This is a genomic window from Pseudomonas sp. BJa5 (genome assembly GCF_030272875.2).
Taxonomy (GTDB): domain Bacteria; phylum Pseudomonadota; class Gammaproteobacteria; order Pseudomonadales; family Pseudomonadaceae; genus Aquipseudomonas.
Genome location: NZ_JALRNG020000037.1, coordinates 1 through 56259, shown reverse-complemented (window position 1 = coordinate 56259; position 56259 = coordinate 1). Strand labels below are relative to the sequence as shown.

Annotated in this window: 55 protein-coding genes and 2 riboswitches (1 of these 57 only partly in view); of the genes, 34 read left to right on the top strand and 21 right to left on the bottom strand. The window is 64.5% G+C overall.

Going from position 1 to position 56259, the window contains the following annotated elements; genetic code table 11:
- The 5 genes from tssG to M2D63_RS20065 all read left to right on the top strand — a co-directional run.
- Window positions 1–1035, top strand: partial view of a type VI secretion system baseplate subunit TssG gene (gene tssG, locus M2D63_RS20085; RefSeq protein WP_285864747.1) — the 3' portion only. 18 nt of this gene lie to the left of the window's left edge; only the last 1035 of its 1053 coding nucleotides appear in the window; the start codon falls outside the window, past its left edge; the stop codon is at window positions 1033–1035.
- The gene (tssJ, locus tag M2D63_RS20080; RefSeq protein WP_285864746.1) at window positions 1016–1561 is read left to right on the top strand and encodes a type VI secretion system lipoprotein TssJ; all 546 of its coding nucleotides are present in this window, start codon (window positions 1016–1018) and stop codon (window positions 1559–1561) included. The genes tssG and tssJ overlap by 20 nt, the downstream gene beginning before the upstream one ends.
- Window positions 1558–1989, top strand: a complete 432-nt coding sequence (gene tssE / locus M2D63_RS20075) for a type VI secretion system baseplate subunit TssE (RefSeq protein ID WP_285864745.1) — start codon at window positions 1558–1560, stop codon at window positions 1987–1989. The genes tssJ and tssE overlap by 4 nt, the downstream gene beginning before the upstream one ends.
- Before the next feature lie 22 nt (window positions 1990–2011).
- On the top strand, window positions 2012–3127 hold the full coding sequence (locus M2D63_RS20070) for an OmpA family protein (protein ID WP_285864744.1): 1116 nt from the start codon (window positions 2012–2014) through the stop codon (window positions 3125–3127).
- A 108-nt stretch (window positions 3128–3235) separates the two neighbouring features.
- Window positions 3236–5320, top strand: coding sequence for a bifunctional diguanylate cyclase/phosphodiesterase (locus tag M2D63_RS20065; RefSeq protein ID WP_285864743.1), 2085 nt, complete (start codon window positions 3236–3238; stop codon window positions 5318–5320).
- 5 nt (window positions 5321–5325) lie between these two features.
- On the opposite strand, the gene M2D63_RS20060 is transcribed toward M2D63_RS20065, so the two are convergent.
- The gene (locus M2D63_RS20060) at window positions 5326–5586 is read right to left on the bottom strand and encodes a DUF1652 domain-containing protein (protein ID WP_285864742.1); all 261 of its coding nucleotides are present in this window, start codon (window positions 5584–5586) and stop codon (window positions 5326–5328) included.
- 321 nt (window positions 5587–5907) lie between these two features.
- Here M2D63_RS20060 and M2D63_RS20055 point away from each other — a divergent pair, with 321 nt between their 5' ends.
- Window positions 5908–7164 carry a pyridoxal phosphate-dependent aminotransferase gene (locus M2D63_RS20055; protein ID WP_285864741.1) on the top strand — a complete coding sequence of 419 codons (1257 nt, stop codon included), beginning with the start codon at window positions 5908–5910 and terminating at the stop codon, window positions 7162–7164.
- On the opposite strand, the gene M2D63_RS20050 is transcribed toward M2D63_RS20055, so the two are convergent.
- On the bottom strand, window positions 7090–7722 hold the full coding sequence (locus M2D63_RS20050) for a DUF1345 domain-containing protein (protein ID WP_285864740.1): 633 nt from the start codon (window positions 7720–7722) through the stop codon (window positions 7090–7092). The two genes, M2D63_RS20055 and M2D63_RS20050, sit on opposite strands and share 75 nt — an antisense overlap.
- Before the next feature lie 258 nt (window positions 7723–7980).
- Here M2D63_RS20050 and xerC point away from each other — a divergent pair, with 258 nt between their 5' ends.
- Complete coding sequence (xerC, locus tag M2D63_RS20045; RefSeq protein WP_285864739.1) at window positions 7981–8895, top strand: tyrosine recombinase XerC; 915 nt, start codon at window positions 7981–7983, stop codon at window positions 8893–8895.
- A 125-nt stretch (window positions 8896–9020) separates the two neighbouring features.
- On the opposite strand, the gene M2D63_RS20040 is transcribed toward xerC, so the two are convergent.
- The 4 genes from M2D63_RS20040 to gspG form a co-directional block, all read right to left on the bottom strand.
- Window positions 9021–9680, bottom strand: coding sequence for a TenA family protein (locus tag M2D63_RS20040; protein ID WP_285864738.1), 660 nt, complete (start codon window positions 9678–9680; stop codon window positions 9021–9023).
- Between the two features lie 9 nt (window positions 9681–9689).
- Window positions 9690–10331 (bottom strand): TenA family protein, encoded by a 642-nt coding sequence (locus tag M2D63_RS20035; protein ID WP_285864737.1) that lies wholly within the window; start codon window positions 10329–10331, stop codon window positions 9690–9692.
- A gap of 114 nt (window positions 10332–10445) precedes the next feature.
- Complete coding sequence (locus M2D63_RS20030; protein ID WP_285864736.1) at window positions 10446–11633, bottom strand: type II secretion system F family protein; 1188 nt, start codon at window positions 11631–11633, stop codon at window positions 10446–10448.
- A 15-nt stretch (window positions 11634–11648) separates the two neighbouring features.
- Entirely contained in the window at window positions 11649–12071 is a 423-nt protein-coding gene (gene gspG / locus M2D63_RS20025) for a type II secretion system major pseudopilin GspG (RefSeq protein ID WP_285864735.1), read from the bottom strand.
- A 178-nt stretch (window positions 12072–12249) separates the two neighbouring features.
- Between gspG and M2D63_RS20020 the strand changes: the two genes are divergently transcribed.
- The 20 genes from M2D63_RS20020 to M2D63_RS19925 all read left to right on the top strand — a co-directional run bounded on the left by M2D63_RS20020 (window position 12250) and on the right by M2D63_RS19925 (window position 34153).
- Window positions 12250–12858 carry a lytic transglycosylase domain-containing protein gene (locus M2D63_RS20020; RefSeq protein WP_285864734.1) on the top strand — a complete coding sequence of 203 codons (609 nt, stop codon included), beginning with the start codon at window positions 12250–12252 and terminating at the stop codon, window positions 12856–12858.
- 224 nt (window positions 12859–13082) lie between these two features.
- Window positions 13083–18950 (top strand): manganese-oxidizing multicopper oxidase MnxG, encoded by a 5868-nt coding sequence (gene mnxG, locus M2D63_RS20015; RefSeq protein WP_285864733.1) that lies wholly within the window; start codon window positions 13083–13085, stop codon window positions 18948–18950.
- Between the two features lie 21 nt (window positions 18951–18971).
- The gene (locus M2D63_RS20010; RefSeq protein WP_285864732.1) at window positions 18972–20951 is read left to right on the top strand and encodes a cytochrome D1 domain-containing protein; all 1980 of its coding nucleotides are present in this window, start codon (window positions 18972–18974) and stop codon (window positions 20949–20951) included.
- Complete coding sequence (locus tag M2D63_RS20005) at window positions 20948–21595, top strand: SCO family protein (protein WP_285864731.1); 648 nt, start codon at window positions 20948–20950, stop codon at window positions 21593–21595. Before M2D63_RS20010 ends, M2D63_RS20005 begins: the two co-directional genes overlap by 4 nt.
- The gene (locus M2D63_RS20000) at window positions 21592–22236 is read left to right on the top strand and encodes an SCO family protein (RefSeq protein ID WP_285864730.1); all 645 of its coding nucleotides are present in this window, start codon (window positions 21592–21594) and stop codon (window positions 22234–22236) included. The genes M2D63_RS20005 and M2D63_RS20000 overlap by 4 nt, the downstream gene beginning before the upstream one ends.
- Window positions 22237–22241: 5 nt before the next feature.
- Entirely contained in the window at window positions 22242–23777 is a 1536-nt protein-coding gene (locus M2D63_RS19995; protein WP_285864728.1) for an ABC transporter substrate-binding protein, read from the top strand.
- Window positions 23774–24418 carry a SurA N-terminal domain-containing protein gene (locus M2D63_RS19990; protein ID WP_285864727.1) on the top strand — a complete coding sequence of 215 codons (645 nt, stop codon included), beginning with the start codon at window positions 23774–23776 and terminating at the stop codon, window positions 24416–24418. Before M2D63_RS19995 ends, M2D63_RS19990 begins: the two co-directional genes overlap by 4 nt.
- 230 nt (window positions 24419–24648) lie before the next feature.
- Entirely contained in the window at window positions 24649–25182 is a 534-nt protein-coding gene (locus M2D63_RS19985; RefSeq protein WP_285864726.1) for a response regulator, read from the top strand.
- A gap of 53 nt (window positions 25183–25235) precedes the next feature.
- Complete coding sequence (locus tag M2D63_RS19980; RefSeq protein WP_285864725.1) at window positions 25236–26939, top strand: GspE/PulE family protein; 1704 nt, start codon at window positions 25236–25238, stop codon at window positions 26937–26939.
- Entirely contained in the window at window positions 26920–27708 is a 789-nt protein-coding gene (locus M2D63_RS19975; RefSeq protein ID WP_285864724.1) for a hypothetical protein, read from the top strand. Before M2D63_RS19980 ends, M2D63_RS19975 begins: the two co-directional genes overlap by 20 nt.
- A gap of 1 nt (window position 27709) precedes the next feature.
- Window positions 27710–28252 (top strand): PilN domain-containing protein, encoded by a 543-nt coding sequence (locus M2D63_RS19970; protein WP_285864723.1) that lies wholly within the window; start codon window positions 27710–27712, stop codon window positions 28250–28252.
- Window positions 28239–28787 carry a type 4a pilus biogenesis protein PilO gene (gene pilO / locus M2D63_RS19965; protein ID WP_285864722.1) on the top strand — a complete coding sequence of 183 codons (549 nt, stop codon included), beginning with the start codon at window positions 28239–28241 and terminating at the stop codon, window positions 28785–28787. The genes M2D63_RS19970 and pilO overlap by 14 nt, the downstream gene beginning before the upstream one ends.
- The gene (locus M2D63_RS19960) at window positions 28787–29287 is read left to right on the top strand and encodes a hypothetical protein (RefSeq protein ID WP_285864721.1); all 501 of its coding nucleotides are present in this window, start codon (window positions 28787–28789) and stop codon (window positions 29285–29287) included. The genes pilO and M2D63_RS19960 overlap by 1 nt, the downstream gene beginning before the upstream one ends.
- Entirely contained in the window at window positions 29284–31113 is a 1830-nt protein-coding gene (locus tag M2D63_RS19955) for a secretin N-terminal domain-containing protein (protein WP_285864720.1), read from the top strand. The genes M2D63_RS19960 and M2D63_RS19955 overlap by 4 nt, the downstream gene beginning before the upstream one ends.
- 3 nt (window positions 31114–31116) lie before the next feature.
- Window positions 31117–31590: a type II secretion system protein gene (locus tag M2D63_RS19950; RefSeq protein ID WP_285864719.1), complete on the top strand. Its 474-nt coding sequence runs from the start codon at window positions 31117–31119 to the stop codon at window positions 31588–31590.
- Window positions 31591–31595: 5 nt separating this feature from the next.
- Window positions 31596–31970 carry a type II secretion system protein gene (locus M2D63_RS19945; RefSeq protein WP_285864718.1) on the top strand — a complete coding sequence of 125 codons (375 nt, stop codon included), beginning with the start codon at window positions 31596–31598 and terminating at the stop codon, window positions 31968–31970.
- Window positions 31945–32475, top strand: coding sequence for a type II secretion system protein (locus tag M2D63_RS19940; protein WP_285864717.1), 531 nt, complete (start codon window positions 31945–31947; stop codon window positions 32473–32475). Before M2D63_RS19945 ends, M2D63_RS19940 begins: the two co-directional genes overlap by 26 nt.
- Window positions 32472–32867 carry a curli production assembly/transport protein CsgE gene (gene csgE, locus M2D63_RS19935; protein WP_285864716.1) on the top strand — a complete coding sequence of 132 codons (396 nt, stop codon included), beginning with the start codon at window positions 32472–32474 and terminating at the stop codon, window positions 32865–32867. The genes M2D63_RS19940 and csgE overlap by 4 nt, the downstream gene beginning before the upstream one ends.
- The gene (locus M2D63_RS19930; protein ID WP_285864715.1) at window positions 32864–33283 is read left to right on the top strand and encodes a curli assembly protein CsgF; all 420 of its coding nucleotides are present in this window, start codon (window positions 32864–32866) and stop codon (window positions 33281–33283) included. The genes csgE and M2D63_RS19930 overlap by 4 nt, the downstream gene beginning before the upstream one ends.
- Before the next feature lie 27 nt (window positions 33284–33310).
- Window positions 33311–34153 carry a CsgG/HfaB family protein gene (locus M2D63_RS19925; protein WP_285864714.1) on the top strand — a complete coding sequence of 281 codons (843 nt, stop codon included), beginning with the start codon at window positions 33311–33313 and terminating at the stop codon, window positions 34151–34153.
- 225 nt (window positions 34154–34378) lie between these two features.
- Here the strand turns inward: M2D63_RS19925 and M2D63_RS19920 are convergent, their stop codons facing one another.
- The 5 genes from M2D63_RS19920 to M2D63_RS19900 form a co-directional block, all read right to left on the bottom strand.
- Window positions 34379–34624, bottom strand: coding sequence for a DUF1272 domain-containing protein (locus tag M2D63_RS19920; protein ID WP_285864713.1), 246 nt, complete (start codon window positions 34622–34624; stop codon window positions 34379–34381).
- A 66-nt stretch (window positions 34625–34690) separates the two neighbouring features.
- Entirely contained in the window at window positions 34691–35437 is a 747-nt protein-coding gene (gene cobM / locus M2D63_RS19915; RefSeq protein WP_285864712.1) for a precorrin-4 C(11)-methyltransferase, read from the bottom strand.
- A gap of 27 nt (window positions 35438–35464) precedes the next feature.
- Complete coding sequence (locus tag M2D63_RS19910) at window positions 35465–35866, bottom strand: cobalamin biosynthesis protein (RefSeq protein ID WP_285864711.1); 402 nt, start codon at window positions 35864–35866, stop codon at window positions 35465–35467.
- 5 nt (window positions 35867–35871) lie between these two features.
- Complete coding sequence (locus M2D63_RS19905) at window positions 35872–36564, bottom strand: CbtA family protein (protein WP_285864710.1); 693 nt, start codon at window positions 36562–36564, stop codon at window positions 35872–35874.
- A 10-nt stretch (window positions 36565–36574) separates the two neighbouring features.
- Window positions 36575–36760, bottom strand: a complete 186-nt coding sequence (locus tag M2D63_RS19900; RefSeq protein WP_130264559.1) for a CbtB domain-containing protein — start codon at window positions 36758–36760, stop codon at window positions 36575–36577.
- Window positions 36761–36857: 97 nt separating this feature from the next.
- Window positions 36858–37084: riboswitch (cobalamin riboswitch) on the bottom strand.
- A 59-nt stretch (window positions 37085–37143) separates the two neighbouring features.
- Window positions 37144–37342: riboswitch (cobalamin riboswitch) on the top strand.
- Window positions 37343–37437: 95 nt separating this feature from the next.
- On the opposite strand from M2D63_RS19900, the gene cobW reads away from it, so the two are divergent.
- From cobW to M2D63_RS19880, 4 genes are read left to right on the top strand one after another with little or no spacing between them, the layout of a single operon-like run.
- A complete protein-coding gene (cobW, locus tag M2D63_RS19895) occupies window positions 37438–38505 on the top strand; it encodes a cobalamin biosynthesis protein CobW (RefSeq protein WP_285864709.1) in 1068 nt (355 codons plus the stop codon).
- A 3-nt stretch (window positions 38506–38508) separates the two neighbouring features.
- Window positions 38509–42270, top strand: coding sequence for a cobaltochelatase subunit CobN (gene cobN / locus M2D63_RS19890; RefSeq protein WP_285864708.1), 3762 nt, complete (start codon window positions 38509–38511; stop codon window positions 42268–42270).
- 1 nt (window position 42271) lies between these two features.
- Window positions 42272–43270, top strand: coding sequence for an ATP-binding protein (locus M2D63_RS19885; RefSeq protein WP_285864707.1), 999 nt, complete (start codon window positions 42272–42274; stop codon window positions 43268–43270).
- A 47-nt stretch (window positions 43271–43317) separates the two neighbouring features.
- Window positions 43318–43932 (top strand): VWA domain-containing protein, encoded by a 615-nt coding sequence (locus tag M2D63_RS19880; RefSeq protein WP_285864758.1) that lies wholly within the window; start codon window positions 43318–43320, stop codon window positions 43930–43932.
- Between the two features lie 133 nt (window positions 43933–44065).
- On the opposite strand, the gene M2D63_RS19875 is transcribed toward M2D63_RS19880, so the two are convergent.
- Window positions 44066–44332, bottom strand: coding sequence for a hypothetical protein (locus tag M2D63_RS19875; protein ID WP_285864706.1), 267 nt, complete (start codon window positions 44330–44332; stop codon window positions 44066–44068).
- A 317-nt stretch (window positions 44333–44649) separates the two neighbouring features.
- Between M2D63_RS19875 and M2D63_RS19870 the strand changes: the two genes are divergently transcribed.
- Window positions 44650–45975: a sigma-54 dependent transcriptional regulator gene (locus tag M2D63_RS19870; protein ID WP_285864705.1), complete on the top strand. Its 1326-nt coding sequence runs from the start codon at window positions 44650–44652 to the stop codon at window positions 45973–45975.
- 155 nt (window positions 45976–46130) lie between these two features.
- On the opposite strand, the gene M2D63_RS19865 is transcribed toward M2D63_RS19870, so the two are convergent.
- The 9 genes from M2D63_RS19865 to M2D63_RS19825 form a co-directional block, all read right to left on the bottom strand.
- Window positions 46131–47411, bottom strand: a complete 1281-nt coding sequence (locus tag M2D63_RS19865; RefSeq protein ID WP_285864704.1) for a hypothetical protein — start codon at window positions 47409–47411, stop codon at window positions 46131–46133.
- Window positions 47412–47457: 46 nt separating this feature from the next.
- On the bottom strand, window positions 47458–48204 hold the full coding sequence (locus M2D63_RS19860; RefSeq protein WP_285864703.1) for a hypothetical protein: 747 nt from the start codon (window positions 48202–48204) through the stop codon (window positions 47458–47460).
- A 33-nt stretch (window positions 48205–48237) separates the two neighbouring features.
- Window positions 48238–48918, bottom strand: coding sequence for a C39 family peptidase (locus M2D63_RS19855; protein WP_285864702.1), 681 nt, complete (start codon window positions 48916–48918; stop codon window positions 48238–48240).
- 65 nt (window positions 48919–48983) lie between these two features.
- On the bottom strand, window positions 48984–50276 hold the full coding sequence (locus M2D63_RS19850; protein WP_285864701.1) for a heme utilization protein: 1293 nt from the start codon (window positions 50274–50276) through the stop codon (window positions 48984–48986).
- A gap of 52 nt (window positions 50277–50328) precedes the next feature.
- Window positions 50329–50901 carry an adhesin gene (locus M2D63_RS19845; RefSeq protein ID WP_285864700.1) on the bottom strand — a complete coding sequence of 191 codons (573 nt, stop codon included), beginning with the start codon at window positions 50899–50901 and terminating at the stop codon, window positions 50329–50331.
- Between the two features lies 1 nt (window position 50902).
- Window positions 50903–51340 carry a hypothetical protein gene (locus M2D63_RS19840; protein ID WP_285864699.1) on the bottom strand — a complete coding sequence of 146 codons (438 nt, stop codon included), beginning with the start codon at window positions 51338–51340 and terminating at the stop codon, window positions 50903–50905.
- Window positions 51341–51661: 321 nt separating this feature from the next.
- Window positions 51662–52186: an AAA family ATPase gene (locus M2D63_RS19835; RefSeq protein ID WP_285864757.1), complete on the bottom strand. Its 525-nt coding sequence runs from the start codon at window positions 52184–52186 to the stop codon at window positions 51662–51664.
- Complete coding sequence (gene pnuC / locus M2D63_RS19830) at window positions 52183–52749, bottom strand: nicotinamide riboside transporter PnuC (protein WP_285864698.1); 567 nt, start codon at window positions 52747–52749, stop codon at window positions 52183–52185. The genes M2D63_RS19835 and pnuC overlap by 4 nt, the downstream gene beginning before the upstream one ends.
- A 156-nt stretch (window positions 52750–52905) precedes the next feature.
- Window positions 52906–54540 carry a methyl-accepting chemotaxis protein gene (locus M2D63_RS19825; protein ID WP_285864697.1) on the bottom strand — a complete coding sequence of 545 codons (1635 nt, stop codon included), beginning with the start codon at window positions 54538–54540 and terminating at the stop codon, window positions 52906–52908.
- A 198-nt stretch (window positions 54541–54738) separates the two neighbouring features.
- Here M2D63_RS19825 and M2D63_RS19820 point away from each other — a divergent pair, with 198 nt between their 5' ends.
- Window positions 54739–55569, top strand: a complete 831-nt coding sequence (locus M2D63_RS19820) for an undecaprenyl-diphosphate phosphatase (protein WP_285864696.1) — start codon at window positions 54739–54741, stop codon at window positions 55567–55569.
- Window positions 55570–55573: 4 nt separating this feature from the next.
- Window positions 55574–56011: a DUF1294 domain-containing protein gene (locus M2D63_RS19815; protein WP_285864695.1), complete on the top strand. Its 438-nt coding sequence runs from the start codon at window positions 55574–55576 to the stop codon at window positions 56009–56011.
- Window positions 56012–56259 lie beyond the last annotated feature (248 nt).

Here is a 56259-nt window from a genome sequence, read left to right as displayed (position 1 = left end):
TTGCAAGCGCTGCGAGGGCGGGTGAGCGAAGCCAATCTGTTTCGCTTTTGCCAGTTGCTGGAGCAAATGATGCCCGACCATTCACCCCTGGGCAGCAGCACACACCCGGCTGATGATCCGGTGCGCTTTCGGCCTCACCCTGGCATGGGGTTTCCGGCTGGCGAGCTGAAGGCCATTGAAATGGGCCGGCATCCGGCCACGGTACGGACCCGTTTGCTTGGGCTGTATGGGGTCGATTCACCCTTGCCGACGGCCTACCTGGACGACATTGCCCAACGTCGGGAGGGGCACCAGGCGCTCGAAGCCTTTCTGGATATATTCAATCACAGGATCTTTACCCAGTTTTACCGCATCTGGCGCAAGTACTCGTATCCCGCCACGTTCCAGGCAGGCGGCGGCGATGCGACTTCCCAGTGCCTGCTGGGGCTTGTCGGTCTGGGCATTCCAGGGACCGGCGAGCGGATCGCCACGCCAATGTCACGCTTTCTGGCATTGCTCGGCGTTATGCGGCTACCGACGCGCAATGCCGAAGGTATCGCGGCCCTGGTCAAACTCTTGGCCCCCAAAACCCGGACCGTAGTCACCGCGCACTGGCCACGAAAAATCATCCTGGCGCAGCCGGCCGGTCTGTCCCGCCGCCATCCGACCGGCCTGGCGCAACGTGTCCCGTTAGGGCGGGTCGGCCATGACGCCAACAGTGAGCTGCACCTGGAGCTGTTCACCGAGGATCAGGAGGAAGCGCGCGGTTGGTTGCCCGCAGGCGCATTGCACAGCGACCTGCTGGTGTTGCTTCGGGTGTACCTGGGGTGGCGTTGTACCGCCAGGCTGCAATTGTCGCTCCCGGTGCACAGCCTTCCACCCGCTGTGTTGGGGCAGGCCCCGGTGCTGTTGGGCATGACCGCTGTGCTGGGGTTGGGAAATGCCCCCAGGCAGGCGGCTCGGCGCGACACCCTCACCATCAACCTCGGCCGTTACAGCGGCCTGCAGAGCAACCCTCGGATCAGGGAGATACATCATGTGGCGTACGGTTTCTAATGCAGTGTGGCTGGTCGCGCTGGCGGCATTGCTCGGCGGCTGCGGTCTGACCCAGACCCTGACCGACAGCAGCACATCCACAGCCCGGGCCATTTTCTACACACAGGTCAAAACGCTTCATCTGGATTTCAGTGGGCGGGCAGCCACGAACAGGGACGTGACGGATATGAGCGACCTGTCAGTGCCGACCATGGTGCGTATCTATCAATTGCGCGAGCGCAAGGCCATGGAGCGGGCGACCTACGACGACCTGTTGCACAGTGGCAACAGGGTGCTGGGCGCCGACCTGCTGGATGAACGGGCCGTGGTGGTCAAACCCGGTGAAGGTGCTCAGATGAGCATACCCCTGGATTCGGGCGCAGCGTTCGTCACGGTGGTAGCGTTGTTTCGAACGCCCGACTCAGACCAGGACACCTGGCGCCTGACCCTGAGCCGCAACGACCTCGATCCGGACCGGCCGCGAGTGATCGAGCTGAGCGAGGATCGCCTGGCCCTACGCCCCAGGAATAGGGAGCAGACGAAGTGAATCCATCGCTTTATGAAGTGCTCCTGCAAAATTTCGACGGTGAACTGGCGCTCGATCAGGTCGCCGAAGAGGACCAATTGACCTTGTCGGTGCTGGATAATCTGCAACGCATCCTCAACAGCCGCGCCGGCACGCTCAGCCACCTGCCGGACTACGGTCTGCCTGACATGGGCATGGTCCTGCAGGGGCTTCCCGCCACGGCGCACCGGCTGATGCACACCCTGGTCGATACCCTGCTCAGGTACGAGCCACGCCTGGCAGCGGTGAGTGTTGACCTGCTGGCGCAAGCACAGCCTGGCCACCTTGAATATCGCCTCGATGTGCAACTCACAGGCGGTGAGCGAATGTCGTTTGCTACGACGCTGGCACCCGAGGGCAATGTACTGGTGCGTCACCTGAAGCGACAGCAGTACTTGTCGAAGTCGTGAACCTGAAAGGGAAGTGGGCTGGATGACGGCACTATTTGAGATGCATCTTCGAATCGGCGGCGATCCCGGCGGTTACAGGGAGTTCACCCTGTTGCGTAGCGAACTTGCCAAACTGGGCCACCCGGCCTGCCCGGACGTCGACTGGCTGCGGGTGGAGCAACTGTGCCTGGCATTGTTCGACAAGAATGGGGCGGAGTTGCAGACAGCCGCTGCATTCGTGTTGGCGCGAAGCCAACGCCATGGCCTGGAGGGCATGACCGAGGGCGTGGCCCTGCTGGAAACGCTTGGCAACGAGTGGGCGCGGCTATGGCCGTCGAGATCGGCGGATCGCCTGGACATCCTGTTCTGGCTGTTCGCGCAAATGCAGTCACTGGTGCGTACCCTGGATCTGAAGCCGGACAGTCTGCCTGCACTCATGGGACTGGGCAGCGCACTTGAGTACCTGGGCACGCTGCTGGAGCGCCAGGTGCGAACCCCGATGCTTTCGTTGCAGACGTTGCGTCAACAGGTCGCAATTCTTGTGCAGCGCCTTGAGTTGTCGCACAGCCCCACGGCGACAGTGCTGGCGTCGGTCAGGGGAGAAGCATCGACACCCGTGACGCCGATCATGGTCGTTACGCCCCCGCGTACTGCCGACTTGCCGATGTTTCGCCTTGCAAGCCGACGAAGGCCCTGGGGTTTGTGGTTGCTTGCAGTGGCCAGCTGTCTGGCCCTGGCTGGTTGGGCGGGCTGGCAGTACCTGCTGAGCGGCCAGGACCGCGTACGGGGGGTGCCTGAGCCCGTGCGCTTGAGCAGCCTGCGCCTGTTCGATGCCGGCAGTGCCGAGTTCAAGGCCGGGTCCACCAAGGCGCTGGTCAATGCCCTGGCCGACATCAAGTTTCAGCCAGGCCGGATGATCGTTATCTCCGGACACACCGATGCCAGCGGAGCCCCGGACAAGAACCTCCGACTGTCGCAGGACCGGGCCCTGGCAGTACGCGAGTGGATACAGCGCATGGGCGACATTCCCGACAGTTGTTTTGTAGTGCAGGGCTTGGCCGCCAGTCAGCCGATTGCCAGCAACGAGAGTGAGCAGGGGCGGTCGGTCAACCGTCGGGTCGACATACAATTGCTACCGGTGCCGGGGGCTTGCGGCTAGTCGACGAACACCCGCGAAAACCCGTGCGTTTCGCCAAAGCTTGAGTACAATCATCGGCTTTTCCCCGGGCCCTGTCTGTGCCCGGTTCCTGGGTTGTGGAAGGCCTTCATGCTAATCGGTAGTTACTCCTCTTCGCTGGTGTTGATTTCACTGTGCGTGGCCATCCTTGCCTCCTATACCGCGCTCGACCTGACCGGACGCATCGCCACCGCCAAGGGCCGGGCGGTGTACCTGTGGATCGGCGGTGGCGCGCTGGCCATGGGCTTTGGCATCTGGTCGATGCACTTTATCGGCATGCTCGCCTTCAGCCTGCCGATCCCCCTGGGCTATGACCTGGGCCTGACCTTGTTGTCGCTGCTGATCGCCGGCCTGTCGTCGGGGTTTGCCCTGTGGCTGGTGAGCCAGCCGAGCCTGCCCTGGACGCAACTGGGCCTGGGGGCGCTGATCATGGGCGCTGGCATCAGCAGCATGCATTACACCGGCATGGCCGCGCTGTTGATGACGCCGGGCATCGACTACGACCCGACCTTGTTCGGCCTGTCGCTGGTGATCGCCGTGGGCGCTTCGGCGGCGGCCTTGTGGATCGCCTTCCGGCTGCGCCAGCAGACCCTCTATGTCCGCCAGATCCGCGGTGCGGCGGCGGTGGTGATGGGTTTTGCGATTGTCGGCATGCACTACACCGGCATGGCGGCGGCGAACTTTCCCGAAGGCAGCTTCTGCGGCGCATTGGTCAATGGCCTGAGCGGCAACGGCCTGGATTACCTGGTGCTGATCACCACCCTGGCGGTGCTGGCGGTGGCGCTGCTGACCTCGGTGCTCGATGCCCGCCTGGAAGCGCGCACCGCCGAGCTTGCCCGCTCGCTGACCCTGGCCAACCAGGAGCTGACCCAGTTGGCCCTGCACGACACCCTGACCGGCTTGCCCAACCGTACGCTGCTGGCCGACCGTATCGACCAGGCCATCGCCAAGGTCACGGCGCAGGGCGGCTGTTTTGCGCTGATGTTCATCGATCTGGATGGCTTCAAGCCGGTCAACGATGCCTTCGGCCACCATATGGGCGACCTGCTGCTCAAGGAGGTCGCCCAGCGCCTGCGCGGCCACCTGCACAACCAGGACACCCTGGCGCGTATCGGCGGCGATGAGTTCGTGCTGCTGGTGGAGTTGCAGGATGCCGACGATGCGGTGAGCGTCGCGGCCAAGCAGGTCAATCTGATTTCCCGGACTTTCCGCGTGGCCGAGCAGAACCTGCAGATTTCCGCGAGCATCGGTATCGTGCTCTACCCAGGCAACGGCCAGGACCAGCACGAGTTGCTGCGCAATGCCGATGCGGCGATGTACCACGCCAAGAGCGCCGGCAAGAACGGCTACAGCTTCTTCGATGTGTCGATGAACAGCAACGCGCGCCTGCAACTGCAACTGCTGCAAGACTTGCGCACCGCGCTGGACCAGCGCCAGTTCCGCTTGTTCTACCAGCCCAAGTTCGACGCCCGGCATTGCCAGCCCATCGGCGCCGAGGCGCTGCTGCGCTGGGAGCACCCGCAGCATGGTCTGCTGCTGCCGGATCGCTTTATCGTGCTGGCGGAAAAGACCGGGTTGATCATCCCCATCGGCGAGTGGGTGCTGGACGAAGCCTGCCGGCAGATGCGTGCCTGGATCGACCAGGGCTACAGCGACTGGCGCATGGCGGTCAATCTCTCGGCCATCCAGTTCTGCCATGCCGGGCTGGTCGACAGCGTCGCCCGGGTGTTGGCTCGTCACCAGTTGCCGGCCAACAGCCTGACCCTGGAGATCACCGAAACCACGGCCATGCACGATGCCGATGCCAGCCTCGAGGTCTTGCAGAAGCTCTCGGACATGGGCGTCGACCTGTCCATCGACGATTTCGGCACCGGCTATTCGAGCCTGATGTACCTCAAGCGCCTGCCGGCCAACGAGCTGAAGATCGACCGTGGTTTTGTCCGCGACCTGGAGCAGGACAGCGATGACGCGGCGATCGTCTCGGCCATCGTCGCCCTGGGCCAGGCGCTGGGCTTGCGGATTGTCGCCGAAGGGGTGGAAACCGACCGTCAGCAGAACTTCCTCACGCGCCTGGGTTGCGATTCGTTGCAGGGGTATCTGCTCGGTCAGCCGATGCCGGCCGAGCGCTTCATCGTCGATATCGAGCGGGCCCGCGAAAGCCTGGCGGTGGACTGAAACCTTCAGCCTGCGGCGCGCAGGTGGCAGGACGGCTCGAACGCCTCGAGTTCCGCCTCGACCGCTTCGATGATGCGTTCGACATCGGCGGCGGGCATGAGCGTGGCGCAGGGGATGCCGGCGACGGCCAGCAGGGTTTCACCGGTGGCCCGGTCGAACAGGCGCGCGATCATGCTGCGCGGCGCGTCCATGCTGGCCTCGAACCCCAGCGGATGAAAGTGCCAGCGCATCATCTGGCAGGCGCTGGGAAATGTCAGTTTGTTCATGCCAGCCTCCTTGTAGGGTGAACAACAGGTGGGCGGATCGAGGTGCGCAACAGGTCCCCGGGGACCCTGGAGAGCCCCCTAACCATAGCACCGCTGACACCAGTGTCTGCCCGTGATGATGACGGTTTGTCGATTCCTTGAAGCAGGGCCTGGTGCTGTGCGGCAACCTCATGGCCAACGCTGGAAAACGGCAAACGTTTGCCGGCAATATTTCACCGCGGCGGCGCTGGGCGTTCTGCTATTTTTACCGGCAGTCGGCTAGGATGCCCGCCTGGGTAACTTTCAGACCAATGGCGCCCAGGCTCAGTCAAGGAGACCGTCATGCGTTATTCCGCGCTCACCCAACGTATCGCCGGTGACGGCGCCGCTGCCTGGGATATTCACTACCGCGCCGTCGAGTTGCAGGATCAGGGGCGGGAGATCTTCCTGCTGTCGATCGGCGACCCGGACTTCGACACGCCGAAGGTTATTGTCGACGCCGCCATCGACAGCCTGCACGCCGGCCGTACCCACTACGCCGATATCCGCGGCAGCCTGGGCCTGCGCCGGGCCATTGCCCGCCACCACACTCGTCACAGCGGCCAGCCGGTCGACCCGCAGGAGGTGGTGGTGCTGGCCGGGGCGCAGTGCGCCTTGTATGGCGTGGCCCAGTGCCTGTTCGACCCCGGTGACGAGGTGATCGTCGCCGAGCCCATGTACGTCACCTACGAGGCGGTGTTCGGCGCCTGTGGTGCGCGGGTAGTGCCGGTGGCGGTCAAGCCCGAGCAGGGCTTTCGCGTCGACCCGGCGGATGTGGCGGCGCTGGTGACGCCACGCACCCGGGCGCTGCTGTTCAACAGCCCGCACAATCCCACTGGCGCCAGCTTGCCCAGGTCCACCTGGGAGCGCTTGGCGCGGCTGTGCATCGAGCATGACCTGTGGCTGATCAGCGATGAGGTCTACAGTGAGCTGCTGTATGAAGGCGAGCATTTCAGCCCGGCCAGCCTGCCGGGCATGGCCGAACGCACGGCGACCATCAACAGTTTGTCCAAGTCCCACGCCATGTCGGGCTGGCGGGTTGGCTGGGTGATCGGCCCGCAGGCGCTGGGCGATCACTTGAGCAACCTGGCCTTGTGCATGCTCTACGGCCTGCCGGACTTCGTCCAGGACGCCGCCCAGCTGGCACTGGAGCAGGACCTGCCAGAGGTGCGGCAGATGCGCCAGACCTACCGCGAACGCCGCGACCGGGTCTGCGCAAGCCTGGCCCATTGCCCGGGCGTGCGCGTGCACAAGCCCGATGGCGGCATGTTCGTGATGATCGATATCCGCGAGACCGGCCTGGGTGCCCAGGCGTTTGCCGAGCGCCTGCTGGAGGAGCACGGCGTGTCGGTGCTGGCCGGCGATGCCTTCGGCCCCAGTGCGGCCGGGCACCTGCGCTTTGGCCTGGTGCTCGACAGCGAGCGCCTGGTCGAGGCCTGCCGACGCATCGCCCGGTGTGCCATGCAGGTGCTCGAAGGCCAGACTTCAGTTGATCAGGGTTGCGGCCAGGTTGATGGTAAAGCCCAGAATCGCGGTATTGAAGATAAAGCCTACCAGTGAGTGGGCCAGCACCACCCGGCGCATCTCGCGTCCGGCGACGCCCACGTCCGAGGTCTGTACCGCCACGCTCAAGGTGAACGAGAAGTAGTGAAAGTCCCAGTAGTCGGGGTGACGTTCACCGTCGGTAAAACGCAGCAGCGGCGTATGTTCCCGGGCGGTGTAGAACAGGTGGGCGTAGTGCAGGCTGAAAATGGTGCCGATCAGCAACCAGGAGCCGGCGACGGTGAACCCGGTATAGGCATAGCGCAACGGCCCCGCGCCGTCGCCCACCAGTTGCAGGATCACCGCGGCCAGGCTGGCGATCGCCGCGACGCTGACGGTGAACAACACCAGGCCGGCGTTTTCATCCTCGATACTGGCCACCTGGCTGACCTTTTGCGCGCTGGCGCCCACGGTCAGCCACAGGATCAGCAGCAGGTACAGCCACACGCCGACATTCCAGCCGATCAGCACGTGTTCGACCCAGTCGCTGGCCGGCACCAGCCAGCCGGCCAGCAGGCCGGTGAGGGTGGCGACGGTCAGGCGCGGGTGGCTGCGGGTCAATCGATGAAAAGCCATGGTGCCTCAAGGCCGGGGGTCCTTGTGCAACTTTAGCCTCCAGCCAGCGGCTGACCAGCCAAAAGGGGTGGCCATGATTTTGCCCTCAATCGATTCCAGTGGGGGTGATGAGGTACCATCACGCCCTGTGCCAGGCAAAAATGGCTTGCCAATCAAGGATCTGGTCATGATGCGGGTCACAATGACCTGCTGTGGTCCGAGTCAGAATGAAAGGATGCAGTCATTCTGACCTCAGTTCAGCTCTACAGGATTCCCGGTTTGTCCGATTCACTGCAAAACCCCTTGTTGCAATACCTCGCCCGCCTGGCGCCTTCCAGCCAGCTGACCATGAAGTACATCCTCCAGGACGCCGCCGACCGCCTGGGGTTCGAGGATTGCGACATTGCCGAGGTGCCCTGGCACCAACTCGAACCCGGGCACGTCACTGCGCTGGTGGCGGCCTTGCGGGCCGATGGCTATGCGCCGAACACCTCGTCGCTGTACGTCAATGCCGTACGCGGGGTCATGAATGAAGCCTGGCGCCTGGGCCTGGTCAGCCAGGACCAGCTGTTGCGCATCCGCACGGTCAAGCCGGCCCAGGGCACGCGCCTGCCCAGTGGCCGCAACCTCAAGCGCAGCCTGATTCGCGAACTGATGGATGCCTGCGCCGCCGACCCCCGGCCCCAGGGCCTGCGTGACGCGGCGGTGATCGCCTTGCTGTATGGCACCGGCATGCGCAAGTCCGAGTCGGTCAACCTGAGCCTGGCCCAGGTCGACTTCAGCGAGCGCAGCCTGCAGGTAGTGGGCAAGGGCAACAAGCAGTTGATCAAGTACGCGCCGACCTGGGCCTTCGACAAGCTCAATGCCTGGCTGGCGTTTCGGCGCGAACAGTTGCCCGAGGGCCAGGCTGACGACGACTTCCTGTTCAATCGCATCCGCCGTGGCAGCCATATCACCCGCGAGCGCATCACCAAGCATGCGATCTACTACATTGCCCGCCAGCGGGGGACCCAGGTTGGGGTGAAGATCATGCCCCATGACTTTCGCCGGTCCTTCATTACCCGGGTGATCGAAGAGCATGACCTGTCGATTGCCCAGAAGCTGGCGCATCACACCAACATCCAGACCACGGCCAACTACGACATGCGCGACGACAACGAACGGCGCCGGGCGGTGGATCGCTACGACTACTGACTGTCGCGGCCGTTGCACGGCCGATCGCAGCCTGGCGGCAGCTCCCACAAGTGCCCGGCAATCACTGAACTGCCCCCAAAAGGTTGGATGGGTGTTCTCACTGTGGGAGCTGGCGAAGCCTGCGATCAGCTGGCATCCAGGCCCATCTGCCAGAAGTCGGCCTCCAGGCGCGAGGCCTGGGCGAACACCTTGACCAGTTCCTCGAAGCGCTGTTCGGTCATGGTCCGTGCCGCCAGCGCGTCCAGATGCGCCCGCGCGGCGGTGGCCACGCCCTGGTAGCCGCTGCCGGCATACTCGGCGATCCACTCGCGGTAAGGGTGATCGGCAAGGGCTTCGACGCCGTCGGGACTCAGGTTGCGGCCGATTTCGGCGTAGCCGATCACGCAGGGCGCCAGGGCCACGTGCAGGTCGAGCAGGTCACCGGCGGCGCCGCAGTCGAGCACGAAGCGGGTGTAGGCGACGGTGGCCTGGTGTTCCGGGGTGGCGGCCAGGTCGTCGGCGCAGAGGCCCCAGCGCTCGCACAGGCGCACATGCAGCGCGGTCTCGTCGAGGATCGCCGCCAACCCTGCCTGGGCGGCGCGGATGTCGTCCAGGGTGCGGCTCTTGTAGGCAGCCAGCGCCCAGGAACGGGCGAACTGGATCAGGAACAGGTAGTCCTGTACCAGGTACTTGCGAAAGGCCGGCTGGGCCAGGGTGCCGGCGCCCATCTGGCGCACGAAGGCGTGGTCGACGTAGCTGTTCCAGTCGGCGCTGGCGGCCTGCTTGAGGCGCTCGAAAATATCCATGGGTGATCCTCAGATGTCGTAGGCGGCGTCGAAGAACGCCTGTTCCAGCGCCACGGCGCGCAGGAAGAAGTCGGTGCTGATCTGCTGTTCGCTCGGCCCGACCCGGTCCAGTTCCGCCCGCAGGAAGGCGACGAAGGCCTGGAAGTCCGGGTTGTCGTGCAGGGTGATCCACTCGGCATGCTCGAAGCGCGGCGGCAGTGGCCGGGTCGCGCGCAGGGCCCAGTCCAGGTACAGCCCTTCGGCGACGTTGAGCACCGCCAGTGCCGCCGCGTAGGAACGGCTGGCCGCCGCTTCGCGCATCAGCGCCTTGAAGCCGGCGGTGGGCGCCGAGTCGGGGGCGTCGCGACGTTGCGCGTCACTGACCCCAAGGGCCTCAAAGGCGCGCAGGAAATAGGTGTTCTCTTCACCCGAAATCACCCCGGTGAAGCGGCCCAGGCGAATGCGTGCCTCGAAGGTGTCGGCCGTGGCGATGGCGGCGCCGAGCAGGGTCAGGAAGGCATCGATGAAGCGGTGGTCCTGGATCAGGTAGTTGATCATCACGGCATCATTCACGGTGCCGGCCATCAGTTCGTTGACGAAGCGATGCTCGATGGAGCGGGTCCAGCCCGGTTCGCTCAGCAGGCGAAGGGTATCGGTGAAGCGTTCGGTCATCCAGCTGTCCTCGGCGGAAGGTGACAGCGAGACCGCGAGCGGCAGGCGAGGGCGGCCTCGCAATGAGACCGGCCGATTGTATACAGCAAGTGCGAATGATTGTCACGCCAGCCGCTAGTGGATGCTCGACGCCAGCTCGAAGATCGGCATGTACATCAGGATCACGATAAAGCCGATCAACAGGCCGATGAAGGTCATCAACAGGGGTTCGAACAGGCGCACGAACCATTCGATCCAGCGGCTGATCTCTTCGTCGTAGAAGTCGGCGCTGCGCTCCATCATCTGCCCCAGGTTGCCCGACTGCTCGCCAGCGCGCAGCAGGCGCAGCGACACCGGGGTCACCAGGTGCCCGGCTTCCAGGGCCGCCGACAGCGACAGGCCTTCACGCACCCGCTCGCAGGCCAGCTCCAGGCGCTGGCTGGCCGCAGCCCCCAGCAGGCCACGGGCCATGCCCATGGCGGTCAGGATGGGAATACCGCCTTGCAGGAGGATCCCCAGGGAGCGATAGAAGCGTGCCAGTTCGTACATCACCAGGCGCCGGTGCAAGGCCGGCAGGCGTTCGAGCTGGCGGTTCAGCCAGCGCCGCACCCGCGGATCGCGGCGCAGTAGGAACAGCCCGGCCAGGGTGCCGGCAACGCCCATGGCCAGGGGCGCCTGATGGGCATGCAGGAACATCCCGGCCTGCATCAACAGCCGCGACAACCACGGCAACTCGGTGCCCAGCCCTTCGAACACCAGGCTGAAGCGCGGCACCACATAGCCCAGCAGGAACAGCACCACGCCACCGCCCACCAACAGCAGCAGGAACGGGTAGATCGAGGCACTGATGATTTTCTGCCGTACTTCGTCCATGCGCTGGCGGTAGCTGACATAGCGCCCCAGGGCATCGCCCAGGGCGCCGGTCTTCTCGCTCGATTGCACCAGGGCGACGTACAGCGGCGGGAACACACTGGGCAACTGGGCCAGCGACTGGGAGAAGGACTTGCCTTCATACAGCAGCCGTACCAGTTCACCCAGGGTCTTGCGTGCCTGCGCCGCCGACTCCTTTTCGGCCAGGCTTTCCAGGGCGTCGATCAGCGGCAGGCCGGCGTTGAGCAGGGTGGTCAACTCCTGGCTGAACAGCACCAGGTCGAAGGTTTCGCCACGGCGCCAACGCAAGCGGGCGAAGCGTTCGCAGTTGCGCACGCTGACCACCCGCAAGCCTTGCTGCTCGGCTTGCTGCCGGGCCTGCCCGGCGTCCTGGGCGTCCAGCGTCAGCAGGACCACCCCGGTTTTCCCCAGTGCCTTGAGCTCGAAGCGCATGTGCCATTCCTCCGCTTACTGCCAACTGGTGACCTCGGCGTTCTCGCCTTCGCCGCCGGGCTGGCCGTCCTTGCCCATGGAGAGCAGGTCGTACTCGCCGTTTTCGCCAGGCTGGCGATAGATGTAGTTACGTCCCCACGGATCCTGGGGCACCTTTTTCTGCAGGTAGGGCCCCGACCAGCGGGTCTCGTCGCTGGGGGCGATGACCAGTGCCTGCAAGCCTTGCTCGGAACTGGGGTAATGCCCCACCTCCAGCCGGTACAGGTCAAGGGCCTTGCCCAGGCCTTCGATTTGCGCCCGGGCCACCTTGGCCTCCGAGCGCCCCAACTGGCTGAAGTACTTGGGTGCGACGATCCCCGCGAGCAGACCCAGCACCACCAGCACCACCAGCAGTTCGAGCAGGGTGAATCCCTGTTGTGCGCGTTTCTTGTCGTTCATGCCAAAGGCCCTCCTTCGTGCGCCTGCAAGGCCTTATGCAATTGTTGTGCGCGTCTGCCCCGAGCCTTTGCGCCACGGGCATGGCAAGGCGGCACAGTGCTTGCGTCAGTAGGTCTGCGCCTCGGTGATCGGGGCATATGCCCCACTTTTCGGGGGACGCAACGGGGAGGGCGGTACGATGCGCTGGCTCACTGCGGGAATTTTCTTCTGGCTGGCCTGGACCCAACCGGTCCACGCGGATTTCTACATCTCGATCAAGGCCGATGGCAGCTACGTGCTGACCAACGTCCACCGACCCGGGCGCCACTATGAGCGGGTCATTACTGAACAAGCGGGCGCAAGCCTGGCCGGCACTGGCGAGGCACAGTTGATCACCGGCCTGCCGTACGCCGAACTGGTGGCGGCAGCAGCCAAGGCCAACGACCTGCCGCCAGCGCTGCTGCATGCGGTGATCCACGCCGAGTCGCGCTACAACCCCAATGCCCGCTCACCCAGCGGCGCCGTCGGGCTGATGCAGCTGATGCCGGGCACCGCCCGGGAGATGGGGGTCAAGAATGTCCTGGACCCGCGCGCCAACGTGCAGGGCGGGGCGCGCTACCTCAAACGCATGCTGACCCTGTTCGACAACGACATCACTCTCGCCGTGGCGGCCTATAACGCCGGCCCCGATGCGGTGATGCGTCGTGGGCGGATCGTTCCGCCCTATGCCGAGACCCAGCGTTATGTGCCCAAGGTGTTGCGCCAGTACCGGCGCTTGCAGGGGCTGGCGATGGATGCGCCGTTGTAATTCTTGTGGGAGCGGGCTTGCCCCGCGATTGCGGTCCGTCACTCACATCGCATCGCGGGGCAAGCCCGCTCCCACCTACCCCCAAATGCTGGGGAATTGCGGGGAATGCCCCCCAATTGAGATTCAATTCGAAATGCAAGGTATTGATAAATAACAATAAAAGCTTCTGGCACGGCACTTGCTCCTGCCTCCCCAGAGAACTCAGGCACCAGCGGAGGTGCACTATGATCCCGATAAAAGGCTCCGTCCTTAGTTCATTGTTGCTCACCGCCGCCCTGGGCTGGCAGGTGGACAGTGAGGCTGCCATCAGCTGCAATCGCACGCTGGTCGCCAACGTCGTCGCCCTCGATCAACCGCTGATGTTCAACCGCCTGGGTGCGCAGAACGCCAACGGCATGATGTTCGCCCTGGCCCGCGATGTGGTAGACGAGCATCAGGTGTCCCTGGCCCATGGCGGGGCGGCGGTGCCGGGCAAGGTCAGCCTGCGCCCGGACAAGCGCCCGCGGCCGATCGTGCTGCGGGTTGCCGCCGGTGACTGCCTGACCGTCAACCTGCAGAACCTGCTGGCCTACCAGGCCAACCCGAACAAGCACGGCATCGATCACGAAGAAGAAAACGAAGGCGAGGAGAACGAAGCCGAGGAGAACGAAGGTGCTGAAGCGATCGAGCCGGAAGACGGAGAAAATTTCGTCGCCGACGAACAGGTCACCGACCGTCACGTGGGCTTCCAGGTCAACGGCATGCAGGCGGTCAACAGCATCGGTGACATCGCCGCCAACACCGGCCGCAACGGCAACTTCCTGATCGCCCCCGGTTCCACCCGTTCCTATACCTTGTACGCCGAACGCGAAGGCGCCTTCGCCGCCACCAGCAAGGGCGCGACTTTCGGCGGTGAAGGCACCGCCGGCAACGTCTCCAACGGCCTGTTCGGGCAGGTCGTGGTGCTGCCGAAGAACGCCCGCACCTACCGCAATACCCTGACCGAAGAAGAAATGCGCCTGGCCACCACCGGCCGCGCCCCCACCGGCCAGCCCATTGTCGATTACGAGGCCCGCTATCCGCAGCGCGAGCCCTGGATCCGTGAAGGCAAGGCCGGCTCGCCCATCGTCGCGATGATCGATGGCAACGAAATCATCTCCAGCGAAAGCGATGCCGTGGTCATGGGCCCCAACACCGATGGCAGCTTCCCGCCGTCGACCTATCCGCTGGAAAGTGTCGGCAAGCGCAACCCGGCGATCCCCAACCGGCTCGAGCCGTTCCGTGACTTCGCCGCGCAGTTCACCGACGAAGCGGCCGCCACCCAGGCGTTCCCCGGTTACTGGGCAGACCCGGTGATGGGGCATGTGCTGGAGCCAACCCGTGACACCTTCATGATCAACTACGGCTCCGGTGGCATGGGCGCGGAAGTGGTGGCCAACCGTCTGGGCGTAGGGCCGATGCATGACTGCCTGTCGTGCGCCTATGAAGAGTTCTTCCTGAGCGCGCACACCGTCGGCGATGTGGCCATGCTGGTGGACGTGCCGGCCAACGTTGGCCTTGAGAACATCCGCCCGGGGCAGACCCCGAACGCCGACCAGGTCGGGGTCAAGGCCACCATGGCGCTGTATCCGTCGGAACCGTCCAACGTCAACCACAGCTATATCGGTGACTTCGTCAAGTTCCGCAACACCCACAACGGTCACGAGCAGCACATCTTCCACCTGCACGGGCACCAGTGGCTGTTCAACCCCAACGACGACAACTCCGACTATGTCGACGCCCAGGGCATTGGCGCAGGCGCCGGCTACACCTATGAAATCGCCAACGGCGGTTCGGGCAACCGCAACCGGGTAGCGGGCGATGCCATCTATCACTGCCACTTCTATCCGCACTTCGCCCAGGGCATGTGGAGCATGTGGCGGGTACACGACGTGTTCGAAGAGGGTACTCGCCTGGAAGTGTCGAACCAGAGCCAGGACGGTTTCCACAGCACGCCGTATGCCCTGCGCAGCGGCAAGCCGGCCGCCGGTGCCCGTGCCTTGCCGGACGGTGAGATCGTTGCCGGTACGCCGATTCCGGCCGTGGTGCCATTGCCAGGCAAGGCCATGGCGCCGATGCCGGGCAAGGTCGCGGTGATTCCGAAACTGGCGCCGACCCTAGTCGCCGAGAACGATGACGATGAAGAGGACGAAGCAGAAGCCGATGACGACAGCGGCCAGCATGAAGCCGCACCACGGGCTATCGGCTCGCTGGTGCTGGTCGATCGCAACGACACCAATGCCGACGGCACCTTGAAAAACCCTGGCTATCCCTTCTGGATCGGCGGCATGGAAAGCACGGTTGGCCAGCGTCCACCAACCCCACCGCTGGACATGCTCGACCCGGACAAGGCCAAGGCGCTGAAAAACAGCGGCAACGCCCTGTGGGCCAACCTCGACCCGAACCAGGTCGGTGGCTGGGACGGCGGCCTGCCACGCCATGCCCTCGATGGCATGGCCGCCGGTGGCGAAGCCGATGTCACCACCACCGCGCTGGACTTCTCCAAGCAGATCACCAAGGCCAAGGCGGTGTTCCTGCCGGAAGAGGGCACCGACGTCGAGCAGGCAGCCATGAGCTTTCACGCCAAGCTCGAACACCCCAGTTACGCCCTGGTGCCGGGTGCCCAGCCGGTGCCGCGCAGCTTCCGCACCAACGGTGCGCTGCCTACCGCCGGTGCGCCGTACTACGAACCCTGCATGGATGACCGCGCCAAGCGCCTGACCCAGGCCAGCCCCCTCGGTGAATACGCCAGTGGCGAGCGTATGGACGGCATGACCTTCACCGGTTCCTCGCAGTACACCGCCGACCGCCCACGCATCTACAAAGGCGCCAACATCCAGTTCGACGCGGTGTACAACAAGGTCGGCTACCACTTCCCGCAGGCACGCATCATCGCCCTCTGGGAAGACGCCTGGCAGGTGATCAACAAGCAGCGCCCACCGGAGCCGCTGGTGATGCGCATCAACACCTTCGACTGCGTGATGTACCAGCACACCAACCTGATCCCGTCCTTCTATGAGATGGACGACTACCAGGTGCGTACCCCGACCGACGTGATCGGCCAGCACATCCACCTGCCCAAGTGGGACCTGACCGCCGCCGACGGCTCGGCCAACGGCTGGAACTACGAGGACGGCATCCTCTCGCCCGGTACCGTGGTCGAGCGTATCCATGCCATCCGCGAGTTCAACCAGTGCCAGACCGGCGACCCGCGCGAAGGCACGGCCGAGTGTCCGGTGGCCAAGGCGCACCCGTTCTTCGGCAAATACGGACGTGCCGACTGGATGGGCGCCCGCACGGCGATGCAACGCTGGTTCGCCGACCCTGTGGTCAACGTGTTCAACGTCGACCGTGGCCTGGGCACCATCTTTACCCATGACCATCTCGGCCCATCGACTCACCAGCAACTGGGCCTGTACGCCACCGTGCTGGCGGAACCGGCGAACTCCACCTGGTACCACGCCGAGACCGGCGAACAGCTGTACAACCCGGCGCTGCGCGAAGACGGCGGGCCGACCTCGTGGCAGGCAGTGGTCAAGACCGGCGACCATGACGGTGACGGTCGCAACGACAGCTACCGCGAGTTCTTCCTGGAATACAGCGACTTCCAGCATGCCTACGAGGCCGGTGTGTACGTCGGTGCAGGCCCTGACGGCGTCCCTAACGCCCAGGCTTACCCGGCTACCGCCGACAGCTTCCGCTACGCCATCAACCCGCCGGTGCGCGGGGCGGCCTCGAACCTGCTCGAAGCCGTGGTCGAGTCCCGTGGCGGCCTGAACCCGGGCTGCCCGTCGCGGCCTTGCCCGCAGGCGATCTCGGTGGATGACCCGGGCATGTTCGTCGTCAACTACCGCAACGAACCGCTGGGCCTGCGCGTCTACGACCCGAACAAGGTCGCACCTGACGGCAAGCGCGGCATGCAGGCCGACGGCTACGGCGGCGATCTGGCCTATGCCATGCAAAGCCGTACCGACCGTGCCATCCAGGCGATGAACATGTCGCCGGCGCTGATCACCTCGGCAACAGGCCCGACCGGCGGCACCACGCTGTTCCCACCGCACATCAACAAGGGCGGTGCCGAGGCGGGCGACCCCTTCACGCCGATGCTGCGTACCTACTCCGGCGACAACGTGCGCTTGCGCATGCACGCCGGTGGTCATGAAGAGGAGCACAACGTGACCCTGCACGGCGTCAAGTGGCTGCAGAACGGCTCGGGCTTCGGCAACAGCTCCAACTCGGGGTGGAAGTCCTCGCAGATGGTGGGCATCTCCGAACAGCTGGGCTTCATGGCACCGGTGTCGATGATCTCCAGTTCCGCAGCGCCCAACGGTGACTACCTGTACTCGCTGGACGCTTCCCACGAGGGCTACTGGAACGGTATCTGGGGGATCATGCGCAACTACACCACCCCACGCACCGACCTGTTCGCGCTGCCGAACAACGCCATGCCGATGGCGGCCCGCAATACCGTGGCGTTCGACGGTATCTGCCCACGCTACACCACCAACCCCAACGGCATCGGTACCCGGCCGACCACCCAGCGCAGCTATGAGATCGTCGCGGCCCTGGCCAACGACATCCTCGGCAACCCGCTGGGCGTGAGCATCAACGACCCGGCCGGCGCCGGCCAGCATGTCGGCGGCCCGCTCAAGGCCAACGGCGGCACCCTGGTCTACAACAGCCGGCGCACCAGCATCCCGCAGGTGACGGTGACCGATCCGGAAGATGGCGAGACCTCCACCATCGGTGGTCACAGTGGGCCGTTGCATGACCCGACCGCCATCCTCTATGTGCGCAAGGCCGACCTGGACCCTGTCTCCGGCAAGCTCAAGCCCGGGGTGCCGATCGAACCGCTGGTGCTGCGTGCAGCGGCTGGCGAGTGCATCAAGGTCACCCTGGAAAACCGCCTGCCGATGGTGATGCCGGACCTGCCCAGCACCGCGGTGATGCATAACGTGGTCAAGCGTGACCGCAATGGCAGCGAAGGCTCCACCGCCTTCAACAACAACCTGATGCGGCCTTCCAGCCACGTCGGCCTGCACACCCAGCTGCTGGCCTACGACATCACCAAGTCGGACGGTGCCAACGTCGGCCTGAACCCGGTGCAGACCGTACCGCCACGGGCCGGCACCAGCGGCGCCTACCCGAGCAAGGTGTACCAGTACTACGCCGGTCACCTGGAGCGTGAAGGCAAGCCGGTGCTGCAACAAGGGCGCTCGGTGGACAACATCAACACCACGGCGATCGAGTTCGGCGGCCTGAACATCACCCCGGCCGATGTCATCAAGCAGGGCCAGAAGGGCCTGATCGGTGGCATGAGCATCCTGCCGCAAACCGCGACCTGGACGGAGGATGCCGCCAGCCGCGCTTCGGCCACGGTGCAGGTACCGGGGCAACCGGCCTACCGCGACTTTGCCACCCTGTGGCAGCGCTCGCTGAACATGCGCTGGGCCGACGGCCGGCCGGTCGAAGGAATGGCCACCGAAGGCAACGGCGTGGCGGGCGATCCACAGGACAACTCGAACATGGCCATCAACTACAAGACCGAGCCGCTGTGGTTCCGCTTCGGCCTGGCTCCGGATGCGCCGTTCGGGCATGCCGACGGTCATGGCTGGGCGGATGTGCCTAACGCCCATATGGCCTACAGCAACGCCCTGGTCGGCGGCGATCCGCAGACCCCGGTGCTCTGGGCCAAGCCTGGCCAGCCGTTCCGCAGCCATATCCTGATGCCTACCGGGGGTAGCCGCGGGGTCAACTACCAGCTCGACGGGCACCTGTGGCCGCTGCACAACTACCAGGCCGAGAAGTCCGACGCCGCAGGCTATCCTTTGAACCTGCCTGGCATCGGCTCGGTGCGCTTCGGCTACAACCCGCAAGCGATGTACATCGGTGCCCAGGAGAGCGTACTGCCAGCCGCGCACTTCAGCTTCATGTCGAACAGTGCCGGCGGCGGCAACGCCATACCAGGTGACTACCTGTTCCGCGACTACGCCGCCTACGGCAATGCCTCGGGACTCTGGGGGATCCTGCGCGTCACCGAGGAAGCTCCACCGTCTACGCCACCAGCGCAGTAATAAAAACAAGGGGTAGAGGTCATGATCACGAAGAACAGACCGTTGTACCTGGGACTGATGACCGGCCTGACGTTGATGGGCCTGGGGATCGCTTACGAAAGCCTGTGGTGCGACCCGCGCGAAGCGCTGGTCGAGAGCGATTCGCAAGCCCTGCACCGGCTGAGCCGCGACGGTGTCACCGTCGAGTTCGAGGCCAAGCCGATGGCCAGTGGCGGGGTGTTGACCGAGGGTGCGTTTGCCAATGTGCGTTTCAAGATCACTGACCAGAACAGCGGCCAGCCACTGTCGGGGGTGACCCCCGGCGCCTGGCTGGACCCGGCCCTCACCGGTGACGCGGCCAAGGACCGCGACAAGAGCTGCAAAGCGCGGGTGGCGATGTTTCTCAAGAGCAGCATCGGCGCGCGCCCCTTGCTCGACCTCAACGGCTACTTCCTGCTGGTGATGAACAAGGACGCCAGCCTGACCGTGATCGATCCGTCGGTGTCGGTGGGCGGCGTCACCAGTACCCTGGCGCGTATCGAGCTGCCGGGCCAACCCATGGACTGGGTGGCCGCCGGCGACGACAAGCAGGTATTCGTGTCGATGCCCGAGCGCGGTGAAGTGGCGTTGGTCGACACCGAGACCTTCCAGCGCGTGGCCAACCTCAGCGCCGGCAAACAGCCGCTGCGCCTGGCGATGCAGCCCGACCAGCGCCTGCTGTGGGTCGGCAACAATGCCAGCGATCCGGCCGAGAGTGGCGTGACGGTGATCGATGTGCCCAGCCGCAAGGCCATGAAGTTCTTCGCCACCGGTGCCGGACATCACGAGATCGCCTTCAGTGCCGACTCGCGCTATGTGTTTGTCAGCAACCGCGACAGCGGCACCCTGAGCGTGATCGATGCCAGCGAGATGCGTCTGGTCAACACCCTGAAAGTCGGCTCGCACCCGCTGTCGGTGGCCTATTCGGCGCTGTCCCAGGCGGTGTATGTGACCGACGGGCGCGACGGCACCATCAGCGTGATCGATGCCCGCAACCACACCCAGCGCCACCTGATTCAGGGCGAGCAGGGCCTGGGGCCGATGCGCTTCAGCAAGGACGGGCGCTTCGGCATCGCCCTCAACACCCTGGAAAACAAGGCGCTGGTGGTCGACGCCAGTACCGACCGGCTGATCCACAGCCTGCCGGTGTCCGCCGAACCCTACCAGCTGACCTTCACCAGCGCCTATGCCTATATTCGCGGGCTGGCCTCGCCCAAGGTCACCATGGTCAACCTGAGCAGCCTGGGGGAGGGCCGCGAACCCATCGTCCAGGGCTTCGAAGCCGGGCCTGCGGCGCCGCGCCAGGCCGGCAACCTGCCGCTGGCCCAGGGCCTGACCGTGGCCCGCGACGAGAACTCGGTGTTCGTGGTCAACCCGGTGGACAACACCACCTACTTCTACGCCGAAGGCATGAATGCGCCGATGTCCGGCTATGCCAACCGCGGCGCCAACGCCCGCGCCGCCCTGGTGGTCGACCGCAGCCTGCGCGAAGTGGCGCCGGGGGTGTATAGCTCGACGGTCAAGCTGCCGGCCTCCGGCACCTTCGATGTGGCCTTCCTGCTCAACCAGCCGCAGATCATTCACTGCTTCAGCACCGACGTGGCCGCTTCGCCCACCGCGCCGCACCGGCAGACGCCGCGGGTCGAGTTCATGCTCGATTCCCAGGTAGTGGTGCAGGGCCGGCCCTTTACCGCGCGCTTTCGCATCGTCGAAGGCAACGGTGCGCCGCGCAACGGCGTCAAGGACCTGAGCGTGCGCTACTTCCTCGCGCCGACCTCGCGTGCGCGCAGCAGTGCCGTGCGGGAAGTGGGTGACGGGATCTACGAGGCGCCGCTGGAGATGGCTGAAAGCGGCGCCTGGTACCTGCATGTGCAGGCCCCATCGCTGGGCAGTGGCTTTGCCGAGAACAATTACACCAGCCTGCGGGTACTGCCCGCTGCGGCTCAACAAGCGTCTGAATCGGGTTCAAGGAGTGTACGATGAGAAAGCTCGATCGCTGCAGACTGTTCAGTCTCTGCCTGCTCGCCGCCAGCTGTGGCCTGGTCCAGGCCCACGGCGGTGTCGATCATAGCGCCCATGGCACGCCTGCCGCCCACCAGGAGAAGACTTCGGTGCGTTTTGCCGATGTCCAGCTGCTGGACCAGAACGGCATGCCGGTGCGCCTGGAAAAGGACCTGGTGGGGGACCGCCTGGTGGTCATGGGCTTTATCTACACCAGCTGCACCACGGTATGCCCGGTGGTGTCGTCGATCATGGCCAAGGTGCAGAAGCAGCTTGGCGGGCGGGTGGGGGAGGAAGTGCAGTTGGTGTCGCTCAGCGTCGACCCGCAGCGCGATGATCCCAAGCGCCTGCTGACCTACGCCAAGACCTTCCAGGCCGGCCCCGGCTGGAGCTGGCTGACCGGTACGCCATATGCCGTGACCGAAACCCTCAAGGGTCTGGGCAGCTTCAGCGCCAACCTCGGCGAGCACCCGCCGCTGATTCTGGTGGGTGACGGTCGTACCGGCAAATGGACGCGCTTCTATGGCTTTACCGACCCGGCGCTGCTGGTCAGCGAAATCGACCGCCTCAGCGCCAAGCGCGTGCATGCCAAGCACACCGCCATTGCCCAGGAGCAGCAGCCATGAGCCTCGCAAACCGCACCCGGCATGGCGCCCGGTGGCTGGCGCTGAGCGCCTGCCTGGGCCTCCTCGCGCCCCAGGCCCTGGCCCATGAAGGCCACCAGCCCGAGGCGCCCAAGCCCACGGCGGTGACCCCGACCGCCGGTACCCACGATGCCCAGACCTATTTCACCGACACCCTGGTGCAGGACCAGAACGGTCGGACCCTGCGCTTCTACAGCGACGTGCTCAAGGACAAGGTGGTGATGCTCAATGTCATCTTCACCCACTGCAACGATGCCTGCCCGCTGATCACCCGCAAACTGCGCGAGGTGCGCGATGCCATGGGCGAGGAGGCGGCCAGCAAGGTCACCTTCATCTCGGTGAGCAGCGACCCGGTGAACGACACCCCGCAGGTGCTCAAGGAATTCGCCCAGAAGCAAGGGGTGGACGGCCCCAACTGGCTGTTCCTGACCGGTGACAAGGCCAATATCGACCTGGTGCTGGCGCGCCTGGGGCACTTGATCCCGAGCCCCGAGCAACATTCCACGCAACTGATCGCCGGCGACGTCGGCAACAAGCGCTGGAGCAAGATCCGTCCTGACGCACCGCCGCTGGCGATCGCCCAGCGCCTGCAATTGCTGTCGCAACCGTTGGCCGGGCGTTGAGGCTGATGAACCGCCTGGCGCGCATCGGGACCCTGGCGATGTTGCTGGTTGCCACCAGTCTCGCCCAGGCCCTGGACCTGAGCCCTGCGGAACAGGCCGGCAAGCGCCTGTACCGTGAAGGCCTGTCGAGCAGCGATGCACAGGTCTCGGCACGGGTAGGGGCGGCCGACATGCTGGTGCCCGCCAGCGTGGTGCCCTGCGCCAGCTGCCACGGTGCCGACGGCCTTGGCCGCGCCGAAGGCGGCGTGCGCCCACCGAACCTCAGCTGGCAGCGCCTGGCGCTCGGGCAGGGACAGCGCCAGGCCAATGGCCGGTCCTATCCGGCCTATAGCGATGCCAGCCTGGCCCGGGCCATCCAGCAGGGCCGCGACCCGGCCGGCAACCCGCTGGACCCGGCCATGCCACGCTTCGTGCTGAGCATGGCCGACCAGCGCAACCTCACCGCCTACCTCAAGCGCCTGGCCGATGACCGCGATCCCGGGGTGCAAGACCAGGTCCTGCGCCTGGGCACCTTGCTGCCCACCCAGGGGCCGCTCGCCGCGTCGGCCCGGGTGGTGGCGGCAGTGCTCGACGACCGTATCGAGGCGCTCAACCAGCAGGGCGGCATCCACGGTCGCCAGTTGCAGTTGATCACTCTCGATCCCGGCCCGGACCAGGCCAGCGCCGAGCAGGCCCTGACCCGGTTGCTCGAGCAGGAGCAGGTGTTCGCCCTGATCGCGCCCCTGGCACCGGCCCTGGAGCCGACCCTGGCGGCACGCCTGGAGCAGGCGCGGGTGCCGTTGATCGGCGCGACACCGGCGCTGACCACCAGCCTGCAGATCTTCGACCCGTTGCCGGGCCTGCGTGAGCAACTGTTGAGCCTGGCCGACTATGCCCAGGCCAATCTGGTGTTGCAGCGCGCCGACACCCGGATTGTCTATGCCGATGCGTCCCAGGAGGAATTGGCCCGGCGTCTGGAGCAGGAACTGCAACATCGCGGTTGGAACGGCATCCAGGCCCGGCCGCTGGATGAACAGGCGAGCAACGCCCAGGCGATCTTTTTCCTCGGCCAGGCCGATGACTTCAAACGCCTGACCGAATTGCTCCAGCGCGCCGAGCGCACGCCTTACCTGCTGGCCGCTTCCAGCCAGGTGGCCGGGCAGTTGCCGCAGTTGCCCGACGCCTGGTCACGGCGCGTGTTCCTGGCCTATCCCTTCGTGCCCGGCGACTGGACGCCGGCCGGTCGCCAGGCGCTCGACGGCCTGCGCCAGCGCCAGGGCCTGGATGGCCGCCAGGGGGCGCTGCAGGTCAGCACCTGGTGCGCCATGCAACTGCTGGGCGACGCGCTCAAGCGCATCGGCCGCGACGCCAGCCGGGAGAAGCTGGTGCTGGCCCTGGAAAGCCTGCATGACGTGCAGACCGGCCTGACCCCACCTTTGGGGTTCGGCCCCGGTCGACGCCAGGGCCTGGCCGGCGCCCATGTGATTACCGTGGAAATGCCCGGGCCGGTGTTTCGCCCAGTGGCTGCCTATCGACCCGTTACCGAGGTGAATACGCCATGAAGCTGCTCTGCCTGTTGTTATGCATACTGGCCCTGCCGCTGCAGGCCCAGGAGGGACCGGCTGCGGCCCGGGTCAATGGCGTGGAAATCAGCCAGCTGCGTCTGGAGCGCTATTTTGTCGAGTACCTGGAAGACCAGGGGCGGGCCCTGACCAGCATTCGCAACCCCAGCGTCTACAAGCGCCTGCGCGACCAGGCCTTGAGCGACCTGATCGACAAGGAATTGCTCTGGCAGGAAGCCCAGCGCCAGGGCATCAAGGTCGATGACAGTGAGATCACCGCGCAGATCGATCAGTTGCGCCAGGCCATGGGCGGTGCGCAAACGTTTGAGCGGCGTCTGGCCGATGCCGGTTTCGATGGCCAGAGCTTTGCCGAGTACATGCGCCATGAACTGGCGGCACAACAGGTGTTCATGCAGGCCTCGCAGGTTCCCGAGCCCGATCCCGAGCAAGTACGGGCCTTTTTCAAAGCCAATGAGAATTCTTTTCAACCACCCCAGAACGAAAGTGCCACTGGCCCTGTCGTAGAGGAGCAGGGATTGGTACTGGCAAAACGCATTCTCATCGATCAGCAACAGGCGCAGGCGCGCCGGGCCATGCTGCAGCGTCTTCGAGACGCCGGGCAGGTGCAGCGACTTGACTGACGACTCATATGGGCCCCCAATGTTGGGGACATCAGTAGGGGCAAAGTGCCAGCCTGTCCCCGGCATTGGGGGAGAGGCGTCGGGCTATTTGCGTCTACGCTTAAAGAATCAACGACATAGCACAGTGATTAACGCCGTCTCATGTCTGGCACGAAGCATGCGTAAGCCTGTACAAGGTCGCACTTCGCCAGACCGGGAATCCGGGCCTGTGATGCTTCAAGGAGTCGACCTTGGTTAACACAGTATTGGTAGTCGATGACGAACAGACCCTTGCGGGCAATATCCAGGCTTACCTGGTTGCGCAAGGCCTGAACGTTCATGTTGCCTACGACGGGGAAAGTGCCATCGGCCTGGCCGCGAGCCTCCAACCCGACGTCATAGTGCTCGATTATCGCTTGCCCGACATGGAAGGGTTTCAGGTACTGGAGACGGTGCGTCAAAGCAGGAACTGTCATTTCGTGTTGATCACTGCCCACCCGACCGCCGAGGTCCGTGAGCGTGCCAACCAGCTAGGTGTCAGTCATATCCTGTTCAAGCCTTTTCCCTTGGCGGAACTGGCCCGCGCAGTCTGCGACCTGATCGGTTTCAAGCGAGAAGAGAAGCGCGAAGGCAATGAGGACACAGGGTTCGTCGAACGACGCCAAGGCAGGAATGAAAGTTTCCCGCTGCAGTTGTTCGATGGTAGTTGGGTCCTGGCTGATCGCCGCCGTAATGGCGTGAAGCCGCCAGGGCCGGACGACGACCAACTGCTCACCGGGGAGTAACGCGCGAGCAGACCAGGTTTTGGCTTGCCGCGCTCCGAGCTGGAGAGCAAGCCATGGAATCATTGTCGCTCGCTGTAGTCCCCGCCAGGTCCAGTGCCCCCGCACCCCTTGGCCGCGAGCTGCTGGCCCAGGCCAGGGTAACCGCCGAACAAAGCGGCGAACGTCTGCTCGATACCCTGCAACAACTGAGCGGCCTGAACACCGCCGATTTTGTCAGCTCCCTTGGCCAGACCCTGCATTACCCGGTGCTCGACAGCCCGTCGCTGTTCGCCGCCGCGCCGCTGTTCGACCGGGTCAGCCTGGCCCAGTGCCTGAAGCGCGAATTCATTTTCCTCGAGCATGACGGCCAGGCCCTGGGCGTGTTCGCCGACCCCTTCGACAGCGCTCGCCTGGCCTGGATCGACGAATGCCTGCAGGGCGCACCGCTGTACCTGGTGGCGGCCGCCGACCTCAGCGGTTATCTCGCCCGCCACGAAGAAAGCTTCCACGCCGTGGACTCGCTGGACACCGAAAGCGACGCCGTCAGCGAGCTCGACACGGTGCAGAGCCTGTCGCTGGCCAGCATCAGCGAAGACCAGAGCCGGGTGGTCAAGCTGGTCAACTCGACCCTCTACGATGCGCTGAAAATGCATGCCAGCGACATCCACCTGGGCGTCACCGGCAACGGCCTGGTGATCAAGTACCGTATCGACGGCGTGCTCAACGGCATCAGCAAAGTCAGCGGCAGCGAGTTCGCCGACCAGGTGATCTCGCGGATCAAGGTCATGGCCGAGCTGGACATCGGCGAAAAGCGCGTGCCCCAGGACGGCCGCTTCAAGATCGGCATCAGCGGCCGGCAGATCGACTTCCGGGTATCGATCATGCCCAGCATCTTCGGTGAGGATGCCGTGCTGCGGGTGCTCGACAAACAGGACCTGGCCGACCGCGTCAGCGGCGTGCAGCTGCAGGCCCTGGGCTTCGAGGACCAGACCCTGCGCAGCCTGCGCCGCCTGGCCAACGAGCCGTACGGCATGATCCTGGTCACCGGCCCCACCGGCAGCGGCAAGACCACCACCCTCTACGCCATGATCAGCGAGATCAACCATGGCGTGGACAAGATCATCACCATCGAAGACCCGGTGGAGTACCAGTTGCCGGGCGTGCTGCAAATTCCGGTCAACGAGAAGAAGGGCCTGACCTTCGCCCGCGGCCTGCGTTCGATCCTGCGCCACGACCCGGACAAGATCATGGTCGGCGAGATCCGCGACCCGGACACCGCACAGATCGCCGTGCAGTCGGCGCTCACCGGCCACCTGGTGTTCACCACCATCCACGCCAACAACGTCTTCGATGTGATCGGCCGCTTCAGCCAGATGCAGGTCGATCCCTACAGCTTCGTTTCCGCCCTCAATGCCGTGCTGGCCCAGCGCCTGATCCGCCTGGTCTGCCCGCACTGCGCCAGCCGCCATCAGCCCAGCGACGAGGAACTGAGCCTCTCGGGCCTGGAAGCCGGGCAGGTCGGCCATTACCACTTCGTACACGGCAGCGGCTGCGGCCAGTGCCGCGGCAGCGGTTATCGCGGGCGTACCGCGATCGCCGAGCTGCTGCACCTGGACGACGAACTGCGGCAGATGATCGTCGAACGCAAGCCGCTGTCGCAGATCCGCGCCCTGGCCTGTCAACGTGGCTTGCGCCTGCTGCGCAGCTCCGCACTGGAACTGGTGCGTGATGGCCGGACCACCCTGGAGGAGATCAATCGTGTCACATTTGTCGCCTGATCGATTCGTCGCCGTGCTCGGTGCCCAGGGGGTTGGACTGTCCCGCCTGCAGGGCCAGGAGCAAACCTGGCTGGGCAGCCTGGGCTTTATCGCCGAACGCAGCCAGGCCGCCAGCCAGGCCCTGGATACCTTGCACAGCCTGCTGGCCGAGCAGCGTTGCAAAGGCGCGCACCTGCAGGTGCTGCTGTCGGCGCAGTACTGCCGCTTCTGCCTGGTGCCCTGGAGCGCCGCCATCAACCGGCCGGACGAGCTGTACCAGTACGCCCGGGCCTGTTTCGAGAGCCATTACGGCCAGAGCCTGGACGGCTGGCGCCTGGTGGTCTCGCCGGAGGCCGCCGGCAGCGCGCGCATCGCCACGGCCGTGCCGGAAGCGTTGCTGCAACGGCTCAACGACCACTGTCGCGACCTGGGCCTGCGCCTGCGTTCGGTGCGCCCGTACCTGATGGCCGCCTACAACCGTTTTGCCGAGCAACTGGGGCAGGGCGACTTCCTGTTCGTGATTGCCGAGCCACAACGCAGCGTTTGCCTGCTGGCCCACAACGGCACCTGGCAACAGGTCAGCGCCCAGGGCGGTGGCGACAGTGACGCCGCCCTGCAGGCCCTGATTGCCCGCCAGTGCGAACTCAACGCCGGTGAACGGCAACTGCCGGTGTTCCTGCATGCACCGGGTCGCCAGGAGCAGCCACCGTCCCTCGAGGGGGTGCAGCTGTGCGAACTCAACGGCCAGGGCGGCGACGTGCTGTGCAGCATGTCCCGGGCGGTGGCCTGAAATGCGCCGCCTGGAACTGGATTTCCAGCCACGGCGCACGGCGCTGGCGGCCTGGGTGGTGCTGGGCGTCGGCGCCAGCCTGGTGCTGGCGGCCGTGGTCCTGCAGCAGAACGTCAGCCAGCGGCAGGCCGGGCTCGAGCAGCAACTGCATCAGGTCGAACAGCAACTGGGCAAGCGCCCGCAGCAGGGCAGTGCACTGACCCCGGCTCAGAGCCGCGAACAGAGCGAGAAGCTGGCGCAGATGCGCAGCGTCTCGCAACAACTGCAGCGGCCCTGGGAGCGTCTGTTCAACATGCTCGAAGCCATGCCCCAGGACGACGTGGCGCTGCTGACCCTGACCCCCGACGCCCGCAAGGGCCAGGTGCGGATCAGCGCCGAAGCCCGCGACCTGGAAGCCATGCTGGCGTTCCACAAGCGTCTGGAAGCCAGCGACGAGTTGCGCGATGTGTCACTGCTCAACCACGAAATCATGGTCAAGCAGCCCGAGCATCCGGTGCAGTTCAACCTGTCCGCCACCTGGGAGACCGGCAATGCACATCCCTAGCCTGATCCTCCACGAGCGTGCACGCCAGATTGGCGTGGTCGGCCTTGCCGGTGGCGCCCTGGTCCTGCTGGCGCTGCTCTACGGTGCCCTGGCGGTGTTGCCACAGTGGCAGCAACTGCAAGCGCTGCAGGCCCAGCGCGAGCAAGCCGACGAGCAACTGCAGCAGTTCAAGCGCGGCGCCTTGAAACTGCCACAGGTGCCCCAGCGCGAACTGGAAGACTTCCACAAGCAGCTGCCGGCCCAGCCCCAGGCTACCGTGGCCATCGACCGGATCTACAGCCTGGCCAAATCCGAACGCATCAGCCTGTCCCGTGGCGAGTACGCCCTGGGCGTCGATCCGAAGACCCAACTGGCGCGCTACCAGATCCTCCTGCCGGTGCGCGGCAGCTACCCGCAGATCCGCCGCTTCGTGCACGCCTTGCTCGGCCAACTGCCGGCGCTGGTGCTTGAAGACGTCGACCTGCAACGCAAGAAGATCGGTGACAGCGAGCTGACCGGTCGCCTGCGTATGACCCTTTATCTGTCGAGGTCATGATGAACACTCAACGCCGCCTGGCCTGGCTGGCCTTCCTCGGATCCGCGGCCGTACTGGCCTGGGTACCGGGCTACTTCTTCACGGACGATGGCGAGGGCAGCGATGCGCAAGCGACCGTCTCGAACACGGCGGCGCAGGCCGCGGACGCCGCTGCCAGCAAGGGTGCAGCGACCGCGGCGCTGCAACCACGGGATCTGTTCCCGAGCAAGAACTGGAAGCCGGCCGCCCAACTGGCGACGGTCACCGAACAACCTGTGGCGGTTGCGCCGGTGGCCGTGGCCCCGGCGGCGCCCGCTTTGCCCTTTCAATTCGTCGGCCGTCTGGATGACCGCGACGACCAGCAGATCTTCCTGCAAAGCGGCGAAAAACTGTACGTCGTGCGGCGTGGCGACGTGATCGATGACACCTACCGGATCGAGCACATCTCCGCCACGGAGCTGAGCCTGGTCTACCTGCCGTTGCACCTGTCCCAGACCTTGTCTGTAGGGAGCGCACCATGATTTCGTCCAGGCACTGCAACAAAGCACCGTATCTGATGCTGGCACTGTGCGTCGCCCTGGCCGGCTGCGGCACTTCCGCCGCACGCAAGGACGGCCAGGCGCTGATCAACGAAGGGCAGTACGAGGCCGGGGTTGCCCGGCTGGAAGAGGCACTGAAGGAGAACCCGCGCGACACCGAGCTGAACATCGCCCTGGCCCAGGGACGCAAGCAGTCCATTGAAGAACTGCTGACCCAGGCCGACAGCGACCGCAGCCGCCACGACTTTGCCGGGGCGCGCATGGGCTACGGCCGGGTCCTGACCCTGGAGCCGAACAACCGCCGCGCCCAGGAAGCCGTGCGCCAGATCGAGCAAATGCGCAACCTCGGTGAACGCGTCGCCCTGGGCCAGGCGGCCCTGCGTGCCGGCGACCTGTTCGGCGCCGAGCGGCACATGCGCGAAGTGCTGCAGCTGGACCCGCAGAACGAGGCCGGCCTGGCCCTGCGCAAGGACATCGAACTGGTGCAGAGCCGCACCGCCCAGCCCAACCCGCAACTGCGCAGCAAGCTGGAACGGCCGGTGACCCTGGAGTTCCGTGACGCCAACCTCAAGACCATCTTCGAGGTGCTGTCCCAGGTGGCCGGGCTCAACTTCATCTTCGACAAGGACCTGCGTCCGGACATGAAGGCCACCATTTTCGTGCGCGATGTGCGCATCGAGAACGCCATCGCCTTGCTGCTGGAGCAGAACCAGTTGCACCAGAAGGTGGTGAACGACAACACCCTGCTGATCTACCCCGACTCGCCGCAGAAGACCAAGGATTACCAGGAACTGGTGATGCGCACCTTCTACCTGACCAGCATCGACTCCAACACCGCGATGAACATGGTCAAGACCATGCTCAAGACCCGCGACGTGTTCGTCGATGAGCGCCTCAACACCCTGACCATGCGTGACACCCCCGATGCAGTGCGCATGGCCGAGAAGCTGTTGCAGTCCCAGGATCAGTCCAACCCGGAAGTGGTGCTGGAAGTCGAAGTGATGGAAGTGGCCCGCTCGCGGATCCTCGAACTCGGCCTGCAATGGCCCAACACCTTCGGGATCCTCAACAGCGACGGCAACCCGGTGAGCACCATCGACCAGCTGCGCGGCATCAACTCCGAGCAAATCACCTTCTCGCCATCGCCCCAGGCCAAGATCAACGCCCAGGACAATGACATCAACACCCTGGCAAGCCCGGTGATCCGGGTCAGCAACCGCGAGCAGGCGCGCATCCACATCGGCCAGCGGGTGCCGATCGTCAGCGCCACCTCGGTGCCCTCGACCCAGGGCCCGGTGATCACCGAAAGCATCACTTACCTGGATGTCGGTCTGAAACTCGAAGTGACCCCGGTGGTGCACCTGAACAACGAAGTAGCGATCAAGGTGGCCCTGGAGGTCAGCAACGCCAAACCGCTGGAACCGACCCGCCAGGGCACCATCCCGGTCCAGGTCGACACCCGCAACGCCCAGACCAGCCTGCGCCTGCATGACGGCGAAACCCAGGTCCTGGCCGGCCTGATGCGCAACGACCAGGGCGCCAGCGGCAACAAGATTCCGGGGCTTGGCGACATCCCGGGCCTTGGCCGGCTGTTCGGCAGCAACCGCAACGACAACAGCCAGTCGGAGCTGGTGCTGTCGATCACCCCGCGGATCATCCGCAACCTGCCGTACCAGAGCCCGTCGGACATGGAGTTCCCGACCGGCACCGAAACCAGCATGCAGATCCGCAACATCAGCCCCACTCCAAACCTGGAGGGCGATGAAAGCCAACCGGTAGCAGCGGTACCGACCGCGGTGAGGCCCTGAATCATGAAACGCAGGGTGGCGGGTTTCAGCCTGATCGAAGTGATGCTGACCCTGGCGCTGCTCGGGTTGCTGGCCTCGATCGCAGCGCCCTTGACCGAAACCCTGGTGCGCCGTGGCAAGGAGCAGGAGCTCAAGACCGCGCTGTACCAGATTCGCGATGCCATCGACGCCTACAAGCGTGCCTTCGACGCCGGCTACATCGAGAAATCGCTGAACGCCAGCGGCTACCCACCGAACCTGCAGGTGCTGGTGGACGGGGTGCGCGATGTGCGCAGTGCCAAGGGGGCCAAGTTCTACTTCCTGCGGCGCATTCCGCGCGACCCGCTGGTGGCGCACAAGCGTGACGACGAAGGCGGCTGGGGCCTGCGCAGCTACGACAGTTCGGCCCAGAACCCGCGCGATGGCGAGGACGTCTTCGACGTCTACTCCAAGGCGCCGGGCAAAGGCCTCAACGGCATCGCCTACGGGCAGTGGTGAGCAGCATGAAACGAAATCAAGGCTTTACCCTGATCGAGTTGCTGGTGGTGATGGCGATCATCGCCACCCTGATGACCATCGCCATGCCGCGCTATTTCGAAAGCCTGGAAGTCTCCCGCGAGGCGACCTTGCGTCAGAGTCTGGCGGTCATGCGCGAGGCCCTGGACCATTATTATGGAGACACCGGCCGTTATCCCGAATCGCTGGAGCAACTGGTCGAGCAACGCTACCTGCGCAGCGCCCCCATGGACCCGATCACCGAGCGCCGCGATCGCTGGCAGGTGGTGGCACCTCCGGAAGGGGTGGCCGGTTCCGTGGCCGACATCAAGAGCGGCTCAACCGGGAGGGCGCGTGATGGCAGCCTTTATGCCGAGTGGTAGCGCCGCCGAGGCGGGCTTCACCTACCTGGGTGTGCTGTTGCTGATCGCCGTGACCGGCATCGCCATGGGCTCGACGGTGACCCTGTGGTCCACCGCCTCCCTGCGTGATCGCGAACGCGACCTGCTGTGGGTCGGTGGCCAGTACGCCCAGGCGCTGCGCAGCTACTACCGCAACTCGCCGGGCCTGGCCCAGTACCCGCAGACCCTGGACGAGCTGCTGGAGGACCCGCGCTACCCCGGCATCAAGCGCCACCTGCGCCGCCTGTATGCCGACCCGATCACCGGCAGCGACGAGTGGGGACTGGTGCTTTCGATCGACGGGCGCATCACCGGGGTCTACAGCCGCTCCCAGGAGATGCCGCTCAAGCAGACCGGCTTCGCCGCCCAGTGGTCCGACTTCGAAGGCCTGGCCCACTACGCCGACTGGCAGTTCGTGGCCGAGAAAGCCTTCGCCGACACCGCCGCCGGCGCCCGCAAGGGCATTGCCCAGGGGGACGGACCATGAACCGCCGCCTGACTGCCTGCGCCCTGGCCCTGGTGCTGCTGGCCGGTACCGCCCGTGGCGGCGCCGAGGACGAGATGATGGGTTTTATCGTCGACAACACCATCTCGCACATCGGCCACGACTTCTATTACAGCTTCGCCGAGCGGCTGCGTGCCACCAGCCGCCTGGATTTCAACCTGGTGGTACGGGAACGGCCGGACGCACGCTGGGGCAGCCTGGTGACGGTCGAGTTTGAGCAACGCGTGGTCTACCGGCGCTTCCTGCCACCCAACACCACGGAACTGAAGGATGCCGCCTATGAAGCGGCGGACCTGGTCAAGGCGCAGATCATCCAGCGCAAGCTGCAGATGATGCTGCAGGACACCACTGATCTTGAGAGGGACGAGCTATGAACAACAAAAACACCTGCCGCCTGGCCTCCCTGGTCTTGCTGGCGGCCCTGGGCAGCCAGGCCGGTGCCACCGAACTGGTCTACACCCCGGTCAACCCGGCCTTCGGCGGCAACCCGCTGAACGGCACCTGGCTGCTCAACAACGCCCAGGCCCAGAACGACCACGAAGACCCGGCGATCAAGGACCGCGCCTCGGCCTTCGCCGGTACCTCGGCCCTGGAGCGCTTCACCAACCAGCTTGAGTCGCGCCTGCTGTCGCAGCTGATGGACACCATCAACAACGGCAACACCGGCAGCCTGCAGACCGACGCCTTCATCATCAACGTCATCGACGATTCCGGGGCCTTGAGCATTCAGGTCACCGACCGGGCAACCGGCGAAATTTCGGAAATTTCGGTCAACGGCCTGAACCCTTGACGGGTAGGGCATTGGGGAGCGACAGCCATGAAACGACTTCTGACCACAGTATTGATGTTGGCCGCGCTGCAAGGTTGCAGCCTGCGTGAACCAATGCCAGCCGAACAGGACGCGGATATTCCGACCCTGACACCTCGGGCCTCGACCTACTATGACCTGATCAACATGCCGCGGCCAAAAGGCCGGCTGATGGCCGTGGTCTACGGCTTTCGCGACCAGACCGGGCAATACAAACCGACCCCGGCCAGTTCCTTCTCCACCAGCGTGACCCAGGGGGCGGCGAGCATGCTGATGGATGCCCTGCAGGCCAGTGGCTGGTTCATGGTGCTGGAGCGCGAAGGGCTGCAGAACCTGCTGACCGAGCGCAAGATCATCCGCGCCTCGCAGAAAAAGCCCGATACCCCGGTGAACATCCAGGGCGAACTGCCACCGTTGCAGGCGGCCAACCTGATGCTCGAAGGCGGCATCATCGCCTACGACACCAACGTGCGCAGCGGCGGGGAGGGCGCGCGCTACCTGGGTATCGACATCTCCCGCGAGTACCGGGTCGACCAGGTGACCGTCAACCTGCGGGCGGTGGACGTGCGCAGCGGCCAGGTGCTGGCCAACGTCATGACCAGCAAGACCATCTACTCGGTCGGCCGCAGCGCCGGGGTGTTCAAGTTCATCGAGTTCAAGAAACTGCTGGAAGCCGAGGTGGGCTACACCACCAACGAACCGGCGCAACTGTGCGTGCTGTCGGCCATCGAGTCGGCGGTGGGGCACCTGCTGGCCCAGGGCATCGAGCGGCGCCTGTGGCAGGTGGCCGGCGATGGCAGTGGCGACAAGGCGGTGCTGGACAAGTACCTGAGCCAGTATCAGGTGCCGTGATCTTTATGCCCGTCGCAGGCTATCGCCAGCTCCCACAACAGCCCTGTTCTCCAGGCTGTTGTGGGAACTGTGGGGAGTGTGGGGGCTGTTGGGAGTGTGGGGAGTGTGTGGGGGCTGTTGGGAGTGTGGGGGGCTGTTGGGAGTGTGGGGAGTGTGGGAAGTGTGGGGACTGTGGGAGCTGGCGAAGCCTGCGATGCAAGGCAACGCCTTGCCAGTCCCCGTTACTCAGTGCGTCGGGCAACCCTGTTCCTTGACGATCCGCTGGGTCGAGGCCGGATACTTCACCAGCTTGGCCGCCGCCCGCGCCGGGCGCTTGACCAGCTCGCCACCACAGTTGGGGCACTGGCCCTTGAGCTGGCGCTCATTGCAATCAACACAGAAGGTGCATTCGAACGAGCAGATCAAAGCCTCCTGGCTGTCACCGGGCAGGTCGCGGCCACAGCATTCACAGTTGGGGCGCAGTTCGAGCATGATCAGGTCCTCTGAAGGTGGGCGGAACCGCCAGTGTGCTACCGGCCCGGCCCCGCGACAATACCCTCAGGGACGATAGAGGTGGGCATGGCTGGCGCGGTACAGCGCCGACTCGGAAAAGCTGTCGCTGGCCAGCACCCGCCCGACCAGGATCAGCGCCGTACGCCGGAATCCCTTGGCCTCCACCTGCTGGACAATCCCGTCCAGGGTGTCCAGCACCCAGTCCTGGTCCGGCCAGGTGGCGCGGTGCACCACGGCGATCGGGCAGTCGCCGCCATAGTGCGGGCGCAGCTGCTCGACGATCTTGTGCAGGTGCTTGACCCCCAGGTGAATCGCCAGGGTGCAGCCATGGCGGGCCAGGTCCGCCAGTTGCTCGCCGGCGGGCATCGGTGACTTGTCGCCATAGCGGGTGAGGATCACGGTCTGGGCGATGTCCGGCAGGGTCAGCTCGCAGCCGAGCAGGGCGGCGCTGGCCGCCACCGCGGTGACGCCGGGGACGATCTGGTAGGGAATGCCCAGCTCGCGCAGGTAGCGGATCTGTTCGCCGATGGCGCCGTACAGGCTCGGGTCGCCGCTGTGCACCCGGGCCACGTCCAGGCCCTGGTCGTGGGCGTCCTTGATCGCCTCGATGATCTGCGCCAGGTGCAGTTCGGCGCTGTTGATGACCGTCTGCGCGCTGTGCCCTTCGAGCACGGCGGCCGGCACCAGGGAGCCGGCATAGATGATCACCGGGCAGCGATGGATCAGGCGCTGGCCCTTGACGGTGATCAGCTCGGGATCGCCGGGGCCGGCACCGATGAAATAGACGGTCATGGGAGGTCCTTGGGAAGAAAGTGCGGATTATCCGCCAACGCCTGGGGTTGTGGCGATGGCCAGGCTGGCGTCGGCCAGCAGGGTGCGGGTCACGCGCAGCTGTGCCTTGCCCGCCAGGTGCTCGGCCAGGGCCAGCGCCGCGCTTTCGGCAACGCCGTAGCAACCGCTGTGCTGGTAGGCCACCTGCGAGCGATGGCTCAGGCGAGGCTCGAAGGGCGCCAGTTGCGCGGCGCTGAAGAATAATAAAGGCAGCTTGAGGCGCCGGGCCAGTTGCTGCAGCCCGGGCTCATCCTGCTTGAGGTCGATGCTGGCCAGGCCCGCGACGGCGTCCAGGTGCAAGCCGTGGGCCTTGAGGGTCTGCTCCAGCAGGTCGCCCAGCGTTTCGGCCGGGCAACCCCGTCGGCACCCCAGGCCGACGTACAGCGGCATGGCGATCAGGCCTGGCTCGAACGACGGTAGAGCCAGGCGCTGAGCAGGCCCAGGGCCAGCCAGAACGCGGCGTTGGTCAGCAGCGAGGCGACCTTGAACTCGGTTTCCAGGGCTTGGGGGGCAAGCATCTCATGCACTTCAGGCTGCGGTGCGCCGATCACGTGAGGGATGACCAGCAGTACCGCACCCACGATCTTGAACAGCCAGTTGTGGGCAAACGCGATCAGTGCCAGTCCCGCGGCGGTGGCAGCAGCGGTGCCCACCCACCAGGTCTGACGCTGGGCCAGGTCGGCGGCAGCGGTGCCCGGCAGCTCGGGCGGCAGGCCCAGGGTTGGCGCCAGGCAGAACACGGCAAAGCCGCCCAGGCCCCAGAGCGCACCGCTGAGCACGGTCTTCGGCGCGCGCAGGGTGTAGAGCGCGGCCAGGATCAGGGCAAAACCGACGGCCACCACCAGGTTGCCACCGGTGGTCGACAGTACGCGCTGCCAGCCATCTTCCGGTGCCCAGGCTTCGCTGTCGTGGTGATGGTCGGCCGCCACCCCGGGCGCGTGCGCGTGGGCTTCGACCGCCGGTGCCGCGCTTTCATAGGTTTCCGCCTCAAGAATCAGCGGCGCGACCCAGAAGCTTTGCAGCAGGGTCAGCAGCAGGGCGGCCAGCAGGCCGGCAAAACCTGCGGTGCGAGCGATACGCTTGATCATCGACAGCTACTCAGTGGCAAGGGAAGGCAGCGCTGTGGCGGGTGTCGTGGGCGGCATTGTGCACCGCTTCGATATGCGAAAAGCCGGCGAAGTACACCAGGCACAGGCCCAGCAGCGAGGCGCCGACGGCGACCAGCAGGCGCTGGCTGAGGCTGGACGGGGTAACGGCGGAATGACTGGCGGTGCTGGTACGCATGGCGCTTTCCTCTGGGTGTTGTCGGGCAACAGGCAAGCGCAACGAGCCCCTGCACGAGGACCGTCCAAGGGTTCAACAGCGCCCGCCCACCGCGGGTTTGTCAGAATCGGTATTGGGCCGGTCTCCGGGCTGGCGAGGGCAGGCTGATAGCCTTGCCACTGGCGTCACCTTCCCATGCCGGACTACAGGCACAGTGGTTCTGACGCTTTTCTCGCTTACCGTTGCGGGGGCAGCACCGGACTTGTCGGGCATGTCGATCACATGCGCTGACGCACCGGTTTCCCGTTTCACCCAGTCAAGGGCACCCAAACGAATGGCATAGCAAATCACGGGGGCGGCCGGGCGTCAATCGTGACAGCAGTTGACCACTCACCGGGCACTGCGTAGCCTAGCCGCTTCGAGGTTCTTCGGCAGCGACCGAAGCTAAGACGGGAACGCGGTACAAGCCGCGGCTGCCCCCGCAACTGTAAGCATTGAAGCGTTCGACACAGCCACTGCATCACTGCGGGAAGGCGTCGTTCGACTGGCTCGTCGGCCGGTGCAGTGCAAGCCAGGAGACCTGCCTCGAACAGTTTCCGACATTAAACCGGGCGGGGTGATCCGGTGGCGAACGCGCCCAGGTCAAGGTACCTGCGGCTCTCGTCGCGCATGCCCGCCATCCTGCCAAGGGCATCGACATGAAAACACTGGCCAAACTCCCTGTCACCATCGTTACCGGCTTTCTCGGCTCGGGCAAGACCACGCTGCTGCGGCACATGCTCGACAACGCCCAGGGGCGGCGCATCGCGGTGATCGTCAACGAGTTCGGCGAGCTGGGCATCGATGGCGAGATCCTCAAGCAGTGCAGCATCGGCTGCACCGAGGAAGAGGCCAGCGGCCGCGTCTATGAACTGGCCAACGGTTGCCTGTGCTGCACCGTGCAGGAAGAGTTCTTCCCGGTGATGCGCGAGCTGGTGGCCCGTCGCGGCGACCTGGACCACATCCTCATCGAAACCAGTGGCCTGGCCCTGCCAAAGCCTTTGGTCCAGGCCTTCCAGTGGCCGGAAATCCGCAATGCCTGCACCGTCGATGCGGTGATCACCGTGGTCGACAGCCCGGCCGTGGCCGCTGGCACCTTCGCCGCCTACCCGGACCAGGTCGATGCCCAGCGCAAGCTCGATCCGAACCTGGACCACGAGTCGCCACTGCACGAGCTGTTCGCCGACCAGTTGGCCAGCGCCGACCTGGTGGTGCTGAACAAGGCCGACCTGATCGCCGCCGCCGACCTGGCCAAGGTCCGCGCCGAGGTACAGGAAGAGCTGCCGCCAGCGGTCAAGGTGATCGAAGCGAGCAACGGCCGCCTGCCACTGGATGTGCTGCTGGGCCTGGGCGCCGAGTCCGAAGTGCACATCGATGGCCGCCGTACCCACCACGATTCCCATCATGACGGCGACGATCATGACGATCATGACCACGACGCCTTCGACTCGATCTCCATCGAATTGCCTGAAGCCGACGAAAGCCTGCTGCTCGATGCCCTGACCCAACTGGTGGTGCAGCACGGCATCCTGCGGGTCAAGGGCTTTGCCGCCGTGCCCGGCAAGCCGATGCGCCTGCTGATCCAGGGCGTGGGCACCCGTTTCGACAAGCATTTCGACCGCGCCTGGCGCAGTGAAGAACCGCGCACCACACGCCTGGTGCTGATCGGCCAGGAACTGGATGCCGCGCACCTGGAGGCGAGCCTGCGCGCCGCCCTGGGCGCCTGATCCATGCACCTGCTGCGGACCCAGCCCGGTGGTTTCGTACCGGACGACAGCATTGCCGACCTCGGCCAGACCCCGGCCGAGCTGGTAATCCTCTGCAGCGGTGACTCGCACCTGGCACTGCTGGCCGAAACTGCCCGGCAGTTGCCCGAGGATTATCCCAGCCTGCGCCTGGCCAACCCCATGCAGGTGCAGAACCACGCCTCGGTCGACCTCTATATCGACGAGGTGCTGCGCCATGCCAAGGTCATCCTGGTGTCGTTGCATGGCGGGGTCGGCTACTGGCGCTACGGTGTCGAGCAGCTACTGGAGCTGGCGAACCGTGGCGTCAAATTGATCCTGGTACCTGGTGACGATCACCCGGACCCGGAACTGACCGGCCTAGGCAACGTGCCGGCCGAACAGGCCGAACGGCTCTGGCACTTTTTGCGCCAGGGCGGCAAGGCCAACGCCCTGAACCTGTTCAACTGCCTGGCCAGCCTCTGGCTCGGGCGCGACTACCCTTGGGCTGAACCGCAGCAACTACCGCGTACGGCGGTGTACCACCCTGAAAGGGCCGCTGCCGAATTGCAGGACTGGTTCGGCCAGTGGCAGGTCGAACAGCCGGTGGTACCCATCCTGTTCTACCGCTCGCACCTGCAGGCGGCCAACACCGCTTTTATCGATACGTTTTGCCAACGCTTGCAACGGGCCGGGCTCAACCCCTTGCCGATTGCCGTGGCCAGCCTCAAGGAGGCCGGCTGCCTGGCCCAGGTCGAAGCCTGGCTGGACGAGGTCGACGCTGCGCTGATCATCAACACCACGGGCTTTGCCCAGTCCAGCCCGGAGCAGCCGCACCTGCGACCGTTTCGCCGGGATATTCCGGTGCTGCAGGCGATCTGCGCCCAGGATAACGAGCCGGGCTGGCAGGCCAGCGAGCAGGGCCTGGGCGCTCGCGACCTGGCGATGCATATCGTTTTGCCGGAGCTGGACGGGCGCATCATCACCCGGCCGATCAGCTTCAAGGACCTGGCCTGGCGCAGCGAACGCAGCCAGTCGGACGTGGTCTGCTACCGGCCCCATGCCGAACGCATGGACTTTGTCGCCGAACTGGCCCGGCGCTGGTGTGCATTGGCGCAGTTGCCCAACCGTGACAAGCGCGTGGCCCTGGTGCTGGCCAACTACCCGACCCGCGACGGGCGCATCGGCAACGGCGTGGGGCTGGACACCCCGGCAGCGGCGCTGAACATCCTGCGCGCCCTCAAGGCCCAGGGCTACCCGCTGGCCGAGCTGCCCGACAGCGGCACGGCGCTGATCCAGGCGCTGCTGGGCGGGGTCAGCAACGACCTGGACAGCCTCGACCAGCGACCCTGCCTGCAAAGCATGGCCCTGGACGACTACCTGGCCGCTTTCGCCGCCTTGCCCCAGGCCAACCAGGACGCCGTGCGCGAGCGCTGGGGCGAGCCGCAGCAGGACCCGATGTTCCGCAATGGCCGGATGATGGTCGCCGGCCTGCGCTTCGGCCTGACCTTCGTCGGTATCCAGCCGGCGCGGGGCTACCAGCTGGACCAGAGCGCGGTGTACCACGACCCCGACCTGGTGCCGCCGCACGGTTACCTGGCGTTCTATTTCTGGTTGCGCCACGGCTTTGCCGCCGATGCGCTGATCCATGTCGGCAAGCACGGCAACCTTGAGTGGCTGCCGGGCAAGGGTGTCGGCCTGTCCGACCGTTGCTGGCCCGATGCCTTGCTCGGGCCGCTGCCGAACATCTACCCCTTTATCGTCAACGACCCGGGCGAGGGCGCCCAGGCCAAGCGCCGCACCCAGGCGGTGATCATCGATCACCTGATGCCGCCGTTGACCCGTGCCGAGACCTACGGCCCGCTGCGTCACCTGGAGGCGCTGGCCGACGAGTACTACGAGGCGCAGTTGCTCGACCCGCGCCGGGCCGCCGAGCTGCAACGTGACATCCTTGAACTGGTGCGCAACAACCATATCGACCGTGAGCTGCAACTCGAAGGCGAGCTGGACGATGCCGCCGTGTGGCTGCCGCGCCTGGACACCTACCTGTGCGACCTCAAGGAATCGCAGATCCGTGACGGCCTGCATGTGTTCGGCGAATCGCCGGTCGGCCGCCTGCGCAGCGATACCTTGCTGGCCTTGCTGCGGGTCGCCCGTGGCGATGGCCGCGGTGCCAATGCCAGCCTGCTGCGGGCGCTGGCCAGGGCCTTGGCGCTGGGCTTCGATCCGCTCGATTGCGACCTCGGTCAGCCCTGGGAAGGGCCGCGTCCGGTGCAATTGCAGGGGCTTGGCAACGACCTGTGGCGCACCGCGGGTGACACTCGCGAGCGTCTCGAAGCCTTGGCGTTGATGCTGATCGAACAGAGCCTCGCCGGTGTGACGCAGGTTCCACAGGACGAGCCCTGGGCCGAGGTGCGCGCCGTGTTGCAGGCCCTGGTCGACACCGTTGCGCCACAGCTGGACGCCTGCGGTCCCGCCGAACTGCAGGGATTGCTGGCCGCCTTGCAGGGCCGCTTCGTGCCGGCGGGTCCCAGCGGTGCACCGAGCCGCGGTCGTCTCGACGTGCTGCCGACCGGTCGCAACTTCTATACCGTCGATGTGCGCAACCTGCCGACCACCACCGCCTGGCGCATCGGTTTCGCCTCGGCCAACCTGATTCTCGAACGTCACCTGCAGGAGCATGGCGATCACCTGCGCCAGCTGGGCCTGTCGGTATGGGGCACGGCGACCATGCGCACCGGCGGCGACGACATCGCCCAGGCCATGGCCTTGCTCGGCGTGCGCCCGGTGTGGGCCAGCGGCAGCCAGCGGGTCGATGACTTCGAGATCCTGCCCCTGAGCCTGCTCGACCGGCCACGGGTGGATGTGACCTTGAGGGTCTCGGGGTTCTTCCGCGACGCCTTCGGCAACCTGATCAAATTGTTCGACGCCGCCGTGCAAGCGGTGGCGGCGCTGGACGAGCCCGACGACCTCAACCCGTTGGCGGCACGGGTGCGCAGCGAGCGGGCGGAGCTTGAGCAGCAGGGGCTGAGCGGCGAGCAGGCGGCACGCCAGGCCGGCTGGCGGATTTTTGGCGCCAAGCCGGGTGCCTATGGCGCCGGTGTGCAGAACGCCATCGACGGGCGCCTGTGGCACAACCGCCAGGACCTGGCCGAGGTCTACCTCAACCACGGCGGGTACGCCTACGGTACGGCCGACCAGGGTACCCCGGCACGCGCCGACTTCGCCCGGCGCCTGGCCCGGGTGCAGGCGGTGATCCAGAACCAGGACAACCATGAGCACGACCTGCTCGATTCCAACGACTACTACCAGTTCCAGGGCGGCATGCTGGCCGCGGTGGAAAGCCTGGGTGGCCAGGCCGTGGCCAGCTACCACGGCGACCACAGCCAGCCGGACCGACCGCGTATCCGCACCTTGAAAGAAGAGCTCAACCGGGTGATCCGCGCCCGCGCGCTCAATCCCAAGTGGATCGACGGGGTCAAGCGCCACGGCTATAAAGGTGCCTTCGAACTGGCGGCCACCGTCGATAACCTGTTCGCCTTCGATGCCACCACGCACCTGATCGACGATCACCATTACCGGTCGCTGGCCGATGCCTATGTGCTCGACGGCCCGACCCGCGACTTTATCCGCCAGCACAACCCCGAAGCCCTGCGCGATATCACCGAGCGCCTGCTCGAAGCCCAGCAGCGCGGCCTCTGGGAACAACCGGGCAGCTACCGCCAGGCCCTGGAAGAGCAACTGCTGGACGGCGAGGAAGAGACTTGAGATGACTGAACCTGCACATTTTCCCCTGTCTGCCGTGGTCGGTGCCGATGAACTGAAGCTGGCCCTGTGCCTGACCGCCATCGATCCGAAGATCGGCGGCGTGTTGATCGAAGGCCCGCGCGGCATGGCCAAGAGCACCCTGGCCCGGGGCCTGGCCGATCTGCTCGGCGACGGGCCGTTCGTGACCTTGCCGCTGGGTGCCAGCGAGGAGCGTCTGGTCGGTACCCTGGACCTGGACGCGGCACTGGGGCAGGGCAAGGCGCAGTTCTCGCCGGGGGTGCTGGCCAAGGCCGACGGCGGCGTGTTGTACGTCGATGAAGTCAACCTGCTGGCCGATCACCTGGTCGACTTGCTGCTGGATGTGGCCGCCAGTGGCACCAACCGGGTCGAACGTGATGGCATCTCCCACCGCCACAGCGCCCGCTTCGTGCTGATCGGCACCATGAACCCGGAAGAAGGCGAGCTACGCCCGCAGTTGCTCGATCGCTTCGGACTCAACGTTGCCCTGCACGGGCAACCGGCCCCCGAGGCGCGCGGGCAGATCATTCGCCGGCGCCTGGATTTCGACGCCGACCCGCAGGCGTTCTGCGCCCAGTGGGCGCCAGCCCAGGCGCAGCTGCGCCAGCGCTGTCAGCAGGCCCGTGAGCAACTGGCGCAGATTGCGCTGGACGACCAGGCCCTGGCGCAGATCACCGAGCGGTGTTTTGCCGCCGGTGTCGACGGCCTGCGCGCCGACCTGGTCTGGCTGCGCGCCGCCCGCGCCCATGCCGCCTGGCGCGGTGCCGGGCAGATCGAGACGCAGGATATCGATGCGGTGGCCGAATTCGCCCTGCGTCATCGGCGTAATGAACAGGCCCCTCAGCAGCCGCCTGGCGCCTCGTCCCAAGGTGCTCAGGCCGCAGCTGAGCAGCCGGGGCAGGGCACCTGGGGTGAAATGCCAGCCCAGGCCGCACCCACAGGTGCCCGGCGCGAGGTACCGAACTGGGCAAAAAAGCCCTGAGCATCCGCCGCTCGGCCACGGCGGATGCCCGGCCCCGGCCAGGTGCCATCGAGCAGGGTTCCCGAGGGCGCGCCCGCGAGGCGGGCGGCGGTGTGGTCGCCTGGCCGGCCACCTTGCTCAAGGGCCGGCCCCGGCAGCGCCGTGACCTGCGCTGGCAGCAGCGCACGGCCAGCGCCCATGAACTGTGGCTGGTGATTGTCGATGCCTCGGCCTCGACCCGGCGTCACCAGGCCTTGAGCCAGGCCAAGGGTTTGCTCGCCGGGTTCTTCGACCAGGCCTACCGGCAGCGGGCACGTCTGGCCTTGTTGACCGCCAGCGGCAATGCACCGCACTGGCAGCGCCATGGCCTGAAGGCCTCGGCGGCCCTGCAACCCTGGCTCGACAGCCTCGGCGCCGGCGGCGGTACGCCGCTGCTGGCGGCCCTGGAGCAGGCTCGTGACTGGTTGCAGGCACGCCAGCGCCGCTATCGGCAGGAGCAGCAACGTTGCCTGGTCCTGACCGACGGCAGGCTCAAGGCCTGGCCTGCGTTGCAACCAATGCCTTGTCCGAGCCTGGTCGTGGATATCGAGCGCTCGCCCGTGCGTCTGGGACGCGCACAGTTGTTGGCGCAGCAGTTGGGCGCCGACTACCGGACGATTGAAAGTTTTAAACGGATTGAATAACAAAGGCACGTACCGAACAGTACGTGAGGGTGTTGCGACCTAATGTCGCAGTGTTGGAATCGGGCAACTTGCAAGTTGCCCGGCGCGCACCCTGAAGATACGCGCCGCTTATCAACTCAAGTGTCGATGCAACTTACTTGGGCATCGACCAGTCTTGCAGCTGGCAGCCTTGTTGTTTCAGTTCGGCGCGCATTTCCTCGATCAGACCAGCCAGGCGTGCCGGGTCCGAATAGATGCTGCTGGAGACCTGCTTGGCGCCCAGTCGGGTGCTGGTCCGGTCGATCACCGCCAGGCTCAGTACCCCGGTGCCATTGGGCGAATCCCAGGCAACGCAGTGGTAGGGTTCGAAAGCGTGGTCGGCAATCAGCAGTGCTTCGTTGACTCGCAGCGGAGCATTCATGGGTTCGGTCTCTCTGTGGGCCCAAACATCTATATAAACCGCAAGCGTTTGCGGTGAGTTACTTGTACTGATGCGCGCAGTACGGGGTGGAGTCACAAGCGACTTGAAAATAATTGTTTCAGTGCAAAAAAAATCGCCCCTGCGCGTGGCGCCTCAGACGTTGAAAGTTCAGGAAAATTCCCTGGGCTATGCATTCTTTCAATGCTTTGCAGACAGACGGTAGTGGGCGTTTGACGCATCGTTGCTACTGTTACAAACGGGCCTGCCAACTTGCTGTTTCTACTTAAAATTCCAACAATTGGCGCCAAGGAAAGGTCATGCTTGAACCTGCATCCAACCGCAGCCTGCTGATCGTCGACCCTTGCGACGATTGCCACCGATTATTGCCAGGCTTGCGCAGTGTCGGCTGGGATGTTCGAAGCTGTACGCTTTCGTCAGCCCTGGAGTATCCCTGCGATGTCGGCCTGCTGCGTTTGCAGGCTAATCACCTGCGTCACCCCGATGCGGTCAAGGACCTGATCAGCCGTAGCAACACCGAATGGATTGCAGTGCTCAGCCCTGATGAACTGCGCATGCAGAACGTCGGTGACTTTGTCTGCGAATGGTTCTTCGACTTTCACACCTTGCCCTTCGACGTGTCCCGGGTGCAGGTCACCATTGGCCGCGCCTTCGGCATGGCGCGCCTGCGTGGCAAGGGCAATACCCATGTGGAGGAGCTCGAACACGAGCTGCTGGGCGATAGCCGGCCGATTCGCGAGCTGCGTAAGCTGCTCAGCAAGCTGGCGCCCACCGAGTCGCCAGTGCTGATTCGCGGCGAGAGCGGCACCGGCAAGGAACTGGTGGCGCGCACCCTGCATCGCCAGTCGCAGCGCCACGACAAACCCTTTGTGCCGATCAACTGCGGGGCGATCCCGGAACATTTGATTCAATCGGAACTGTTCGGCCATGAGAAGGGCGCATTTACCGGCGCCCACCAGCGCAAGGTCGGTCGCATCGAGGCGGCCAATGGCGGCACGCTGTTTCTCGACGAAATCGGTGACTTGCCCCTGGAGCTGCAGGCCAACCTGCTGCGTTTCCTGCAGGAAAAGCACATCGAACGGGTCGGTGGCAGCCAGCCGATCAACGTCGATGTGCGGGTGCTGGCAGCTACCCACGTCGATCTGGAAAAGGCCATTGCTTGCGGTCGCTTTCGTGAGGACCTGTATTACCGGCTCAACGTCCTGCAAGTGGTCACCGCGCCCTTGCGCGACCGGCACGGCGACCTGTCGATGCTGGCCAACCACTTTGCCCACTTCTACAGCCTGGAAACCGGGCGACGTCCGCGCAGTTTCAGTGAGGACGCCCTGGTGGCGATGGGCAAGCACGACTGGCCGGGCAATGTGCGCGAACTGGCCAACCGGGTCAGGCGTGGCCTGGTTCTGGCCGAAGGCCGGCAGATCGAGGCCCAGGATTTGGGCCTGGTCAGCCAGCATGCTTTCGCACCGAGCATGGGCACCCTCGAAGACTACAAGCACCGCGCCGAGCGCCAGGCCTTGTGCGATGTGCTCAACCGGCACAGCGACAACTTGAGCATTGCCGCCAAGGTGCTGGGGATTTCCCGGCCGACGTTCTATCGGTTGCTGCGTAAACACCAGATTCGCTGAACTACGGGCCTTGGGAATGATTTGCTGTAGGAGCGGGCTTGCCCCGCGATTGGATGTGGCTGACAGCTCGCAATCGCAGGGCAAGCCCGCTCCCACAGTTCAGTGGCCTACCATGAAAAAGCCCGCCGAGGCGGGCTTTTTCATAGGGGCCGGGATCAGAAGTAGTACGGGAATTTCAGGCTGAAGGAGAAGTCCGGCGAGTCTTCGGTCAGGCCGATGGCGAGGTTGGGGACGATGGTCAGGTTGTCGGTGGCGGCAAGGGTCATGCCGATGTTGAAGTTGGCCGAGTTGTAGTCGCTGTTGGACACCGATTGCCAGTCGCCACCATCGGGCTTGATCTTGGTCTTGCGGGCGAACTGGTCGGTGAACGAGAACGACATACTCATCTTCTCGTTCAAGGCGAATGCAATACCGGCACCGACCTGCCAGGAGTCGCCGAGTTTCACGTCACCCGGGACCTTGGTGTTGACCGTCGGGCTGATGTCGCTGAACGAATCCTCCATGTTGTAGGTGTAGGCCAGGCTGCCGAACAGCACGGCCGGGTCGAAGGTCTTGACCAGCGAGATACCCGGTGTGATCGCCCACACACCGTTGCCGGTCGGCAGGTCTTCAGGCACCGAGAGGTTGTCGTTGTTGGGGTCGTTGACCAGTTTGATGCCATAGGGATCATCCCCGGTCGGGGCCTTGACGCGCAGGGTGAGGACCGCGTCGGGCAGGTTTTCCGATTCATCGAGGAATTTGTAGGCCACACCGAAGTTGACATCGCCGATGGTCGGATCGCGGGTGACGCTTGCGTCGGAGGTGGTCGGACCAGCACCACCGGCACCTCCGGAGGAGTAGGTCGATTCGCGGTAGACCACCGGGACGTTGATGTCGAACTGCCAGCGTTGGTCCAGGTTGTAGCGGGCGGTCAGGTCCAGGGTCCAGTTGTCGGCCTTGATGCGGTCCAGGTTGATGTTGCCGAGGAAAATCGAGTCCAGCGCCAGGAAACCGTTGAGCACCAGGGCACGGGTATCGTAGTGCGTGTAGGTCAGGCCGGTTTCGACACTGAACTTGCCGCCGCCGAAGAAGCCGCTGGCTTCGTCGTACAGGTTGGACACACTCTGCGCCGGTTCCGAGTCTTCCTTGAGCGACTGGCCGTATGAACTGCCGGTGGTTCCCGGCGCACCCGCGGCCACCGTCTGACCACCCTTGACCGATTCGGCGGGGGACTTGGTCAGACGTTTGGGAGGCGGTGCCGCCGGTGCTTCTTCAACCTGGCGAACGCGCTGTTCGAGGACCATCAGCGCCTTCTGCTGTACTTCGTAACGCTGTTTCAACTCCATGAGTTCTTGTTTTAATGCTTCGACCTGAGGGTCCGGTGCTGCGTGGAGCAATGTCGCCGGGGTCAGGCTACTCAAACAAACGATAGCTCTGAACGTTAACGATCGGTGCATGGGTTAGCCGTCCCTTCTAACTGCATTTGATGAGACTGAGCGTAGATCAGAATCCGAGAGTGCGAAGACCTTTGAGCTGGTCCAGGTTCCCGTTCACCGACCCGGCGCTAGGCACGTTTTCACGCAGTACGACATTGAGGGAGGTGAAGTTGCTGACCCGGTTTCCGCTGCCAAGCAAGGTCGTGTTCTGCATCAGTCCACCCTGGCCCAGGCGTTGCGCACTGCTGCCCTGGTTGTTGTTGGCGACGATGTTGAACTGCACACCGCTGCCGGTGGAGGATACGCTCAGCGAACCTGCGCCATTGGCGCCAACCAGGGTCGAACCTGCGGCCAGTGCCTCGCCTTGTGGTTGTGTGGCGGGTGCCTGGTTGGCCTTGGTGACGTTGATATCGACGTTATTGTAGGCGGCGTTGTTGTCGCCGGCCGCTCGCACGACCTGAGTGACGCCTTCGGTGCTGTTCAGGCCGCTGCCGCCGGTGACGGTACCGGTGCCGGCACTTTGCGTGCGCGCCGAGTTCATGCCTTTTTCATCGATCATCGACACATAGAACTGGGGCTTGATGGTCGTTTGCTGGACTTGCATCGAGGAGGTTGCCCCGATCACTTCGCCATTGGCATTTTGCCAGGCGCTGGTCATGACGATGCCGAAACTGACGATGCGTCCTGGCATGACATAGCGACCCCGCAGGTTCGCCAGTTCCTGGTCCTTCAATTCGATGGGCTTGAGTGTCTGTGCCTGGGTCGGCAGGCTGGCAGCCAGGCAAACCATGGCCAGCCACAGTGGAGTCTTCATTGGATGCTCCCGGAGCTTCATGCTCCCTTGTCATTAGAAGAAGTCGCTCTGGATGAATCCGAAATCCATCAACTCGGCGTCTTGCACCGGGGTGAAGGCGTTGACGCGGTTCTTGGCGGTCAGCGGCAGAGGCGGGGTGAGCAAGACATTGTTCTTGTCATAACCCTTGCCGATGACGGCGAAGATGATGCCGTTCCAGCCTTTGACAAAGTCGTCGAGCTTGTAGCGTTTATGGCCGAGCACCGGGTCGCCGATGTACACCCAGCCTTTGTCGACGCGTTGCATGACGACAAAATGCTTGTAGCCACGTACATCCATCAGCACCACTACGGGAATGCGCACATTGTTCAAGGCGTCGGGTTGTACCCGGTAGCCACGGGCACGCATGCCGAGGCTTTCTATGTACTTCTTCATGTCGAGCATGGAGAAGCCCTGGACCTTGACCAGATCCTGATCGGCGTGGGCCAGCATGCCTTCGATAATCTGTTCTTCATTCACGTCCAGCCAATAGGCCTGGCGCAAGATGGTCGCCAGGGCTGCTGCACCGCAACTGAAGTCGGTTTTCTGTTGCACCAGGTCGGCGAATTTGCGCTCGCGCACGCTCTGGATGGGCTTGAACACCACCGCACCACCCGGCAGGACGGAGAGGGGCATCTGGGCCGCTTCGCTGATGCTGGCTACGCAAAGCAAAAACGCCAGGGCGATAATGCGCATGAGTGGACGCCTTCTGGTTCGAGTTGAAAAAAGGCCCCCCGAAGGGGGCCTCCAGACCGCGGTCATTACATCGAAGTGTTGGAGATGGCCAGCGAGTTGCTTTGTTGGTTGCCCACACCAGCAGCCACGTTGACACCCAGGTTGCCACTGCCGCCATTCACCGAACCGCTCAGGGTTGCAGTGTTGGTTACAGGGTTAGCCCAGCCGGTTGGGGTCAGCACTTGGAACGAGACAGTTTTGCTCAGCTCAAACGAGTCGCTCTCGCTGAAGCTTTTTGCTTTTTCCCACTCGGACTCAGACGACTTGCTGCCCGATTTCTCGAAGGAGGACTCGAACTTCTTCTCGAACGAAGAGTCGCGCTCTTTCTCGAACGAGGAGCTGTTCTTTTTCTCCCACGATTTATCGACATCTACGTACAGCGATGCATTCAGCTCAGCTTCCACGGACTTGGTTTTTTCGCCATTGTGATGACGGCCATAATCCCAGGAAACGGTTTTGGAGGCATCGAAGCTAGCTTCCAGATCAGCATCCAGGGTGAAGCTCTTCGAGCCACTTGCCTTATGCATGTTGGAGCCGCTTGCTTCGTAGTGGTTAGAGCCACTTGCGCTGTGGCTCTTCGAACCGGCCACTTCGAAGCTCGAGGACCTGCTTTGGCTGCCGCTGGCTTCGAACGATTTCTCGCGAGAAGAGCTGCCACTGATGTCTGTGGTGAAGGTCAGAGTATCTACACGATAGGTCCGATCGGCGTTGTTGATGACCACCAGGCCTGGGCCGCTTTGCTCGGCAGAGGCGGTAGCGCTTGCATTACCCAGCGGCGCATTGGTGTTGGCAATGGCCATGGTGTTTTTCTGTTGGTTGAGGTCGCCGGCGGCAATGTTGATGCCCATGTTGCCGCTGCCATTTTCACCCGATCCGCTCATCACAGCGGAGTTGGTGGCGCCGTGGTTGTAGACCTTGTTGTTGTTGCTGTACTGAGTGACGCGTGCAGTGGATTCGGCATCGCCGAATACGAAGGTGTTATCGATTTCCGACACGGAGCCGGCGTTGGCGATGGCGGCGGCGTTGTCTTGTTGGTTGCCGTTACCGGCCGCCACGTTGACGCCGACGTTGCCGCTGGTGCCGCTGGCCGAGCTGGACATCTCGGCATCGTTCTCGGTGCCTTCGTTTACGATGTAGTTGTTGGTGCTGCTCTGCTTGTCGTACGCACTGGCATCGGCGTAGACGCTGATTTTGGTTGGTGGTTTTTGGTGGTGGTTGTGATGATGACCACGACGATCGTTTTGCCCAGCTTGTACAGCAACAGCCATGACCGCAGCAATTGCGAAAACCAGAGGCTTGAGTGCCATCGAGGGTTTCATGGTGATTCTCCGTACTTTATTTTAGGTTAAGTGTTGTTCTTACCTGTTTGGGTCAATCCACGACCCGTACGCTCAGGGTGTTGGCCATGCGGTTTCCCACCCCGGCGCTCTGATTCAGCTGAATCACCCCACGGCTACCGGTGAAGGCCTGGTCACTGGTAGTGACCTGGCGATGGCCGGGTGCGGAGTCAGCTGGATCGGAGCTTCTGAGCAGCGCCACGTTCTGTTGCATGAGGACGCTGTCGTCGAGACTTTGTGGCTGGGCACTGATGCTGATGCGCAGTGCGTTGGCTTGCTGGTTGCTGGCGCCCGCGCTCTGGTTGACTCCCAGAGCACCGCTGCCGTTGGTGAAGGCGTCGCCCTGGATGCTGGACCGGGCATCCATCGCAGGGTCGACCTGTGTGCGCAGGCGCTGGCGAACCTCTGTGGTCGCGCTGGCGTCATGGCCAATGGCGAAGGCCCGCACGTTGGCCTGCTGCTGTAGATCGCCGGCAGCCTGGTTGACCGTGAGGTTGCCCTGGTACTGCTTGCCGGAATTGTCGATGGTGGCGTTGTTGATCACTGGGGACTGGGCGAAGGCCGATGCACTGCAAAACGTGGCCAGAATCAGCAGCGTGTGCCTCATCTCACTTGCCTCCGGTCAGGATCTGCAGGGGCGCCAGGCCCTTCTGCACGGTTGAGTTGACCATGTTGGAGATGCCGTTGCCTGAGCCGGTACCACGTCCACCGGCCAGGTTGGGCAGTTGGCTCTGGTTGCTGATATTGCCGCCCAGGTTGTTGGTCTGTTGCGTGACCAGGGAGGAGATACCTGCGCCACTGCTGATGCCGGCAAAGTCACCGTCGCTCAATTCGTTAGTCTGTTTGAGGATGTGCGCGGACGGGTTGGTATTGACGGTGGTCGGGTAGGGATCGGGCATGAGGGGCTTGACCACCGCATTGCGGGGCTGCACATCACGGGTAATGACGACGATTCCGTTCTCGGCCTGGGCAGTCATACTGAAGCTTGCTCCCAGTGCACATCCGATCAACAGGAGGCGATAAATGCCTTTATCCAGTTTCCTCACGATGGCAATTCCTTATTCAGAGCGCTGGGCTGTGCAGCGTTGCAAGGAAGAGAGCAGAAGCTGTGCCGGTTTTTATTTGCCACGTAAAAACAACGGCTTGTCGTTATGTGGAAGAATTGTCAAAAAAATGTTGTAACGCTGTTGAGACACGGGTGGTGAGCACGCCCCGACCGTGCCGCCGCCATTGCTCATCAAGGGGCTCGCACGTCGACTGTTTCAGGCGTTTAACACTTTTCCGCGAACATGCTCGGTCCGCTCTAGCTCGCGGCTTTGCACTGTGTGGAGTGTTTCAGGAATGGACATGTTGCAGCAATGATGCGGTCAGGCCCCGAGCAATCGGGTGACGGCTGCAAAGGCTGCACACTTACGCTGCGCCCAGTCGCCCTGCAGCACCTGACAAGGCTGCTGGTGCAGGGCCAGCCAGTCGTGGGTGGCCTGGAAAAACGCCTGGCGCTCGCTCAGTGCCGGCTGGCAGCGTTGCCCGTCGTCGTGCCAGGCGATGGACTCGGGGCTGAGCAGCAAGTGCAGGTCATAGTGGCGCATCAATAAAGCTTCCTCGAGCCATGCCGGGCAAGCGCCAAACAAGGCGCGACTCCAGAGGATATTGCTCAACAGATGCGTATCGAGAATCAACAGCGTCGGTTGTTTGGCGCGCGCGGCGTCTTCCCAGGCCAGCTGGCCCAGTGCTATCGCCGGAATGTCAGCGTAGCAGGTCTCGCGGGCTTCGCTGTCGATAAAGTGCCGTACGTACTCATCGACCACTATGCCGCCAAATTTGGCGTGAATCGCTTGCGCCAACCAGCTTTTGCCGCTGGATTCCGGGCCGGTCAGCACCAGGACCTTCATGCGCAGACCAATGCCGGATCGCGCCGCCATTCACGCCAGCCTTGCACCGCAATCAGGGTGAACAGGGCATAGAGTGCTGCGGTCAGGTACAGCGCCTTGTACAGGAACAAGCCGACGAAGATCACATCCAGCACGATCCACAGCGGCCAGCACTGCACACGTTTTTGTGCCATCCACAGTTGCGCCACCAGGCTGAAAGCAGTCAGTGCCGCGTCCAGCCAGGGTTGTGCGGCATCGGTCCAGGTGGCCATGGCCGCGCCCAGGGCCAGGCTGCCCAGCAGGCCAACGCCGAGGTGGAAGATCATCGACTGGGTGCCCAGGCTGCTGACCTGGCGGGCCTGGTGCTTGCTGTCGGGGCGGGTCCACTGCCACCAGCCGTAGAGTTGGAGCACGGCGTAGATCAGTTGCAGGAGCATGTCCGAGTACAGGCGCACTTCGAAGAAAATCCAGCTGTAGAGCAGCACCATCACCAGGCCGATGGGCCAGCACAGCGGGTTCTGGCGGGTAGTGAGCCACACGGCGATAACGCCGAGCACGGCGGCGAACAATTCGAGGCCGGACATCGGCGTTCCTTGGCAGGTTCGAAGGGAGGGGCGGGGATTGTACCTTGTATGACGCCCCGGTAGGAGCGGGCTTGCCCCGCGATGCGATGCGACTGGTACACCGCAATCGCGGGGCAAGCCCGCTCCCACAGCAAGACCGCGACTACCGCTGGTGCGTTACACCCGGAACTGGCCCAACAACCGATCCAGTTGCTCGCGCAACTGGTTCAACGCCACCCCGGCATCGCTCGATTGTTGCGCGGCCATGGCGGTCTGGCGCGACAGGTCGGCGGTGTCGGTGACGTTGCGGTTGATTTCCTCGACCACGTGGGACTGTTGCAGCGTGGCACTGGCAATCGAGGCATTGAGGGCGGTGAGGTTGTTCAGGGCCTGGCTGATGGCGTCCAGGCTGACGCCGGCCTGGCTGGCCTGCTCGATGGTCTGGCGCGACGCTTCGCTGCTGGCGTCGATGGCTTTGACCGCTGCCTCGGATTGTCCCTGCAGGTGCTCGATCATGGTCTGGATCTCTGCCGTCGATTGCTGGGTGCGCTGGGCCAGCAGGCGCACCTCATCGGCGACCACGGCAAAACCACGGCCTTGCTCGCCCGCCCGGGCCGCCTCGATGGCGGCATTGAGGGCCAGCAGGTTGGTCTGCTCGGCAATCGAACGGATCACTTCAAGCACGCTGCCGATCTTGGTGCTCTGGCTGGCCAGCGCCTGGATCACCTGCACGGCTTCATCGATGGTGCCCGACAGCTGATCGATCTGCTGCAAGCTGCCATGGATACTGCTTTGCCCCTGCTGGGCGCGGTGCTGGGCCTCTTGCATTTCGCTGGAGGCCTGCTCGGCATTCCTGGCCACATCCTGCACGGCGTAGGTGACTTCGTTGATGGCGGTCGCCACTTGCTCCATCTGTTGTGATTGCTGCTCGCTGCGATGCTGGGCCTGGTTGGCGTTGCTGCCGACATCCATGGCCGACTGCCCCAGGGCATGGGCCGCCCCCTGCAATTGGCCGATGACGCCTTGCAACTTGCCGGCAAAGCGGTTGAAGTGCTCACCCAGGTGGGTCACTTCATCGCGGCCATGGGTGTCCAGGCGCCGGGTCAGGTCGCTTTCGCCACTGGCGATCATGGCCATGGCGTCCACCGCTTCCTGCAAGGGGCGGGCGATGCTGCGGGCGATCAGCATCACCAACAGGGCCATGACCAGGGCGATGCCCAGGCCCAGCAAGGAGGCGTCGCGCAACTGGCGCATGAACTCGGCCTGCATGTCATCGATGTAGACCCCCGAGCCGATGACCCAGCCCCAGGGCTTGAACAGCTGGATATAGGAGGTCTTTGCCACCGGCTCGCTGGCCCCGGGCTTGGGCCAGCGGTAGTCGATGCTGCCGGCGCCCTGGGTGCTGGCCAGCCTTGCCATCTCGCTGAACAGGGCGAAACCGTCGGGGTCGCGGATGCCGGAGAGGTCCTGGCCATCGAGCTTGGGGTTGGTGGGGTGCATGATCATCTTCGGCCCCAGGTCGTTGATCCAGAAGTAGTCGTTCTGGTCATAGCGCAAGCCGCGCACCGCACTCAGGGCTTGTTGCTGGGCAGCTTCGCGGCTGAGGCTGCCGGCGGCTTCCAGGCCCTGGTAGTAGGCCAGCACGCCGGCTGCGGTTTCCACCACATGGCGAGTCTTCTCGGCCTTGGCCTGGTACAGGTCGCCGTGGATCTGCCGGAGCATCAGCAGGCCCAGGGTCAGCAGCATCACCACCGCCACCACCAGGATCAGCCACAAGCGGCGGCTGATGGACATTGTGCGAAGCATCTTCATGGAACGGTCACCCCACTTGTTTTTATTCTTGTGCGCATCCCAGCATGCTTTTGTCCCTGCACCCACTCGACCAAGGGCTAAGTGCCTGATGTGTCGAGCTGTGTTGCGCCGACCAGCAGCGTTTGCACGAGAGGTCTGATAGGATTTCGGCCCCTTCGGGATAAACCTGAAGGGTGTGTGATCTTTTCTGGGGGAATAATGGATCTTTGGGCTGGCCTGCAGGCCGTCATACTGGGTATTGTCGAAGGCTTGACCGAGTTCTTGCCGATTTCCAGCACCGGTCACCAGATCGTTGTCGCGGACCTGATCAATTTCGGTGGTGAGCGGGCCATGGCCTTCAACATCATCATCCAGCTGGGTGCGATCCTCGCTGTAGTCTGGGAATTTCGCCGCAAGATCTTCGACGTGGTGCTGGGCTTGCCCAAGGAGCGCCAGGCACAACGCTTCACCATCAACCTGCTGATCGCCTTCACACCGGCGGTGATCCTCGGTGTGCTGTTCGCCGACCTGATCCACGAGTACCTGTTCAACCCCATCACCGTGGCCACGGCACTGGTGATCGGCGGGGTGATCATGCTCTGGGCCGAGCAACGCAAGCACCAGATCAAGGTCGAGCAGGTCGATGACATGCGCTGGACCGATGCCCTGAAAATCGGTTGCGCCCAGTGCCTGGCGATGATCCCGGGTACGTCGCGTTCCGGTTCGACCATCATCGGCGGCCTGCTGTTCGGCCTGTCGCGCAAGGCGGCCACCGAGTTCTCGTTCTTCCTGGCCATGCCGACCATGGTGGGCGCGGCGGTGTATTCGGGCTACAAGTACCGCGAGCTGTTCCAGCCCGGCGACTTCCCGGTGTTCGCCATCGGTTTCGTGGTCTCGTTCATCTTCGCCATGATCGCGGTGCGTGGCTTGCTGCGTTTTATCGCCAACCACAGCTATGCGATGTTCGCCTGGTACCGCATCGTCTTCGGCCTGATCATCCTGGCGACCTGGCAGTTCGGCCTGGTCGACTGGTCCGTGGCGCACGGTTGAGTCGATGAGCCGTTCACAATCGCGCGCCGCACCGGCAAACGGTGCCATCCAGCATCCGCGCAGCAAGCTGCTGGCTTTTGTCGGCCTGTGCCTGTTGCCGCTGGGTGGGGCGTTGCAGATGCTGGTGAGCGGGCAGTCATGGCTGCCGGCGGTGGTCTATCCGCTGGTCAGCCTGGTGAGCTTCGTTCTCTACTGGCGTGACAAGCAGCAGGCCCGCAACCAGGGCTGGCGTACGCCGGAGAAGGTCCTGCACGCCAGTGAGCTGTGCGGGGGCTGGCCGGGGGCGTTGCTGGCCCAGCAGCGCTTTCGCCACAAGACCCGCAAGCTGTCGTTCCAGTTGAGCTTCTGGGGTATTGTCGTCCTGCACCAGTTGTTCTGGGTCGATCATCTGCTGTTGGGTGGTCACTGGCTGGGCTTCGCCCTGGGGCCGCTGCTTAAATAAGGTTCTTCACGAAATCCCGGTGGGGTGTGGGTTTGGGGTTTGGGTGTTGAGGTTGCGGGCTTATCCATTCGATGCAGCGACGCTGCTGGCCCCTTCCGCCCTTACGGCGGCCTACTTTTCTCTTGGGAAAAGTAGGCAAAACCGCTGGCTCCTGCATCCGGCCCTCCGCTTCGCTCCGGGTCCCCTCGCTCCGGCGCCCTCCGGGGCCACGCGGCCTACGACTTGCTTCGCCAAGTCTACGGCTCGCG

What these genes read in the sequence shown, in the direction of transcription:
- tssJ (WP_285864746.1), top strand. Translation starts at nt 1,016, where the DNA reads ATGTGGCGTACGGTTTCTAATGCAGTGTGGCTGGTCGCGCTGGCGGCA.
- M2D63_RS20070 (WP_285864744.1), top strand. Translation starts at nt 2,012, where the DNA reads ATGACGGCACTATTTGAGATGCATCTTCGAATCGGCGGCGATCCCGGC.
- M2D63_RS20065 (WP_285864743.1), top strand. Translation starts at nt 3,236, where the DNA reads ATGCTAATCGGTAGTTACTCCTCTTCGCTGGTGTTGATTTCACTGTGC.
- M2D63_RS20060 (WP_285864742.1), bottom strand. Translation starts at nt 5,586, where the DNA reads ATGAACAAACTGACATTTCCCAGCGCCTGCCAGATGATGCGCTGGCAC.
- M2D63_RS20055 (WP_285864741.1), top strand. Translation starts at nt 5,908, where the DNA reads ATGCGTTATTCCGCGCTCACCCAACGTATCGCCGGTGACGGCGCCGCT.
- M2D63_RS20050 (WP_285864740.1), bottom strand. Translation starts at nt 7,722, where the DNA reads ATGGCTTTTCATCGATTGACCCGCAGCCACCCGCGCCTGACCGTCGCC.
- M2D63_RS20040 (WP_285864738.1), bottom strand. Translation starts at nt 9,680, where the DNA reads ATGGATATTTTCGAGCGCCTCAAGCAGGCCGCCAGCGCCGACTGGAAC.
- M2D63_RS20035 (WP_285864737.1), bottom strand. Translation starts at nt 10,331, where the DNA reads ATGACCGAACGCTTCACCGATACCCTTCGCCTGCTGAGCGAACCGGGC.
- M2D63_RS20030 (WP_285864736.1), bottom strand. Translation starts at nt 11,633, where the DNA reads ATGCGCTTCGAGCTCAAGGCACTGGGGAAAACCGGGGTGGTCCTGCTG.
- gspG (WP_285864735.1), bottom strand. Translation starts at nt 12,071, where the DNA reads ATGAACGACAAGAAACGCGCACAACAGGGATTCACCCTGCTCGAACTG.
- M2D63_RS20020 (WP_285864734.1), top strand. Translation starts at nt 12,250, where the DNA reads ATGCGCTGGCTCACTGCGGGAATTTTCTTCTGGCTGGCCTGGACCCAA.
- mnxG (WP_285864733.1), top strand. Translation starts at nt 13,083, where the DNA reads ATGATCCCGATAAAAGGCTCCGTCCTTAGTTCATTGTTGCTCACCGCC.
- M2D63_RS20010 (WP_285864732.1), top strand. Translation starts at nt 18,972, where the DNA reads ATGATCACGAAGAACAGACCGTTGTACCTGGGACTGATGACCGGCCTG.
- M2D63_RS20005 (WP_285864731.1), top strand. Translation starts at nt 20,948, where the DNA reads ATGAGAAAGCTCGATCGCTGCAGACTGTTCAGTCTCTGCCTGCTCGCC.
- M2D63_RS20000 (WP_285864730.1), top strand. Translation starts at nt 21,592, where the DNA reads ATGAGCCTCGCAAACCGCACCCGGCATGGCGCCCGGTGGCTGGCGCTG.
- M2D63_RS19995 (WP_285864728.1), top strand. Translation starts at nt 22,242, where the DNA reads ATGAACCGCCTGGCGCGCATCGGGACCCTGGCGATGTTGCTGGTTGCC.
- M2D63_RS19990 (WP_285864727.1), top strand. Translation starts at nt 23,774, where the DNA reads ATGAAGCTGCTCTGCCTGTTGTTATGCATACTGGCCCTGCCGCTGCAG.
- M2D63_RS19980 (WP_285864725.1), top strand. Translation starts at nt 25,236, where the DNA reads ATGGAATCATTGTCGCTCGCTGTAGTCCCCGCCAGGTCCAGTGCCCCC.
- M2D63_RS19970 (WP_285864723.1), top strand. Translation starts at nt 27,710, where the DNA reads ATGCGCCGCCTGGAACTGGATTTCCAGCCACGGCGCACGGCGCTGGCG.
- pilO (WP_285864722.1), top strand. Translation starts at nt 28,239, where the DNA reads ATGCACATCCCTAGCCTGATCCTCCACGAGCGTGCACGCCAGATTGGC.
- M2D63_RS19960 (WP_285864721.1), top strand. Translation starts at nt 28,787, where the DNA reads ATGAACACTCAACGCCGCCTGGCCTGGCTGGCCTTCCTCGGATCCGCG.
- M2D63_RS19955 (WP_285864720.1), top strand. Translation starts at nt 29,284, where the DNA reads ATGATTTCGTCCAGGCACTGCAACAAAGCACCGTATCTGATGCTGGCA.
- M2D63_RS19950 (WP_285864719.1), top strand. Translation starts at nt 31,117, where the DNA reads ATGAAACGCAGGGTGGCGGGTTTCAGCCTGATCGAAGTGATGCTGACC.
- M2D63_RS19945 (WP_285864718.1), top strand. Translation starts at nt 31,596, where the DNA reads ATGAAACGAAATCAAGGCTTTACCCTGATCGAGTTGCTGGTGGTGATG.
- M2D63_RS19940 (WP_285864717.1), top strand. Translation starts at nt 31,945, where the DNA reads ATGGCAGCCTTTATGCCGAGTGGTAGCGCCGCCGAGGCGGGCTTCACC.
- csgE (WP_285864716.1), top strand. Translation starts at nt 32,472, where the DNA reads ATGAACCGCCGCCTGACTGCCTGCGCCCTGGCCCTGGTGCTGCTGGCC.
- M2D63_RS19930 (WP_285864715.1), top strand. Translation starts at nt 32,864, where the DNA reads ATGAACAACAAAAACACCTGCCGCCTGGCCTCCCTGGTCTTGCTGGCG.
- M2D63_RS19925 (WP_285864714.1), top strand. Translation starts at nt 33,311, where the DNA reads ATGAAACGACTTCTGACCACAGTATTGATGTTGGCCGCGCTGCAAGGT.
- M2D63_RS19920 (WP_285864713.1), bottom strand. Translation starts at nt 34,624, where the DNA reads ATGCTCGAACTGCGCCCCAACTGTGAATGCTGTGGCCGCGACCTGCCC.
- cobM (WP_285864712.1), bottom strand. Translation starts at nt 35,437, where the DNA reads ATGACCGTCTATTTCATCGGTGCCGGCCCCGGCGATCCCGAGCTGATC.
- M2D63_RS19910 (WP_285864711.1), bottom strand. Translation starts at nt 35,866, where the DNA reads ATGCCGCTGTACGTCGGCCTGGGGTGCCGACGGGGTTGCCCGGCCGAA.
- M2D63_RS19905 (WP_285864710.1), bottom strand. Translation starts at nt 36,564, where the DNA reads ATGATCAAGCGTATCGCTCGCACCGCAGGTTTTGCCGGCCTGCTGGCC.
- M2D63_RS19900 (WP_130264559.1), bottom strand. Translation starts at nt 36,760, where the DNA reads ATGCGTACCAGCACCGCCAGTCATTCCGCCGTTACCCCGTCCAGCCTC.
- cobW (WP_285864709.1), top strand. Translation starts at nt 37,438, where the DNA reads ATGAAAACACTGGCCAAACTCCCTGTCACCATCGTTACCGGCTTTCTC.
- cobN (WP_285864708.1), top strand. Translation starts at nt 38,509, where the DNA reads ATGCACCTGCTGCGGACCCAGCCCGGTGGTTTCGTACCGGACGACAGC.
- M2D63_RS19885 (WP_285864707.1), top strand. Translation starts at nt 42,272, where the DNA reads ATGACTGAACCTGCACATTTTCCCCTGTCTGCCGTGGTCGGTGCCGAT.
- M2D63_RS19875 (WP_285864706.1), bottom strand. Translation starts at nt 44,332, where the DNA reads ATGAATGCTCCGCTGCGAGTCAACGAAGCACTGCTGATTGCCGACCAC.
- M2D63_RS19870 (WP_285864705.1), top strand. Translation starts at nt 44,650, where the DNA reads ATGCTTGAACCTGCATCCAACCGCAGCCTGCTGATCGTCGACCCTTGC.
- M2D63_RS19865 (WP_285864704.1), bottom strand. Translation starts at nt 47,411, where the DNA reads ATGCACCGATCGTTAACGTTCAGAGCTATCGTTTGTTTGAGTAGCCTG.
- M2D63_RS19860 (WP_285864703.1), bottom strand. Translation starts at nt 48,204, where the DNA reads ATGAAGACTCCACTGTGGCTGGCCATGGTTTGCCTGGCTGCCAGCCTG.
- M2D63_RS19855 (WP_285864702.1), bottom strand. Translation starts at nt 48,918, where the DNA reads ATGCGCATTATCGCCCTGGCGTTTTTGCTTTGCGTAGCCAGCATCAGC.
- M2D63_RS19850 (WP_285864701.1), bottom strand. Translation starts at nt 50,276, where the DNA reads ATGAAACCCTCGATGGCACTCAAGCCTCTGGTTTTCGCAATTGCTGCG.
- M2D63_RS19845 (WP_285864700.1), bottom strand. Translation starts at nt 50,901, where the DNA reads ATGAGGCACACGCTGCTGATTCTGGCCACGTTTTGCAGTGCATCGGCC.
- M2D63_RS19835 (WP_285864757.1), bottom strand. Translation starts at nt 52,186, where the DNA reads ATGAAGGTCCTGGTGCTGACCGGCCCGGAATCCAGCGGCAAAAGCTGG.
- pnuC (WP_285864698.1), bottom strand. Translation starts at nt 52,749, where the DNA reads ATGTCCGGCCTCGAATTGTTCGCCGCCGTGCTCGGCGTTATCGCCGTG.
- M2D63_RS19825 (WP_285864697.1), bottom strand. Translation starts at nt 54,540, where the DNA reads ATGAAGATGCTTCGCACAATGTCCATCAGCCGCCGCTTGTGGCTGATC.
- M2D63_RS19820 (WP_285864696.1), top strand. Translation starts at nt 54,739, where the DNA reads ATGGATCTTTGGGCTGGCCTGCAGGCCGTCATACTGGGTATTGTCGAA.
- M2D63_RS19815 (WP_285864695.1), top strand. Translation starts at nt 55,574, where the DNA reads ATGAGCCGTTCACAATCGCGCGCCGCACCGGCAAACGGTGCCATCCAG.